The 56,357-nt window shown below is 65.4% G+C and carries 54 protein-coding genes (2 of these 54 cut by a window edge); 36 read left to right on the top strand and 18 right to left on the bottom strand.

The window, feature by feature from the left end; translation table 11 throughout:
* From AC1ROK_RS14190 to AC1ROK_RS14180, 3 genes are all read right to left on the bottom strand, one after another.
* Positions 1-716, bottom strand: the 5' portion of a protein-coding gene (locus AC1ROK_RS14190; protein WP_492847912.1) for a serine hydrolase domain-containing protein. It extends 391 nt beyond the left edge of the window; only the first 716 of its 1,107 coding nucleotides appear in the window; its start codon is at positions 714-716; the stop codon falls past the left edge of the window.
* A gap of 88 nt (positions 717-804) precedes the next feature.
* Positions 805-1,923 (bottom strand): serine hydrolase domain-containing protein, encoded by a 1,119-nt coding sequence (locus AC1ROK_RS14185; RefSeq protein ID WP_492847910.1) that lies wholly within the window; start codon positions 1,921-1,923, stop codon positions 805-807.
* 80 nt (positions 1,924-2,003) lie between these two features.
* Entirely contained in the window at positions 2,004-2,357 is a 354-nt protein-coding gene (locus tag AC1ROK_RS14180; RefSeq protein WP_055880047.1) for a HesB/IscA family protein, read from the bottom strand.
* A 23-nt stretch (positions 2,358-2,380) separates the two neighbouring features.
* Between AC1ROK_RS14180 and AC1ROK_RS14175 the strand changes: the two genes are divergently transcribed.
* From AC1ROK_RS14175 to AC1ROK_RS14120, 12 genes are all read left to right on the top strand, one after another.
* Complete coding sequence (locus AC1ROK_RS14175; protein WP_492847908.1) at positions 2,381-3,634, top strand: deoxyguanosinetriphosphate triphosphohydrolase; 1,254 nt, start codon at positions 2,381-2,383, stop codon at positions 3,632-3,634.
* Positions 3,635-3,792: 158 nt separating this feature from the next.
* Positions 3,793-5,538 carry an arginine--tRNA ligase gene (gene argS / locus AC1ROK_RS14170; RefSeq protein ID WP_492847906.1) on the top strand — a complete coding sequence of 582 codons (1,746 nt, stop codon included), beginning with the start codon at positions 3,793-3,795 and terminating at the stop codon, positions 5,536-5,538.
* 90 nt (positions 5,539-5,628) lie between these two features.
* On the top strand, positions 5,629-8,214 hold the full coding sequence (locus tag AC1ROK_RS14165) for an SPOR domain-containing protein (RefSeq protein ID WP_492847904.1): 2,586 nt from the start codon (positions 5,629-5,631) through the stop codon (positions 8,212-8,214).
* Between the two features lie 173 nt (positions 8,215-8,387).
* On the top strand, positions 8,388-9,200 hold the full coding sequence (locus AC1ROK_RS14160) for a segregation and condensation protein A (RefSeq protein WP_492847902.1): 813 nt from the start codon (positions 8,388-8,390) through the stop codon (positions 9,198-9,200).
* Positions 9,197-9,859, top strand: a complete 663-nt coding sequence (gene scpB, locus AC1ROK_RS14155; protein ID WP_492847900.1) for an SMC-Scp complex subunit ScpB — start codon at positions 9,197-9,199, stop codon at positions 9,857-9,859. The genes AC1ROK_RS14160 and scpB overlap by 4 nt, the downstream gene beginning before the upstream one ends.
* Positions 9,856-10,956 (top strand): ABC transporter ATP-binding protein, encoded by a 1,101-nt coding sequence (locus tag AC1ROK_RS14150; RefSeq protein WP_492847898.1) that lies wholly within the window; start codon positions 9,856-9,858, stop codon positions 10,954-10,956. Before scpB ends, AC1ROK_RS14150 begins: the two co-directional genes overlap by 4 nt.
* Positions 10,957-11,010: 54 nt before the next feature.
* On the top strand, positions 11,011-11,229 hold the full coding sequence (gene tatA, locus AC1ROK_RS14145; RefSeq protein WP_055048811.1) for a twin-arginine translocase TatA/TatE family subunit: 219 nt from the start codon (positions 11,011-11,013) through the stop codon (positions 11,227-11,229).
* 32 nt (positions 11,230-11,261) lie between these two features.
* Complete coding sequence (gene tatB / locus AC1ROK_RS14140; RefSeq protein WP_492847895.1) at positions 11,262-12,059, top strand: Sec-independent protein translocase protein TatB; 798 nt, start codon at positions 11,262-11,264, stop codon at positions 12,057-12,059.
* 2 nt (positions 12,060-12,061) lie between these two features.
* Positions 12,062-12,904 (top strand): twin-arginine translocase subunit TatC, encoded by an 843-nt coding sequence (tatC, locus tag AC1ROK_RS14135; RefSeq protein ID WP_492847893.1) that lies wholly within the window; start codon positions 12,062-12,064, stop codon positions 12,902-12,904.
* 93 nt (positions 12,905-12,997) lie between these two features.
* The gene (serS, locus tag AC1ROK_RS14130; RefSeq protein WP_492847891.1) at positions 12,998-14,323 is read left to right on the top strand and encodes a serine--tRNA ligase; all 1,326 of its coding nucleotides are present in this window, start codon (positions 12,998-13,000) and stop codon (positions 14,321-14,323) included.
* Positions 14,320-15,084, top strand: coding sequence for a 5'/3'-nucleotidase SurE (surE, locus tag AC1ROK_RS14125; RefSeq protein WP_492847889.1), 765 nt, complete (start codon positions 14,320-14,322; stop codon positions 15,082-15,084). Before serS ends, surE begins: the two co-directional genes overlap by 4 nt.
* A 683-nt stretch (positions 15,085-15,767) precedes the next feature.
* Positions 15,768-16,610 (top strand): peptidoglycan DD-metalloendopeptidase family protein, encoded by an 843-nt coding sequence (locus tag AC1ROK_RS14120; protein WP_492847888.1) that lies wholly within the window; start codon positions 15,768-15,770, stop codon positions 16,608-16,610.
* A gap of 105 nt (positions 16,611-16,715) precedes the next feature.
* On the opposite strand, the gene AC1ROK_RS14115 is transcribed toward AC1ROK_RS14120, so the two are convergent.
* The 4 genes from AC1ROK_RS14115 to AC1ROK_RS14100 all read right to left on the bottom strand — a co-directional run bounded on the left by AC1ROK_RS14115 (position 16,716) and on the right by AC1ROK_RS14100 (position 21,152).
* Positions 16,716-17,699 (bottom strand): hypothetical protein, encoded by a 984-nt coding sequence (locus AC1ROK_RS14115; RefSeq protein WP_492847887.1) that lies wholly within the window; start codon positions 17,697-17,699, stop codon positions 16,716-16,718.
* A gap of 90 nt (positions 17,700-17,789) precedes the next feature.
* Entirely contained in the window at positions 17,790-19,472 is a 1,683-nt protein-coding gene (locus tag AC1ROK_RS14110; protein ID WP_492847886.1) for a pilus assembly protein TadG-related protein, read from the bottom strand.
* A complete protein-coding gene (locus AC1ROK_RS14105) occupies positions 19,469-19,930 on the bottom strand; it encodes a TadE/TadG family type IV pilus assembly protein (protein WP_492847885.1) in 462 nt (153 codons plus the stop codon). Before AC1ROK_RS14105 ends, AC1ROK_RS14110 begins: the two co-directional genes overlap by 4 nt.
* Before the next feature lie 343 nt (positions 19,931-20,273).
* Positions 20,274-21,152, bottom strand: coding sequence for an ATP-binding protein (locus AC1ROK_RS14100; protein ID WP_492847883.1), 879 nt, complete (start codon positions 21,150-21,152; stop codon positions 20,274-20,276).
* A gap of 185 nt (positions 21,153-21,337) precedes the next feature.
* Between AC1ROK_RS14100 and yajC the strand changes: the two genes are divergently transcribed.
* The 5 genes from yajC (at position 21,338) to AC1ROK_RS14075 (ending at position 27,449) form a co-directional block, all read left to right on the top strand.
* Positions 21,338-21,688 carry a preprotein translocase subunit YajC gene (yajC, locus tag AC1ROK_RS14095; protein WP_492847882.1) on the top strand — a complete coding sequence of 117 codons (351 nt, stop codon included), beginning with the start codon at positions 21,338-21,340 and terminating at the stop codon, positions 21,686-21,688.
* Positions 21,689-21,824: 136 nt separating this feature from the next.
* Positions 21,825-24,383: a protein translocase subunit SecD gene (gene secD / locus AC1ROK_RS14090; RefSeq protein WP_492847880.1), complete on the top strand. Its 2,559-nt coding sequence runs from the start codon at positions 21,825-21,827 to the stop codon at positions 24,381-24,383.
* 3 nt (positions 24,384-24,386) lie between these two features.
* A complete protein-coding gene (locus AC1ROK_RS14085) occupies positions 24,387-24,776 on the top strand; it encodes an Mth938-like domain-containing protein (RefSeq protein ID WP_492847878.1) in 390 nt (129 codons plus the stop codon).
* A complete protein-coding gene (locus tag AC1ROK_RS14080; protein WP_492847876.1) occupies positions 24,773-25,612 on the top strand; it encodes a phytoene/squalene synthase family protein in 840 nt (279 codons plus the stop codon). Before AC1ROK_RS14085 ends, AC1ROK_RS14080 begins: the two co-directional genes overlap by 4 nt.
* Before the next feature lie 70 nt (positions 25,613-25,682).
* A complete protein-coding gene (locus AC1ROK_RS14075) occupies positions 25,683-27,449 on the top strand; it encodes a DUF4153 domain-containing protein (protein ID WP_492847874.1) in 1,767 nt (588 codons plus the stop codon).
* A 52-nt stretch (positions 27,450-27,501) separates the two neighbouring features.
* Here the strand turns inward: AC1ROK_RS14075 and trmFO are convergent, their stop codons facing one another.
* The gene (trmFO, locus tag AC1ROK_RS14070) at positions 27,502-28,893 is read right to left on the bottom strand and encodes a methylenetetrahydrofolate--tRNA-(uracil(54)-C(5))-methyltransferase (FADH(2)-oxidizing) TrmFO (protein WP_492847872.1); all 1,392 of its coding nucleotides are present in this window, start codon (positions 28,891-28,893) and stop codon (positions 27,502-27,504) included.
* A 239-nt stretch (positions 28,894-29,132) separates the two neighbouring features.
* Between trmFO and AC1ROK_RS14065 the strand changes: the two genes are divergently transcribed.
* The 3 genes from AC1ROK_RS14065 (at position 29,133) to AC1ROK_RS14055 (ending at position 30,918) form a co-directional block, all read left to right on the top strand.
* Complete coding sequence (locus AC1ROK_RS14065; RefSeq protein WP_492847870.1) at positions 29,133-29,624, top strand: ester cyclase; 492 nt, start codon at positions 29,133-29,135, stop codon at positions 29,622-29,624.
* A gap of 123 nt (positions 29,625-29,747) precedes the next feature.
* The gene (locus tag AC1ROK_RS14060; RefSeq protein WP_492847868.1) at positions 29,748-30,395 is read left to right on the top strand and encodes a glutathione S-transferase family protein; all 648 of its coding nucleotides are present in this window, start codon (positions 29,748-29,750) and stop codon (positions 30,393-30,395) included.
* 22 nt (positions 30,396-30,417) lie between these two features.
* On the top strand, positions 30,418-30,918 hold the full coding sequence (locus tag AC1ROK_RS14055; protein WP_492847866.1) for a hypothetical protein: 501 nt from the start codon (positions 30,418-30,420) through the stop codon (positions 30,916-30,918).
* A gap of 69 nt (positions 30,919-30,987) precedes the next feature.
* Here AC1ROK_RS14055 and AC1ROK_RS14050 read toward each other — a convergent pair whose 3' ends face one another.
* The 4 genes from AC1ROK_RS14050 to uvrA all read right to left on the bottom strand — a co-directional run bounded on the left by AC1ROK_RS14050 (position 30,988) and on the right by uvrA (position 35,791).
* Positions 30,988-31,137, bottom strand: a complete 150-nt coding sequence (locus AC1ROK_RS14050) for a DUF1127 domain-containing protein (RefSeq protein ID WP_082434573.1) — start codon at positions 31,135-31,137, stop codon at positions 30,988-30,990.
* 209 nt (positions 31,138-31,346) lie between these two features.
* A complete protein-coding gene (locus AC1ROK_RS14045) occupies positions 31,347-31,493 on the bottom strand; it encodes a hypothetical protein (RefSeq protein WP_492847864.1) in 147 nt (48 codons plus the stop codon).
* Between the two features lie 267 nt (positions 31,494-31,760).
* Positions 31,761-32,816, bottom strand: a complete 1,056-nt coding sequence (locus AC1ROK_RS14040; protein WP_492847862.1) for a dipeptidase — start codon at positions 32,814-32,816, stop codon at positions 31,761-31,763.
* A gap of 86 nt (positions 32,817-32,902) precedes the next feature.
* A complete protein-coding gene (uvrA, locus tag AC1ROK_RS14035) occupies positions 32,903-35,791 on the bottom strand; it encodes an excinuclease ABC subunit UvrA (protein WP_492847860.1) in 2,889 nt (962 codons plus the stop codon).
* Positions 35,792-36,203: 412 nt separating this feature from the next.
* On the opposite strand from uvrA, the gene ssb reads away from it, so the two are divergent.
* On the top strand, positions 36,204-36,710 hold the full coding sequence (ssb, locus tag AC1ROK_RS14030; protein WP_492847858.1) for a single-stranded DNA-binding protein: 507 nt from the start codon (positions 36,204-36,206) through the stop codon (positions 36,708-36,710).
* A 152-nt stretch (positions 36,711-36,862) separates the two neighbouring features.
* Here ssb and AC1ROK_RS14025 read toward each other — a convergent pair whose 3' ends face one another.
* The 4 genes from AC1ROK_RS14025 to AC1ROK_RS14010 form a co-directional block, all read right to left on the bottom strand.
* The gene (locus AC1ROK_RS14025) at positions 36,863-37,639 is read right to left on the bottom strand and encodes a class I SAM-dependent methyltransferase (RefSeq protein WP_492847856.1); all 777 of its coding nucleotides are present in this window, start codon (positions 37,637-37,639) and stop codon (positions 36,863-36,865) included.
* Between the two features lie 58 nt (positions 37,640-37,697).
* On the bottom strand, positions 37,698-39,593 hold the full coding sequence (locus AC1ROK_RS14020; protein ID WP_492847854.1) for a sensor domain-containing diguanylate cyclase: 1,896 nt from the start codon (positions 39,591-39,593) through the stop codon (positions 37,698-37,700).
* 161 nt (positions 39,594-39,754) lie between these two features.
* Positions 39,755-40,288, bottom strand: coding sequence for a hypothetical protein (locus tag AC1ROK_RS14015; RefSeq protein ID WP_492847852.1), 534 nt, complete (start codon positions 40,286-40,288; stop codon positions 39,755-39,757).
* A complete protein-coding gene (locus AC1ROK_RS14010; protein ID WP_492847850.1) occupies positions 40,285-42,582 on the bottom strand; it encodes an efflux RND transporter permease subunit in 2,298 nt (765 codons plus the stop codon). The genes AC1ROK_RS14015 and AC1ROK_RS14010 overlap by 4 nt, the downstream gene beginning before the upstream one ends.
* A 363-nt stretch (positions 42,583-42,945) precedes the next feature.
* On the opposite strand from AC1ROK_RS14010, the gene gyrA reads away from it, so the two are divergent.
* The 6 genes from gyrA to AC1ROK_RS13980 all read left to right on the top strand — a co-directional run bounded on the left by gyrA (position 42,946) and on the right by AC1ROK_RS13980 (position 49,259).
* Positions 42,946-45,633 (top strand): DNA gyrase subunit A, encoded by a 2,688-nt coding sequence (gene gyrA, locus AC1ROK_RS14005; RefSeq protein ID WP_492848373.1) that lies wholly within the window; start codon positions 42,946-42,948, stop codon positions 45,631-45,633.
* Positions 45,617-46,795, top strand: coding sequence for a S41 family peptidase (locus tag AC1ROK_RS14000; RefSeq protein WP_492847848.1), 1,179 nt, complete (start codon positions 45,617-45,619; stop codon positions 46,793-46,795). The genes gyrA and AC1ROK_RS14000 overlap by 17 nt, the downstream gene beginning before the upstream one ends.
* Before the next feature lie 167 nt (positions 46,796-46,962).
* A complete protein-coding gene (locus tag AC1ROK_RS13995; RefSeq protein ID WP_492847846.1) occupies positions 46,963-47,583 on the top strand; it encodes a LysE family translocator in 621 nt (206 codons plus the stop codon).
* A 10-nt stretch (positions 47,584-47,593) separates the two neighbouring features.
* Positions 47,594-48,067 carry a hypothetical protein gene (locus AC1ROK_RS13990; RefSeq protein WP_492847844.1) on the top strand — a complete coding sequence of 158 codons (474 nt, stop codon included), beginning with the start codon at positions 47,594-47,596 and terminating at the stop codon, positions 48,065-48,067.
* Positions 48,068-48,162: 95 nt separating this feature from the next.
* Positions 48,163-48,780 (top strand): LysE family translocator, encoded by a 618-nt coding sequence (locus AC1ROK_RS13985; RefSeq protein ID WP_492847842.1) that lies wholly within the window; start codon positions 48,163-48,165, stop codon positions 48,778-48,780.
* Positions 48,781-48,956: 176 nt separating this feature from the next.
* Positions 48,957-49,259 (top strand): hypothetical protein, encoded by a 303-nt coding sequence (locus AC1ROK_RS13980; protein WP_492847840.1) that lies wholly within the window; start codon positions 48,957-48,959, stop codon positions 49,257-49,259.
* A gap of 13 nt (positions 49,260-49,272) precedes the next feature.
* Here AC1ROK_RS13980 and AC1ROK_RS13975 read toward each other — a convergent pair whose 3' ends face one another.
* Positions 49,273-49,479, bottom strand: a complete 207-nt coding sequence (locus tag AC1ROK_RS13975) for a hypothetical protein (RefSeq protein WP_492847838.1) — start codon at positions 49,477-49,479, stop codon at positions 49,273-49,275.
* Between the two features lie 125 nt (positions 49,480-49,604).
* On the opposite strand from AC1ROK_RS13975, the gene coaD reads away from it, so the two are divergent.
* From coaD to queA, 5 genes are all read left to right on the top strand, one after another.
* Positions 49,605-50,093 carry a pantetheine-phosphate adenylyltransferase gene (coaD, locus tag AC1ROK_RS13970; protein ID WP_326866811.1) on the top strand — a complete coding sequence of 163 codons (489 nt, stop codon included), beginning with the start codon at positions 49,605-49,607 and terminating at the stop codon, positions 50,091-50,093.
* Positions 50,093-50,668 (top strand): peptidylprolyl isomerase, encoded by a 576-nt coding sequence (locus tag AC1ROK_RS13965; RefSeq protein WP_492847835.1) that lies wholly within the window; start codon positions 50,093-50,095, stop codon positions 50,666-50,668. The genes coaD and AC1ROK_RS13965 overlap by 1 nt, the downstream gene beginning before the upstream one ends.
* An 80-nt stretch (positions 50,669-50,748) precedes the next feature.
* Positions 50,749-51,225, top strand: coding sequence for a peptidylprolyl isomerase (locus tag AC1ROK_RS13960; protein WP_492847833.1), 477 nt, complete (start codon positions 50,749-50,751; stop codon positions 51,223-51,225).
* Positions 51,222-51,623, top strand: coding sequence for a hypothetical protein (locus AC1ROK_RS13955; RefSeq protein WP_492847831.1), 402 nt, complete (start codon positions 51,222-51,224; stop codon positions 51,621-51,623). The genes AC1ROK_RS13960 and AC1ROK_RS13955 overlap by 4 nt, the downstream gene beginning before the upstream one ends.
* Positions 51,623-52,678: a tRNA preQ1(34) S-adenosylmethionine ribosyltransferase-isomerase QueA gene (gene queA / locus AC1ROK_RS13950; protein WP_492847829.1), complete on the top strand. Its 1,056-nt coding sequence runs from the start codon at positions 51,623-51,625 to the stop codon at positions 52,676-52,678. The genes AC1ROK_RS13955 and queA overlap by 1 nt, the downstream gene beginning before the upstream one ends.
* A 60-nt stretch (positions 52,679-52,738) precedes the next feature.
* Here the strand turns inward: queA and AC1ROK_RS13945 are convergent, their stop codons facing one another.
* Positions 52,739-53,173 carry a hypothetical protein gene (locus tag AC1ROK_RS13945; RefSeq protein WP_492847827.1) on the bottom strand — a complete coding sequence of 145 codons (435 nt, stop codon included), beginning with the start codon at positions 53,171-53,173 and terminating at the stop codon, positions 52,739-52,741.
* Positions 53,174-53,375: 202 nt separating this feature from the next.
* Between AC1ROK_RS13945 and AC1ROK_RS13940 the strand changes: the two genes are divergently transcribed.
* From AC1ROK_RS13940 to pgi, 4 genes are all read left to right on the top strand, one after another.
* Positions 53,376-53,510: a hypothetical protein gene (locus tag AC1ROK_RS13940; RefSeq protein WP_492847825.1), complete on the top strand. Its 135-nt coding sequence runs from the start codon at positions 53,376-53,378 to the stop codon at positions 53,508-53,510.
* A 92-nt stretch (positions 53,511-53,602) separates the two neighbouring features.
* Positions 53,603-53,893, top strand: coding sequence for a GYD domain-containing protein (locus tag AC1ROK_RS13935; protein ID WP_492847823.1), 291 nt, complete (start codon positions 53,603-53,605; stop codon positions 53,891-53,893).
* 69 nt (positions 53,894-53,962) lie between these two features.
* Positions 53,963-55,090: a tRNA guanosine(34) transglycosylase Tgt gene (gene tgt / locus AC1ROK_RS13930; RefSeq protein WP_492847821.1), complete on the top strand. Its 1,128-nt coding sequence runs from the start codon at positions 53,963-53,965 to the stop codon at positions 55,088-55,090.
* A gap of 78 nt (positions 55,091-55,168) precedes the next feature.
* Positions 55,169-56,357 carry the 5' portion of a glucose-6-phosphate isomerase gene (gene pgi, locus AC1ROK_RS13925; protein ID WP_492847819.1) on the top strand. It continues 446 nt past the right edge of the window, so only the first 1,189 of its 1,635 coding nucleotides appear in the window; it begins with the start codon at positions 55,169-55,171; the stop codon falls past the right edge of the window.

Genomic DNA, 56,357 nt, shown 5'->3' with positions numbered 1-56,357 from the left:
GCGCGGAAGATGCGATCGACCTGCCAGCCGGTGCCCTGCGAGTTTTCCTCGGTGATCCGCGCCGGCGGCGTCACCGGCGCTTCCGGCGGATTGCCATTGGCGTAGTTGGCGGCCACACGGGTGGCATCGGTCGGGGTGAAGCGCCAATCGACCATGTCGAGCGGGCCGGCGGCATACTTGACCACGGCGGCCTCGAGCGTCGAGCCGTTGATGGCGGCGATCACGCCGCCCAGCACGTCGATGCTGGTGCCGTAGCCCCAGGCGGTGCCCGGTGCGAAGGCGAGCGGGGCGCGCGCCAGCCGGCGAAGGTTCTCCTCGAGCGAGATGTAGGGACCGGACATTCCGGGCGCGACATCGGCCGGCGTGGTCTCGTAGGTCAGACCTGAGCTGTGGGCGAACAGCTGCCGCAGCGTGATCGGCCGGACCACGCCGTCGGGGCTCGCCGGGGTGAAATAGGGCAGGTATTTGCTGACCGGATCGTCGAGCTGAAGCAGGCCCGCTTCCATCATCTTGAGCGCCGCGGTGGCGACGATCGGCTTAGTCACCGAGGCGAGGCGGAAGATGGCGTTGCGCTCGAGCTTACGGTTGGCCTCGCGATCGGCCAGCCCGGCGGTGCGGGCGTAAATCTCCTTGCCGCCCTGGTTGACCAGGACGACGCAACCGACAATGCGGCTCACCAGCGCGGCGTCGATTGCCGCGTCAATTTTCGACTGCAAACTCATGAATCCTCCCCAGATTAGGAAGGACGCTAACGGTTTGGCGCGGCAAAATGCAAGCCGCCGAAATGCCTAACCGACCAGTGGATCAGGCGGGAGAGTCACGGTAAACGGCTTGCAGAATGTCGTCCCGGAACCGGCCGTCCGATCCCTCGAGCCCGGTATTGCTCATGGAAACGACGCTGAGGCCTGCGGCGGGATCTATGAACCAGTTGTGCCCATAGATGCCGCCCCACCGCACCATGCCGCGGGGAGCCGGGACGCCGGCGGCCGAGGGATCGTCGAGCCAGGCGCCGAACAGGCAGAATTGCCAGCCGGGTGAGACCGCCTGGGTCAACTGAGGGGTCTGGTTGGAAAGAGCAAGCTTCGCTGTCTCGGGCCGCAGGATCGCCCCGCCAGTGCGCAATGCCTCCAGCAGCCGCATGAAGTCGGGGCCGCTGCCGGCCGCTCCGCCACCGCCCGACTGAAAGGCCGCTGCATCGAAGATCCGATCGGGGTCGTAGCTTGTTGTGCTGCCCCAGGGATTGGGGATGGTGTGCAGCGGGCCCATCAGCTCGGGGCCATCGGCTCCGTCGGCGTAGGGGGCTGCCAGCCGCGATAGGTCGCGCACGGTGAAGCCCGTGTCGATCATGCCCAATGGGCCGGTCACATAGTGCTGGATTGCGTCTTCCAGCCGTCCGCCGACCAGGCGCCCGGCGACGTGGCCGAGAATGTCGATGGATGGCCCGTAAGCCCAGCCGGCGCCAGGGGCAAACAGCAGGGGCAGCGCGCCGATGCGCGCGATGATGGCGTCGTCGCCAAGCCGCCAGCGGTTCACGCCGGCTGCCGCCTCCGCCGGGGTGAGTATCGACGCGGTGGAGAGGCCGGAAGTGTGCGTGAGCAACTGCCGGATGGTGATGGTCGGCTGGGTCCCGTCGGCGAGGCGCGGCCGAAAGTCCGGCAGGTGATCGGTGATCGGCGCGTCGAGATCGAGCTTCCCGTCCTCGATCAGCGCGAGGATGCTCGCCGCCACGACCGGCTTGGTGAGGGACGAGAAACGGAAGATCGTGTCGAGCGTCATCGGACGCTGGCTTTCGCGATCCGCGAGGCCATGCGGGGCCTGGTAGACGAGTTCGCCGTGCCGGCAGACGATGATGACCGAGCCGACGATGCGCCGTGCATCGATCGCACCCATCGCAGCCGCGTCCAGCCGCTCAGACAAGTTCATGGTCTGCCTCCCCAATTCGGGGCGGACGCTAGCGACGCGATGCTAGCGAGGCAAGGCCGGCAACGCCTCCAATGATGGGTTCAGGCGACGGCGAAGCTGGTGCCGCAACCGCAGCCGGCGACAGCGTTGGGGTTCTTGATCTGGAAGCTCTGGCCGATCAGGTCATCGACATAGTCGATCTCGGCCCCGCCCATGAACTCGAGGCTGAGGGAATCGATCAGCACCGTGGCGTTGTCCTTGGTCAGCACCAGGTCGTCGTTGGCCGGGGTTTCCTTGCCCAGCTTGTACTCGTACTGGAAGCCGGAACAGCCGCCTCCCGCCACCACGATGCGCAGCACCGTGCCTTCGCCCTGTTTGGCGAGGATGCGGCCGATCTTCTTGGCGGCGCGGTCTGTCAAAATGACATTGTTCGGTGCTAGAGCAGCTTCAGACATCAGGTACCTTTCGGCCGCCCGGCATGGGGCAGCGCTGGAAAGCAAATCTAATATCGTTAGACGACGATGAAAAGGGTCTTGGCTGCATAATGGGTGAACGCGCCGCCTATGCTTCCGATCCCTCCGAGAGCCGCGGCCGGCTGTTTGCGCCGGGTTCGAGCCCGACGCGCTCGGAGTTCCAGAGGGATCGCGACCGGATCGTGCACTCCGCGGCGTTCCGCCGGCTGCAGCACAAGACCCAGGTATTCCTGCATCACGAAGGCCAGCACTACCGCACCCGGCTGACCCACACGCTGGAAGTCAGCCAGATGGCCCGCTCGATCGCCCGCGCCCTGGCGCTGGATGAGGATCTGGCCGAAGCGGTGGCGCTGGCGCATGACCTCGGCCATACCCCGTTCGGCCATGCCGGCGAGCGGGTGTTGCATGACAAGATGGCCGAGTGGGGCGGGTTCGACCACAACATGCAGGCGATCCGCGTCGTCACGCGGTTGGAGAACCGCTATGCCGAGCATGACGGGCTGAACCTCAGCTGGGAAGCGCTCGAGGGCATACTCAAGCATAATGGTCCGCTGACGGATCGGCAGGGCCGGCCGTTGCGCGCCGACAAGCCGTTGCCGCCGGGGCTCAACGACATCCCCGCCAGTGCCGACCTGATGGCCTGGAGCTATGCCAGCCTCGAGGCGCAGTCGGCCGCCATCGCCGACGACATCGCCTACAACTCGCACGATATCGACGATGCGCTGCGGGCCGGGCTGATCCGGCTGCCGGACCTCACGGATGTGCCGCTGGTCGGCCCGCTGGTGCGCGAGGTGCTGGAGCGCTGGCCAGACATCGAGCGAAGCCGGCAGGCGCATGAGGTGCAGCGCCGGCTGATCACGGTGCAGATCGAGGATGTGATCGCCGAAAGCGGCCGCGCCATCGCCGAGGTTGCCCCGCAATCGGCCGACGACGTCCGCAATGCCGGGCGCACGCTGATCCGCTTCTCGCGACCGGTGCACGACGCCGAGCAGGGGCTGAAGCGCTTCCTGTTCGAACGGGTCTATCGCAGCGAACAGGTGATGGGCCCGGTGCGACATAGCCAGACGGTGGTGGGCATGCTGTTCGACCACTATCTGGTCACCGGCGCCATGCCGGGGCGGTGGGGCGATGCGGTCCGCCATACCGCCGATCGCGCCGCCCGGGCCCGTGTCGTAGCCGACTTCATCGCCGGGATGACCGACCCCTACGCGCTGGAGCAGCATGCCCGGCTGTTTGACGGTGCGGGCCAGTTGCGGTAGGGGCAGCGCAGCCCGCCATATGCACCGGGTCATTCCCGCGAAAGCGGGAACCTCCGTTTCGGATGTTGCCGAGCCACCGCAAACAGAGTTTCCCGCTTTCGCGGGAATGACCTGGGGGGTAAGCCGACCCTGCCAATCATGGCACCCAAGAGACCAATATGAACGTCTTCGCGTTGTTTGCCGCCCGTGTCGCCGACGCCCTTACCGGGCTCTATCCCTCGATCAGCGAGGAAGCTCTGTCGCGCATCGTGGTCGAGCCGCCGCGAGACGCCGCGCATGGGGACCTCTCGACCAACGCCGCCATGGTGGTAGCCAAACCCCTCGGCAAGAACCCGCGCGAGGTGGCGACAGCGCTCGCCGAGCATTTCAAGGCAGACAAGGACGTGACCTCGGTGGAGGTCGCGGGCCCCGGTTTCATCAACTTCCGGCTCGCCACCCCGGTGTGGCACGAGGTGCTGAAGTCGATCGGCACACAGGGTGGCGACTTCGGCAAGTCGAACGTTGGCGGCGGCGAGCGGGTGAATGTCGAGTACGTCTCGGCCAACCCGACCGGGCCGATGCATGTGGGCCATACCCGTGGCGCCGTGTTCGGCGATGCGCTGGCCTCGCTCATGGCCTATTCGGGCTACGAGGTGACGCGCGAGTACTATATCAACGACGCCGGCAGCCAGATCGACACGCTGGCCAAATCCACCATGCTGCGCTACCGCGAGGCGCTGGGCGAGACGATCGAGATCCCGTCCGGCTTCTATCCCGGCGATTACCTGATCCCGGTCGGCGAGGCGCTGAAGGCCGAGTTCGGCGATGGCCTGCTCAAGAAGCCGGAGCCGGAAGCGCTGGCGCTTGTCAAGGATCGGGTGCTGGCGGCGATGATGGACCTGATCCGGGCCGATCTCGCCAAGCTCAACATCCACCACAACGTGTTCTTCTCGGAGCGCCAACTGCACGGGCAGGGCGGCGATATCGACACCACGCTCGACTGGTTGCGCGCGGAAGACATGATCTACCAGGGCCGGCTCGATCCCCCCAAGGGCAAGACGCCCGAGGACTGGGAGGATCGTGAGCAGACGCTGTTCCGTGCCACCAATTATGGCGACGATGTCGATCGGCCGCTGGTCAAGTCGAACGGCGCCTACACCTATTTCGCGGCCGATATCGCCTACCACCGCAACAAGTACCTGCGCGGCTTCAAGCACATGGTCAACGTGCTGGGCGCCGACCACTCGGGCTACGTGTCGCGGCTGAAGGCGGCGGTGAAGGCGGTGTCGCATGGCGCGGCCGATATCGACGTGCGCATCTGCCAGCTGGTGCGGCTGATGAAGAACGGCGAGCCGTTCAAGATGTCGAAGCGCTCGGGCGACCTGGTGCTGCTGTCGGATGTGGTGGAGGAGGTGGGCCCCGATGCCACCCGCTTCATGCTGCTCTACCGGCGGAATGACGCGGCGATGGATTTCGACTTCGCGGTAGTCAAGGAACAGACCCGCGACAACCCGGTGTTCTACGTGCAGTACGCGCACGCCCGGACGTACTCGGTGTTCCGCAAGGTCGCCGAGGAAATGCCTGAGCTCGACATATCGGTCGAAGCGCTGGCCAAGGCAGATATTTCCCTCTTGGCTTCTGAGGCTGATCTCGAACTGATCAAGGCGCTGGCGCAGTGGCCGCGTATCGTTGCTTCGGCCGCAAGTGCCCATGAGCCGCACCGCGTCGCGTTCTACCTCTATGAACTTGCGGCTGCGTTTCATGGCTTCTGGGCGAGGGGTAACCAGGATGTTGCCTTACGCTTTGTTAACGCCGATGATTCAATGCTGACTTCGGCCCGACTCGCCCTTGTCGGTGCCGTGCGTCAGGTGCTCGTTAACGGCTTGACCCTGCTTGGTGTTAGTGCGCCGGAGGAGCTTTCATAATTCCGGCGCATTGGTTGCTAGAGTGGCCGGCTTGCTCGGCGGGGGTCAAGGCGAGCACCGGGACCACGAGTTTAGGGGGCGCTGCTTTCAATGACAGCGAGACCGCAGCAGATGCCTGATGGCCAGGATAAATCCGACGACCTGATCGCCGAACTCGCCAAACTTATGGCGAACAACGCGCAGGGCGCCGAGCCGGAGGCCAAATCTGCGCCCAAGCTCGTCACGCTTGCCGATGCGACCAAGCCCGAAGGGCAGGGGCCCGCAATGGTTCGCATTCCCGGTATGGATGCGCCGGTTGCCGCAACGCCCACGCCGGCGCCGGTCGTCAGCGCACCAGTGCCGCCGCCGGCCGATCGGCCCCCGCCGGTCTCTCCGGGGGTGCTGCGGATTCCCGGCATGGATCAACCCGTCGCCGCCACGCCGGCGCCTGTTGTGACGTCACCGGTACCGTCGGTGGAACCCAAGCCCGCCGCGTCTTTCGATTTTGGCACGCTTCCCGCGGCTTCGACCAGTTTCAAGCCCGAGCCGATGGCCAATTGGCAGGATCGCGAGATTCCGAAGCCCGTGCCGATGCGGCCTGCGCCCACGGTAGCCGCTGCGCCGGTGGCGCCCCCGGTCGTGGATGTGCCGGCTCCGGCACGCTCGCCGGCGTTCGAGCCGACCAGGCCCGCTTCGTCGCAGCCTGATCCGATGGCTGAACTCGAAGCCGATCTGGCGCCCCCCATGAAAGCCGAAACAACGGTCGAATCGGAAGTGAAGGCGCCCGCGCCGCGGGTCGAGCCAAGCTTTGCTGCGCCGCGTCCGTCGGCGTCCGCGCCCGCGGCCACGTCCGTACCTCCGGCGTCGCCGATGGTTGCCGCCGCCAAGGCATCGGCTACCGATGACAGCTTCGATTTCGATTTCGGCTTCGCTTCCGAGCCGCCCGCACCGATTCCGGCTGCCGAGTCGCGCCCACAAGTCCGCGCTGCAGTCCCGTCGCCGGCAGCTGCCGTTCCGGCCCCTGCGGTTGCCGCTCCGGTGGTTCCCGCGGCATCGACCGGCGACCCGATCGCCGACCTGATCGCGGCGGAACTGGATTCCGTCGAGGCCGAAGTCGTCGAGGAGGCTAAGGTCGAGCAGCGGCCCGCGCCGGTGCAGCCGGCCGCCCGCAGTTTCCCGCTGCCGGGCAGCATGCCCGCGCCGCGTCCGCCATCCGGCCCGTCGCAGTTCCGCCCGCAATCGACGCCGCTTTCCGCAGCGCCGGCCACCCCGGCGCCGGTCTCGCGTCCCGAGGACCGCTTCGGAGTTGCTCCGGTGTTCGGGCCGACCAGCAAGGTGCAGGCGCCGCGCCCGCAGCCGCAGCCGGCCGCCGAGCGCGATCCGATGGATGAGATCGAAAGCCTGATCGGCGAAGCCGTTCGGGTGGAGCTCACCAGCGACAAGCCCGCCGCCCCGGCGCCGCAGGCTGCCGTGCCGCAGTCCGCTCCGATCGTGCCGCCGCTGACCACCGGGTTTGCGCCGCGTCGCGCCGCGATCAAGGATACCGAACCGCAGGTGCCGTCGGCCGAGGCCGCCATCCTTGCGGCCGCCGCTGCCAGCGGCGCCGAGGTTGGCCGCATCGACGGCGGCATGGCCGCCGAACAGCGGCAGAGCCCATACAAGCGTCCGAAGGCCAAGCCCGAGCGCCGCTCGGGTGGCATGCGCCAGTATGTCGGCATGGCCGTCGCCGGCACGCTGCTGCTGGCTGCCGGCTTCGGCCTCTATTGGGTGCTCGGCATGGGTCGTGGCACCGATGCCGATGCGCCGGTGCTGCAGGCTGATGCGACCCCGGTGAAGCAGACACCGCCGCCGACCACCAGCACGACCAACCAGCAGGGTTCGGTAGTGTTCAACGAGCTCGACGGCAAATCCGCCGCGGCCGCTGCCAACGAGCAGCTGGTATCACGCGACGATACCGCCGAAACCAGCGTCGCCGATGTGGCGCGCCCGGTGGGCGAGGGCGACGACGCAGCCAGCGAAAGCGAACTCGCCAACCGCAAGGTTCGCACCGTGACGGTTCGGCCTGATGGCACGATCGTTTCGGGCGACGAAGCCGTTGCCGGCAATGAAGAACTGCCGGTCGATCGTCCGGCCGTTCCTGATCTGCCGGGCGCCGACGTGCAACCTTCCGAGCTGCTCGCGGCTGTTCCCGACGCCGCCACGGATTCGATTGCCGCTGCAATCGACACCGGCGCCGATCCGGCCGTCGATCCGACGCAGGTCTCGGCGCTCACGCCGACCGGCCCGGCGCCGACCATCGACCCCAACATCGTGGCGCCGGTCCCGGTGGCCCGCCCGACGGATCGTTCGGTGCTTGGCGGCGGCTCGAACCAGCGGGTTGCCGATACCCAGCCCGCGCAGCCGGTTGACCTGGTTGAGGCCCCCGCAGCCCAGGCGCCACAGGCCAGCGGCAGTGGTCCCTATGTGCAGCTCAGCTCGCAGCCGACCGAAGGCGACGCGGCGTCGTCGTTGCGTTCGACGCAGAACCGGCTCTCTGGTCTGCTGAATGGTCGCAGCCTCGCCGTTCGGCAGGTCAATCTTGGCGCCAAAGGCACGTGGTACCGCGTGGTGCTGCCGGTCGATTCCTTCCAGGAAGCGACCCAGACCTGCGCCAGCCTCAAGGCCAACGGTGTCGATTGCGTACCGATCGGCGGTTGATCGACGCCCGCTGTTCCTTGACCTCGGTCTCGGTTAGGGACCAAGCTCGCGTGAGCTGGAGCTCGTTACCGTTTCGCTGAAACGACGACATGCTCCAGCCTTGATTTGTCGCGCTATCGAACCGGAATAGTCTGCAACTTTTCCTGATGGCGCTCTGGCGGGCAGGCGACGGTATGAGCGACACATCCTCCGATTGGTTCGCGGCGCCGGACGCGCCGCGCGACGACGAAGTGATGTATGTCGACGTCGCCGGTTATGAAGGCCCGCTCGACCTGCTGCTCGACCTGGCGCGCCGACAGAAGGTCGATCTCTCCCGCATCTCGGTCCTGGCGCTCGCCGAGCAGTATCTCGGCTTCATCGAGACGGTGCGTGAGAAGCGCATCGAGATCGCCGCCGATTACTTGGTGATGGCGGCGTGGCTGGCCTATCTCAAGAGCCGGCTGATGGTGCCGCAGGCGCCCAGCGACGACGAGCCCTCCGGCGAGATGATGGCGGCCTTGCTGCAGTTCCGGCTGAAGCGGCTCGAAGCGATGCGGAAGGCAGCGATGCAGCTGATCAACCGCCCGCGGCTCGGCCGGCAGGTGCATGCACGGGGACAGCCCGAGCCGGTGCTGGTGGAGCGGCGGAACCTCTGGGAAGCCTCGCTCTACGATCTGCTCAAGGCCTACGCGACCGGCCGGGAGCGCACCGTGCCGCAGGATTATCACCTGTTCGAGCGCAATGTGTGGTCGCTGCAGGAGGCGCGCGAGATATTGACGCGGCTGATCGGCGAAAACATGGACTGGGTGCCGCTTGACGCCTATCTGGATCAGTATCTGAGCAACCCCGAACAGCGGAAGACCGCGACGGCGTCGAGCTTTGCTTCGAGCCTTGAACTTGCCCGGCAGGGGCAAATAGAACTGCGCCAGACCCTGACCTTCGGCCCGCTGTTCATGCGGCGACGCCAGGATCCCAAGAAGCCCGCCGACGGAAAGAAGGCTGAATGACCGACGACGACCAGTTCGACGAGCATGGCGAGATCGCCGAGCGGAACCTTCGGGTGCTCGAGGCGATCCTGTTTGCGTCGGCAGAGCCGTTGTCGCCGACCGACATCGCCCCCTATCTGGGCGAGGATGCCGATGTGCCGGTGCTGCTCGAACGGCTGGCGCAGCGTTACACCGGCCATGGTGTGCAACTGGTGCGTCGCGGCAACAAATGGGCCTTCCGCACCGCCGACGATCTGTCGTTCCTGCTGCGCCGCGAGGAGACCGAGAGTCGCCAGCTGTCGCGGGCCGCGCTCGAAACCCTTGCCATCATCGCCTACCACCAGCCGGCCACCCGGGCCGAGGTCGAGGAGGTGCGCGGCGTCGCCAGTGGTGGCGGCACCTTCGACGTGCTGATGCAGACAGGCTGGGTGCGCATGCGCGGCCGCCGCCGCACGCCGGGCCGGCCGGTGACGTATGGCACCACCGAAGCCTTCCTCGATCATTTCGGGCTCGAGAGCCTTGCCGACCTGCCGGGGCTGGAAGAGCTGAAGGGCTCGGGGCTGCTGTCGAGCCGGCTGCCGCCGGCGTTCCAGGTGCCGCTGCCTTTCGATGGGCCGCTGCGCGACGACGAGGACCCGCTGGAGCCGGACGACCAGGGCGAGAGCGACCCGATCCAATGACCGATACCGAAGCAGTCGAGGACTGGGGCCCGCGCGGCACCGCCGGCGTTGCCTTTGCCGCGGCCCTGCGGTTCGACGGCGTCGATGTGACGCTGGGTGGGCGCCCGGTGCTGAGGAACTTCACGCTGGCGCTGGTGCCGGGCGAGATCGTGTGCCTGTTGGGCGAGAGCGGCTCGGGTAAATCGACCATCCTCAGGGTGGCGGCCGGCATCCAGCGTATCGATGGCGGCACCGTGAAGATCAACGACCAGATCGTCTCGGGCCCCGGCGTCCACGCCAAGCCGGACCGACGCGGCATCGGGTTGATGTTCCAGGATTTCGCCCTGTTTCCGCACCTGACGCTCTTGCAGAACGTAACCTTCGGGCTACGCAAGCTGGGGCGAACGGCGGCGTTGGCACAGGCGCGGCAGGCGTTGAAGCGCGTGGGCCTGGACGACCGTGAGGCGGATTATCCGCACCAGCTCTCCGGCGGGCAGCAACAGCGACTGGCGCTGGCACGATCGATTGCGCCGCGTCCGGGCATCCTGATGCTGGACGAGCCGTTCTCGAGCCTCGATGCGCGACTCCGCGAGACGGTGCGCAACGAGACGCTGGCGGTGCTGCGGGAAACGCACGCGACGACGATCATCGTGACGCACGATCCCGAGGAGGCGATGCTGCTGGGCGACCGCATTGCGCTGCTCCGCCACGGCAAGCTGGCGCAGATCGATACCGCGTCCGAGATCTACAACCGGCCGGTCGACCTCAACGCCGCCCGCTTCTTTTCGCCGCTGAGCGAGATCGAGGCGCGGGTGCAGGCGGGCAGGGTGGAGACGCCGCTGGGCCCGGTTCCGGCACCTCGGCATGCCGATGGTACGGTCGTGACGGTGGCGATCCGGCCGATCGGCTCGCTCGATGTGGCGACCGAAGGCCCCGGTGTTCCGGGCCGTGTGCTGGCCAAGCGCGATGCCATCGGTATCGACCTTTGTGAGGTCAGTGTCGCCGGGCTCGACCGGCCGATCCAGATCCGTCGCCGCGCCGATCGCAACCTTGTTGTCGGATCGGACGTATTCCTGACCCTTAACCCGGAACACGTCCTTGTGTTCGCCAAGGATTGAACCTATTTCTCTGCGCTAGTGTAAGCGTAGAGCATTCTTTCGGAGACCATCCATATGCACGCGCCAGGGATTTGGGGCATCATCGTCGTCGCCATCGTGGTGATCCTGCTGTTCGGACGCGGCAAGATCGCCGGGCTGATGGGCGAGGTTGCCTCCGGCATCAAGTCCTTCCAGAAGGGCATGCGCGACGAAGAGCAGAAGCCTGCTGCACAGATCGACGCTTCGACCACGGTCGAGCCGGCCCGCGAGACCGAAAAGGCCAAGGACGCCTGATCGTCTGACGGCCGCTCCCAGGAGCCAAAACTATGCTCGGCGTCGGCTGGACCGAAATGCTTGTGATCGGGGTCGTGGCCCTGATCGTCATCGGACCTAAAGAGCTTCCCGCTCTGATGCATCGGGTCGGCAAGTTTGCCGGAACGATCCGTCGCATGGGCTCGGACTTTCAGCGTGAGCTGAACAAGACCACCGGGCTCAACGAGATCGCCAATCTCCGCCAGTCGGTGACGCAGCCGCTGAAGGCGACGGCCGATGCGATCCGCAAGGAATTCAATACGACGACGGCAACCGGCGAGGTGAAGCCCTCCGGGGCGATCAAGCCAACGGATCCCAAGGTCGAAAGCGTGGTCGACGAGATCAAGGCCGCCGCCGGCATTGCCACTCCGGCAGCAGCCGCAGCCCCGGTCATGACGCCGATCGTGCAGCCGGCCGAGGCGCCCAAGGCGCCGGTAAAGGCTGCTCGTCCGGCCAAGATCAAGGCGCCGGCCGAGAGCAAGGTGGCGACTGCCGACATCGCTCCGGTGAAGAAGGCCGCCCCGAAGGCGAAGGAGCCGATCGACTCGCCGGCTCCGGTCGAGGCCATCGCACCGGCCAAGGCCACGCCTGCGAAGCAGGCCAAGGTCGACGCGATTGCGCCGGCGAAGTCTACTCCCGCCAAAAAAGCTACGGTCAAGCCAGCCAAGCCTGTTGCCAAGGCCGAGAGCGTCGGCGCCAAGCCGGCCGCGAAAGCTGCGCCGGCCAAGGCCGTCAAGCCCACCGCCGCTGAACCCGCCGCGGCCAAGAAGCCCGCAGCCAAGAAACCGGCTGCCGCCGCCAAGAAGCCGTGACCATGGCCGAACAGACCAAGCTCGAAGCCCCCAAAGACGCCGCCGCGGTCGAACAGGATGAGCTCGCCGGCAGCGAAGCGCCGCTGCTCGACCATCTGATCGAACTGCGCAAGCGGTTGATCCGCTCGCTGCTGGTGATCTTCGCGCTGCTGATCGTCTGCTTCTTTTTTGCCGGCACCATTTTCGACGTGCTGGTGCAGCCCTATCGCGAGGCGGTCGCCCCGGCTCCGGTGGAACTGATCTACACCGCGCCGCAGGAATTCTTCTTCACCCAGCTCAGCCTCGCCTTCTTCGGCGCGCTGTTCCTGGGCTTCCCCTACCTCGCCACCGAGGTCTACGGCTTCGTGGCGCCGGGGCTCTACAAGAAAGAGCGCCGGGCGTTCATCCCGTACCTGGTGGCGACGCCGGTGTTCTTCGTCCTGGGCGCGGCGATGGTGTACTTTGCGGTGCTGCCGCTTGCCATGCGCTTCTTCCACGCCATGGAGACCACCGAGATCACCATGCTGGTGAAGGTCTCGGAGTATCTGGGCCTGGCGATGACGCTGATCCTCGCCTTCGGCATCTGCTTCCAGTTGCCGGTGGTGCTGACGCTGCTGGCGCAGATCGACCTCGTCTCCTCGGCGACGCTGAAGAAGGGGCGCCGCTACGCCATTGTCGGCATCCTGGTGTTCGCCGCGTTCATCACGCCGCCTGATCCGGTCTCGCAGATCGGCCTCGCGCTGCCGATGTACCTGCTTTACGAGATTTCGATCCTCTCGGTCCGCTGGATCGAGAAGCGCCGGGCCGCGGCGCTGGCTGCTGCCGGAACCGAAGGCGAAGCGACCGAGGTCGAGAAGACCGAGTAGGGTGCTGCCGATCGGGCAGGGCGTCCTGTCAGGGACTTGCGCTCGCACCCCAATCCGGTAAAGCAGAGCCCTTCTCCCGCCGCAGGTCTCTCCATGCTCGATATCAACTGGATCAAAGCCAATCCCGCCGCGTTCGACGCTGCGCTCAGTGAGCGCAAGAATGTGCCGTTCAAAGCCTCCGAGCTGATCGCCATGGACGAGGCCCGCCGCAGCGCGATCGCCGCGGTCGAGGATGCACAGGCCAGGCGCAATGCGCTGTCGAAGCTGATCGGGCAGGCCAAGGCGCAGAAGGATGAGGCCAAGGCCAACGACCTGATGGCCGAAGTCGCGAGTCTGAAGGACGCGATCCAGGCCGGCGAAGCCACCCGCAAGGAAGCAGAGGAGGGGCTGCGCAACGCGCTGCTGGTGATCCCCAACCTGCCGCTCGACGAAGTGCCGCGCGGCGCCGACGAGGCCGACAACAAAGAGTACTTTGGCCTCAACGGCTCGCCGGCTACCGCGGCCAAGGCGCGGCCGGCGAAGCCGAGCTTCAGCTACAAGCCGAAGGAGCACTTCGAAACCGGCGAGGCCATGGGCCAGATGGATTTCGAAGTCGCCGCCAAGATCAGCGGCAGCCGCTTCGTTGTGCTGAAGAGCCACCTGGCGCGTCTCGAACGCTCGATCGGGCAGTTCATGCTCGACCTGCATGTCGACCAGCATGGCTATACCGAGGTGCAGCCGCCGCTGCTGGTGAAGGACGATGCGCTCTACGGCACCAACCAGTTGCCGAAGTTCGCCGACGACCTGTTCTTCACCCCGCATGGCGAGAGCCGGCTGGCGCTGATCCCGACGGCGGAAGTGCCGCTGACCAATTTCGTACGCGAGACGATCCTCGCGGAAGACGAATTGCCGCTGCGGCTGACCGCGCTGACCCCGTGCTTCCGCTCCGAGGCCGGTTCGGCCGGGCGGGACACGCGCGGCATGCTGCGCCAGCATCAGTTCAACAAGGTCGAGATGGTGGCGATCACCACGCCGGAAACCTCGGGCGACGAGCATGAGAAGATGCTGTCGGATGCCGAGGACGTGCTGAAGCAGCTGGGCATCCACTACCGGGTGATGATGCTGTCGACCGGCGACATGGGGTTCGGGGCGCAGAAGACCTACGACCTCGAAGCCTGGCTGCCGGGGCAGGACACCTATCGCGAGATTTCGTCGGTCTCGGTGTGCGGGGATTTCCAGGCGCGCCGCATGGATGCGCGGGTGAAGGGCAAGGACGGAAAAATCCGTCATGTTCACACGCTGAACGGCTCGGGTGTTGCCGTGGGCCGGGCGTTGATCGCGGTGATGGAAAACTACCAGCAGGAGGATGGCTCGATCGCCATCCCCGACGTGCTGCAGCCCTATATGAAGGGCCTTAAGTCGATCGGTGCGCGCTCGTGAGAATTCTCATCACCAACGATGACGGCGTGGACGCTCCCGGCATCGCGGTGATGCGCGAGATTGCGCTGACGCTCAGCGACGACGTGTGGGTGGTGGCGCCCGACGGAAACCAGTCGGGCGCGGCGCACCGCTTCACCTTCGGGCGCGAGCTGGGGGTCGACAAGCGCGAGGACCGGGTATTCTCGATCGTCGGCGGCTCGCCCGCCGACTGCGTAGTCGCCGGGATGACGCATATCTGTAAGGATCTGAGGCCCGATCTGGTGCTCTCGGGCATCAACAACGGCCAGAACCTGGGCGATATCCTCAACTGCTCCGGCACGGTGGCCGGGGCGCGCGAGGGGGCGCTGCACGGGGCGCTCGGCATCGGCATCAGCCAGGGCGTCGACTATGAGCGCGGCACCGAAATCGACTGGACCAACTCGCGCACCTATGCGGCGCGCGTGGTGAGTCAGCTGCTCCGCGAGGTGAAGAGCCGCGGCGAGGTGTATTTCAACGTCAACATCCCGTTCTGCGCACCCGAAGACGTAGCCGGCATCCGGGTGGTGCCGTTCCAGCGCTTTGCCCGTTCGCCGATGGCCTATTATCCGAGCGACAATGCCGGGAAGTTCTTCATCGCCATCCCCGAGACGCCCAAGCCGCTCGACGAAGGGCACGACTTCCGCCTCGCCATGCACGGCAACGCCATCACGGTGACCCCGCTGATGCTGCAGCACACGCATTACGAGATGGCTGGCCAGCTGGATGGGAAGCTGGGGCTGTAGGGCACCGCTCCTCGCTCCGCTCGGATCGCGCAACCTGCGGTTGCGATACCCCTCATCCGCCCTTCGGGCACCTTCTCCCTCAAGGGGAGAAGGCGATCACCTCCACAATCGCAGTCGGGACTCCCTTCTCCCCTTGAGGGAGAAGGTGGCGCGCGCCGGATGAGGGGTATCGCATCGCTGGCGATGCGCGCTTCGAGCGTTAGCGAGGAGCGATGTTGGTGTGGCCGCCCCTTAACCCTACCGACTCCTGAATCCCCCGCCCAATGATTTGAGCAAATTGCTTCGCATTTAAATCACTCTTTACCTTAACGCCCTAATCTCACGTCCATTGAGTACCTGCGTAGAGTGGACTGATGAGTAACCGCGTGACCGGTAAGACGTTTAGAACCGCCGCGATTGTGGGCCTGTTTGCAGGCGCCACTGCGCTCTCGGGGTGTAGCTCGCTGGGCGGCCTCGGCTTCGACAGGACGACGACCGGCTCGGTCAACGCCGCGGCGCCGATGTCTACAGCCCAGGCGATGCCCAAGACGCTCGTTCCTCCAGAAAACATTGGCGGTGGGTCCGGTCCTATGCTGGTCGGCTCCAACAATATGGGCGCTCGGCCCATGGCCAGCCAGCCGCTTGGCTCAGTATCGACCGAAGACTTGCCTGTGCTCACTTCATCAGCCAACGGAAGCAATCAGATGATGCCCGCTGCCCAGCCCCTGAGCCCGGTTCCGGCCACTACCACTCTGGCGTCCGCCCCGGCCTCGAACACCCTCGTCTCCGTCCCCTCCGACGCCTACGTACACGTTATCGAAAGCGGCGAGAGCCTCTACACCGTCGCCCGCCGCTACAACGTCACGGCACAGGCGATCATTCAGGCCAACGGTTTCTCGTCGCCCGACAAGATCTATGTCGGCCAGAAGATCGTCATCCCCGGCAAGGCCTCGACGCTGATGGCGCTGGGCCCCAAGGGCGGCGCCAAGCCGGAAACAACGCTCGGCGCGCCGCCGTCGAACCTTGCCGCGCCGAAGCCCGTTGCCGTGGCATCGATCGAGCCCGAGACCAAGATTCCGGCCGCGACCGTCAAGCCGCTGGCGCCGACCAACGCAGCCCCTGCCGCCGTGGCCGATGCGCAGCCGTTGCAGCAGCCCAAGACCGAACCGGTGCTCTCGGGCGCCGACAAGTTCCGCTGGCCGATCTCGGGCCGCGTGATCACCGACTTCGCCAATTCCAAGGGCACGGGCATCAATATCGAGGCGCCGGAAGGCGCAGCGGTCCGCTCGGCCGAGAATGGCCAGGTGATCTATGCCGGTTCGGGCGTCGAGGGGTACGGCAACCTGATTCTGATCCGCCACCCGAACGGTTATGTCTCGGCCTACGCTCACCTCAAGGACATGAACGTCGCCAAGGGCACCGTGGTGAACCGCGGCGACAATATCGGCACCGCCGGCAAGACTGGCTCGGTATCGAAGTCGCAGCTGCACTTCGAGCTGCGCAAGGGCGCTACCCCGGTCGACCCGCTGCCGCTGCTGGCGAGCTGAGACCAGGCACAGAATTGACCAAGGCCCCGGAGCGATCCGGGGCCTTGTGTTTTTGAGCGACAGCCTGGAGGCCGGCGTGGGGGGCCGCTTGAGCCGGCGCTTCAGTCAGGCCGCAAACGCCCTGATCGAGTGCCGGATCTCCAGCGGCTTGGCTGGGTCGAGATCGACCCAGGTCTTGATGCCGCGCTGGTTGATCGGGTTGGGGCCGGTCGAGACGTCGGTGTGGAGGTCGAAGGCGGAGGCGAGGGGTTCGAGGCCGACGGCGCGGAACTGGCCGTTCCAGGGCTCACCCTTGATGCCGCCATCGGTGTGCCAGATCATCAGCGTGGGCAACAGCTCGCGGTCCCAGTCGAGCTCGAAGCCCATGCCTTCGTCGAGATAGGTGCCGGTGAGGGGGCCGCGGGCGCCGCAGAGCTGCACGTTCTTGTCGGTGCGGGGGGACAGCGGAACGTGAGCCATGTCCACCCTGGCGCCGTTCCTTGGCACCGAGCTCAGGCTCTCAAACTCCTGCGGGTCGCCCTCGGCGGTTTGGCCGGGGTGGGTGAGGCCGAAGTCGAAATCGAGCTTCAGCTCCAGCCGTCCGGGATTTTCCGGCATGCGGAAATTGGGGTGGAGGCCAGCCGAGATCGGTGCCTTGTGGCGAGCGAAGATGCGCATGACGAAATCGAGCGCCGGTGCGTCCTTACGGGCAGTGATGACGCGCTCGACCTTGCGCACGACGGAATCCGGGTCGTAGTCGAGCGACAGCGTGACACTCTCATCGTCGCCGCCGACGATAGTCCACTCGCGATGCGCCACAGGACCGTGGATGGTGCCGGTGGCCGGCTGGCCGAGCAGGCTCCCCCATTCGGGCAGGTTCGGGCCGGCGGTGCGCCCGCCAGTGCCGAAGGGGAGACCGACGAAATCGCCGGCCAGCACGCGCAGGTGCCCTACTATCGCAGGATCGTCGACGGTGCCGAGCCACGGCGCCCGGGCGAACGGTTTGAACGGCTTGCCGTCAACCAGGAAGGTGGCGTCGGCCAGCATGGCAGCCGTACTCAGGATGGTCGCCTCGCCGTGCGACCATCTCAACTTATGCGACAGGCTCATTATTCCCCTCAGTCCTCGTCGTCGAAACGCGGGCGCATTCGTTGCAGCTACGAGGCTGCGCCGCAAGCCGCGGGAACAGGGAAATAGGTATCAGCCGACCAGCACCGGGCGGCTGCAGGTGGCGCTGTAGACCCGTACATCCGCCTCACCGATACCGACGCCGAGGACGTCGAGCACGCCGAAGATGGTGCTGTCGAGCACCGGCGCCAACGGCGCCACCAGGGCGCGCACCGCCGTCTCAATGACGGCGTCGGTGGAGAGGCCGATCCCCAGCACGTCGACATCGATATCGAGCCCGTCGAGCAGCGATTTCGACAGGCTGCCGACGATGGTGTGGTTGGTGGCGGTCTTCAGCGTCCCCTGCTTCACATCCTCGCTGGAGAAATTGAGCAGGATCGGCGAGGTCTCTCCGATGACGACGGCGGCGCGCGCCTTGATCTTCAGCAGCAACGGGACAGAGAGGATGGTGGCCTGCTCGACCACCGGGAAGGCGCTGAAATCGGTGAAGCTGGCGCCCGAGAGGTTGCCGATGGCGAGGCGCGCCGCTCCCGGCAGCACCTCCACCACGGCGGTGCCGGTCGGTTTCCCGAAGGCGGGGCAGGAGACTGAGCGGATCCGCGCTTCGGCATAGGCGACTTCGACATAGATCGGCAGGGTGACGCCGGCGCCGAGCAGCACGGCGCTGCCGAGCAGCTTGACCGTCAGCTTGAGGCGGGTCTGTGCAGTGCGGGCGATGGCGCCTTTTTCTCCGACCCGATACCAGGCGTGCTGCGGCGGCTCGCCGATGGCGACGCTGAGGGCGATGCTGGTGAGGCCGGGCAGGGTGGCGCCGACATTGAGATCGATCTGCTTGCCCTTGCCGGCGATCACCGCGGCAGCGTTGAGCAGTTCGAGCGCCGAGAGGCCGGCGAAGTAACCGGCCTCGCTGCCCACCGGTTGCGTCGACAGTGAACCGATATCAAGCAGCTTGAGCAGTGGGATCGCGCCGGTGTCGGCGATGGTGGTGGAGAGCGTGGTGGCGGCGGTCTTGGCGGTGCCGGTAAGCACCCTCGCCAATGCGCCGGCAATGGCGCCGCGGGAGGCCGAGGCCTTCAGCACGTCGCCATAGGTGACCGCCGAAAGGTTGAGCTGCTGGTTCAGCGCATCGAGGAAATCGAGAAGGTCCACCTTGGCATCGAGCAGGGCGTTGTAGCTCATCACATCGAGTGTGGCGGAGGTGCCGAGCAGACTTTTGAGTAAGGCGTTGGCGACGCCGCCGTTGAGTGAGGCTAGGCGGGAGCCCACCGAGAACGCCGCCTGTGGGTTGGCTGCTGCCAGTGCAGCGACCGAGATTTCGGGCGGCGACTGCCAGGGCCGAGCGAGCAGCAGCGTACCGATCTTGCGATAGGTCACCTGCACGGCGTTGGGCGGCGAGCCGCCGGGCGAAAAGCGCGCCGATACCGACAGCTCCGGCGCTCCCTTGTAGTGCCCGGTGACCACGTGCACCGGTCGCGACGAGCGGATCTGGATCGTGGGGTCGTCGATGCTGAGGGTGCGGCCGATCAGCCCGTTCGCCTGGAAGGTCCTGAAGGCGGTATCGAGTGCCTTGCTGGGGTCGGTTGCCGCGGCGATGGCGGCGAGGTCCGCCACCGATTGCGCCTGCCGCCGTTCGAGGTAGAGCGAGCCTTCGTCCACGGCAAAGGCCCCGGCGAGCATCACGACCGGCAGGAGCAGCGCGAACATCACCGCGATATTGCCACGCTCCTCGCCTCGGAAGCGGCGGAAGGACTTCATATGCCACCGAGCCGGATGGTCGAGGTGTAGCTGATGATCTTGTCCGGCAGCGGCACCGGCAGCGCCCAGATCGGCAGTTGCGAGGCGTCGTAGGTGACGGTGACCTTGTACTGGTTGGGATCGCTGGCATCGTCGCCGATAGTGAAATCCACCTCGTCCGGATCGATGAAGACGTAGCCGCCGGCGTTGTTCTCGATGAATGTCGTAACCAGGGTGTTGCGCTCGGTGGCGCTGAGACCGGCAATCGAGGTGCGGGCGGCGTCGGCGGCGATCTGCTGCACCGAGTTGGCGGCGCCGAAATAGATGCCGTAGGCGAGGACGCCGACGATCATCAGGATGAAGACCGGAGCAATGATCGCAAACTCGACCGCCGAGGCGCCCCGGTGGTCGTCGGCGAAACGCTTGAGGCCACGAAGTGGCGACACGCCATGCAACTGGCCGTCTCGATGCCCTGGCATTCGGGTACCCCACAAATGGCCGCCACCCTCCTGGGTGGGACGCTCGGCCGGTCATCTCAGGCGTTCGAAAACCTGGGCCCGAGGTGACGAAATACGAGATTAGTCAAATAGAGATAAGTATAGGCAAGATAAGTGGAATTCCCGTGAGCAATGCGCAAACGCCGTACTGGCAACATCTGCGCGTGGGGTGGCGCGGAGTCGCTTAGCAAAGTACGCGGTAATGCTTAGGGTGGGCGGCGAGTGGCGAGGAGCGAATAGAAGAGTTGCGAGGGGGACCTGGCTTGGTAACCGGCTACTCGCTACTCGCTACTCGCTACTCGCTACTCGCTTACTCGCTCGGGTTCTAGATCGCCTTACCCTGTTCGCCGGCCAGCGCGCGGACGAACTGGATGGCGACGCGGCCGGAGCGCGCGCCGCGGGTCATCGACCATTCGACGGCGCGGGCGCGCAGCGTTTCGTCGTCGATCACGAGCCCATATTCGTCGCAATAGCCGCGGATCATTGCCAGATAGGTCGGCTGGTCGCAGTTGTGGAAGCCCAGCCAGAGGCCGAAGCGATCCGACAGCGACACTTTTTCATCGACGGCTTCGCCCGGGGTAATGGCGGTGGAGCGCTCGTTTTCCACCATGTCGCGCGGCATCAGGTGACGGCGGTTGGAGGTGGCGTAGAACAGCACGTTTTCGGGCCGGCCCTCGAGGCCGCCATCGAGGATGGTCTTCAGCGACTTATAGCTGGTCTCGTCCTTGTCGAAGCTCAGGTCGTCGCAGAACACGATGAAGCGGGCGCTCTCCTCCTTCGAGATGAGCCGCATCAGCCGGGGCAGGGCCTCGATATCCTCGCGGGCGATCTCGATGAGGATCAGCCGCTTGATGGCGGAGCCGCCAAGCCCGTTGATGTGGGCGTGCACGGCCTTGACCAGCGAGCTTTTGCCCATGCCGCGGGCGCCCCAGAGAAGCGCGTTGTTGGCGGCATAGCCGCGCGCAAACTGCAGGCTGTTCTGCAGCAGGATCTCGCGCACGTCGTCGATGCCCTTGAGCATGGCGAGCGGCACACGCGACACCTTGGGTACCGGGATGAGCGCATCTGCCGTAGCGTCCCAGTGATAGGCGTTGGCGTCGGTGAGGGCGGGGGCCGGAGTGCCGGCGCCGGGCTTCATGGCTTCGAGCGTATCGGCGATGCGGGCGAGGGCCGCCGCGATGTCGGCGGAATAGTCGGTGGTCATATGGGCGAACTCCCGGGTACGCCCCCGTTTTGACGCAGCCCGATTGGCTTTGCAATCCTTGTGCACGGCCTCTATATTCCGGCCGATTTTTGCCGGGTTGGACTGTCCAGCGCCGGAGACCGGCCCTATATGGGTCAACAACGGCCATCCGTCGTGCCGACAGCCACTATGCAAGGAGCTTCTTAATGTTCGTGACCCCCGCCTTCGCGCAAGCCGCAGGCGCTGCCCCCTCGATGGGCGCCGGTGATCTGCTGATCCAGTTCGCCCCGATCCTGCTGCTGGTCGTGATCTTCTGGCTGCTGATCTTCCGTCCGCAGCAGAAGCGCATGAAGGCGCACCAGGCGATGCTGTCGTCGATCAGCCGCGGCGATACCGTGGTCACCTCGGGCGGCCTGGTGGGCAAGGTCACCAAGGCGGTCGATGGCGAAGACCTCGAGGTCGAGATCGCCCAGGGTACCCGCGTCAAGGTCACGCGCGGTGGTATCTCGGACGTCCGCTCCAAGTCGACGCCAGTCAACGACAACAAGGCTTCCTGAGCCGTCTCCATTTCAGCCGGCCCAGCAAGTGGGCCGGCTGACGCATTTCTGACATAGACGCGGAGCCACTGGGCTCCGTTTGCCCTGACGCAGCTTGCTGCTCCCACGGGCACCATACAGGACCCAAGTTCCGACCATGCAGTCATCGCCAATCCGGTCAGCCATCATCGTCATCGTTGCGATACTTGGCATCCTGTTCACCATCCCGAGCTTCCTGCCCAAGGATATCCTCGCCAACTGGCCGGGCTTCCTGCCCAAGCAGACCGTGGTGCTCGGTCTCGACCTGCAGGGCGGCTCGCACCTGTTGCTGCAGGTGAACCGTGAGTCGATCATCACCGAGCGGATCAAGACGCTGCGCCGCGACGTGCGCTCGGCGCTGGCCAATGACAACGGCATCGGCAACCTGATCACCACCGGCCCGGACTCGATCACCATCGAACTGACCGATCCGACGCAGAAAGCCGCCGCGATGACGGCGGTGCAGAAGCTGCAGAACAACGTGTCGAGCAGTTTCGGCGTCGGCGGCGTGCCGGAACTGGCGTTCTCCGAGACGCCGGATGGCAAGATCGTGGTGTCGCTGACACCCGAGGGCGTCAAGGAGCGGATGTCGTCGCTGGTGGCGCAGTCGATGGAAGTGATCCGCAACCGCGTCGACGAAGTGGGCACCACCGAGCCGACGATCCAGCGCCAGGGGCAGGACCGCGTGCTGCTGCAGGTCCCTGGCTTCGAGGACTCCGAGCGGCTGAAGAAGATTGTCCAGCAGACGGCGCGCCTCACCTTCCACCTGGTCCACCCTTCGATGACCGCGGCGCAGGCCGAGGCGCAGGGCATCCCGTCGGGCTATTTCATCCTGCCGAGCGCCGATGGCGGCAGCGAGTTGCTGAACGAGAACATCGAGCTCGGCGGTGAATCGCTGACCAACGCACAGCCCGGTTTCGACCAGCAGACCTCGCGTTCGGTGGTGAGCTTCCAGTTCGACACCCGTGGCGCCATCACCTTCGGCGAAATCACCTCGAAGAACGTCGGCAAGCGCTTCGCCATCGTGCTCGACAACCAGGTGATCACCGCGCCGGTCATCCAGCAGCCGATCACCGGCGGCTCCGGCCAGATCAGCGGCAACTTCACCCCGCAATCGGCCAACGATCTCGCCGTGCTGCTTCGCGCCGGCGCGCTGCCGGCCAGCCTCGACGTGGTCGAGGAGCGCTCGGTCGGCCCCAGCCTCGGCGCGGACTCGATCCGCGCCGGCATCACCGCCGGCGCGGTGGCCTCGGTGCTGGTACTGGCCTTCATGGTCATCGCCTACGGCATGTTCGGCGTGTTCGCCAACGTAGCGCTGATCCTCAACATCTTCCTGATCCTCGGCTCGCTGTCGGCCATCGGCGCCACCCTGACGCTGCCCGGTATCGCCGGTATCGTCCTGACGATCGGCGTCGCGGTCGACGCCAACGTCCTGATCTACGAGCGCATGCGCGAGGAGCAACGGGCCGGCAAATCGATCCTTGCCTCACTGGACGCGGGCTTCCACCGCGCCTGGGGCACCATCATCGACTCCCACCTGACGCAGCTGATTGCGGCGATCGTGTTGTACTTCCTCGGCTCGGGCCCGATCCAGGGCTTCGCCGTGACGCTGGCGCTGGGCATCCTGACCTCGCTGTTCACCGCCTACACGGTGACCCGCTTCTTCATCGGCATCTGGTACCACTGGAAGCGCCCCAAGACGCTGCGTATCCAGCATTTCCGCTTCATCCCCGACGGCACCAAGATCGACTTCATGAAGATGTCGCGCAATGCGATCATCCTCTCGATCGTCCTGACGGTGCTTGCCATCGGCACCGCCTATTTCAAGGGCTTCAACCTGGGCATCGACTTTGTCGGCGGCTCGGCCATCGAAGTGCAGCACACGGCCGAAGGCGACGCTGACCCGGCGCGGGTGCGAGAATTGCTCGATCCGCTGAACCTCGGCGAAGTGCAGGTGCAGAGCTTCGGTACGACGCAGGACCTGCTGGTCCGCATCCAGTTGCAGGAGGGCGGCGACGCTGCCCAGCAGGCGGCGGTGCAGGAAGTCACCAAGACGCTGGCCACCGAAAACTACGAGGTCCGCCGCACCGAAGCGGTGAGCGGCACGGTGTCAGGCGAACTGGCTTTCAACGGCACTATTGCGGTGCTGGTGACGCTGGTGGCGATCCTGATCTACGTGTGGTTCCGGTTCGAGTGGCAGTTCGGCCTCGCGGCGGTGACGACGACGCTGCACGACGTGATCATGACCGTCGGGTTGTTTTCGATAACCGGGTTGGAGTTCAACCTCAGTTCGATTGCGGCGGTGCTGACACTGGTCGGTCTATCACTCAACGAAACGGTGGTGATATCCGACCGCGTTCGAGAGAACTTACGAAAATACAAGAAGATGTCGGTGGCCGAGATCATCAACCTCTCGATCAACCAGACGATCGTCCGCACCTCGCTGACGCAGTTCACCGTGCTTCTGGCGCTGTTCCCGCTGGTGTTTTTCGGCGGCGAGTCGATCCGTGGCTTCACCATCGCCATGACCTTCGGCTCGATCTTCGGCATGTATTCCTCGATCTTCATCGGCGGCCCGATCCTGATCCATTTCGGGCTCAAGCCGCGCAGCGAGATGGAAGAAGAGAAGGAAAAGAAGGCCAAGGCGAACAAGCGCGCCGACGGCGCCGCGGTTTGATCCGTGGTTGAGCGCGGGGAGGGGTTCTATCCCCGGCAAGTCCCCATCGACGCCTATGGCAATGGCGGTTTCCGCTTTGCCGGGCTGTCGCATCGCGGCTCGCTGCTCTGCCTCCCCGGCGGCATGTTCGCCTGGGAGGCGACGCTTCCCACTGAGGTGACGCTCCAGAGCCTTCAGGCCGTGCTGGAGGCCGCCGATCAGCTCGATGTGCTGCTGATTGGGCTCGGCGGCGATATCGCCGGGCTCGACCCCGCGGTGCGTGCCGCGCTGAAGGAGCGCCGGGTGATCGTCGAGGCGATCGCCACCGGGGGAGCAGTCCGCACCTACAACGTGCTGCTGGCCGAAGACCGCGCTGTGGGCGCGGCGCTGCTGGCGGTCGAGAGCGCCCGATGAGCGAAGATGCCGGGTATGTCGCGAGCTTCCTGCGCGACGCCGACCGCGACCGCTACTTCGCGACGCTGCTGCTGAAGGAGCCGGAGCGGACGGCGATCCAGTCGCTCTATGCGTTCAGTGCCGATGTGGCGTCGATCCGTGACCGGGCCCGCGAGCCGACGGCCGGAGAAATCCGACTGCAATGGTGGGCCGATGCGCTGAAGGGGACGGGGCACGGCAATGTACGCCAGAACCCTCTGGCGGCGGCGCTGCTCGACGCGATGTCGCGCTATGGGCTGCCGAGCGGACCGTTGCTCCGGCTGGTGGCGGCACGGCGCTTCGACCTCTACCAGGACCCGATGCCCGATGTGGCGAGTTTCGAAGGCTATGCCGGCGAGACCGTCTCGGTGCTCTACCAGCTCGCGGCGATGGCGCTGAACGGTGGCACCGAAATCGAGACCGGCGATGCGGCCGGGCATCTCGGCGTAGCGCACGCGTTGGCGGGCCACCTGCGTGCCTTCGGCTTCAACGCCTCGCAGGGGCGGATCTTCCTGCCGATGAACATTTTTGCCGCCAATGGCGTGACTGATGGCGAGATCCTTGCCGGCGCGGAGAGCGAGGGGCTGTTCGCGGCGCTGGGGCAGGTGAACGATCTGGCGGCTGAACATCTGGGCAAGGCCGAGGCGGCCATATCGGCGCTGCCGACACACCTGCGGCCGGCTTTCGCGCCCGCGGCGTTGATCGGGCGGGACCTGCGCCAGGCCGCGCGAAACCGCACGCCATTTGCGGCAACAACCGCGATAGCTGACTGGCGCAAGATCCTTGCAATGTGGTGGTGGTCGGCGCGTCGCGCATGACGGCGCTGGTGGCCGGTCCGAGAATCGCCATCATGGCCCGTCAGGCATAGCCTCAGGGGATGAGGGCGCGATGGGTTTCAGGGCGTGGTTGGAGAAGCAGGCTCCGGATTTCCTGCTGACCTGGCAGCGGTTCTGGTTTGCCATCCTCCTGGCGCTCGCCAATACGCTTGTTGTCATCGGGGCGCTCAATCAGGTCGCTTGGCTCCAGCATGAGCAGTGGATGCGCGCCGCAGCCGGGCTGGCGACAGGCGCCGTGCTTGCCGTGGCCGGCGTCTATTTCTCCGAAAGTCGTCCGACGGCGCGGATCGCTGGGCTGCTGCTGAGCTATGCGCTGCCGCTGGCGGCGATCGGTGCGTTCCAGGTAACGGATACGGCCTGGATCGTGCCGTGGGCGCTGCCGGCGATTTCGCTGCTCTGGCTTTCGGTGTCGCCGTTCACGCGGATCGAGCGCGGGGCGCCGCGGGCCGAGCAGCAGGATCGTTTCTGGTGGGTGAACCAGCAAGCCATCGCCACCGCGGTGATCGCAGCGGCTGCGGCGCTGATCATCGGGCTCGGCATCGCGGCGATCGAGCGCTCGCTGTCCATCCTGTTCGGCCTCGAGACCGGGCAGATCTTTTACAACACGGTGCTGCCGTTCGTCGGGCTGTTCCTGGCGCCGGTGTACTGGCTGGCGACGCTGCCCAGGCTGTCGTCCTATCGGGCCGGCGAGCTCGACCGGGTCGACTTCCTGCCGTTGTCGATCGGCTTCATCGGCCAGTTCATCCTGGTGCCGTTGCTGGTGATCTATGCGCTGATCCTCGTCGCTTACGCGGCACAGATCGCCATCACCCAGAAGCTGCCGCAGGGGATGATCGGCTGGATGGTGCTGGGGTTCGTGGTTACCGGGGCTGCGACCTGGCTGATCGTCCATCCGGCCTTCATGCGATCGCGACCGCTGGTGCGATTATTCCGCGCCTGGTGGTTCTGGCTGACGCTGGCCCCGCTGGTGCTGTTCTTCATCGCGGTGTGGGTGCGGGTGGATGCCTATGGGCTCACCGCCGAACGTATCCTGCTGCTGGCCGGCGGCGTCTGGGCCGCATTGCTGGCATTGGTGTTCATCGTCGGGCGGGGCGACATCCGGCTGATCCCGGCGCTGGCCGGAGCGATCCTGCTGCTGCTCTCGGTGGGGCCCTGGAACTACAGCTATCTGGCGCAGAGCACCCAGGCGCTGCGGCTCGAGGCGCTGGTGATGAATGCCGGCGCCGACAAATCCGCCAGCCCGCCGCGCGGCGACTGGAGCGCCGAGGAGATCGCCGAGGCGCGCGGGATCATCGATTACCTTACCGGCTCGCGCGAGGGTCAGCGCGCGGTGCGCGAGGTGATGGGCAAGTATGGCGTGACCTGGGACGCCGCGCAGGATGGCTCGTACGTGGTGCTTGAGGCGCTGGGGATCAGTCAGCCGTCAACGGATGGCGACCCGCGCCTCGCGACCCTATTCCGCGATTTCGACGGTGCGCCGGTGGACGTGACGGCGACTCCGTACCTGATCCGCCCGGTCGGGCTCTACGGCGACACCGCGGTTGCCTTGCCACCGCTGCGCTTCGTCATGTCCGGCGGCGCAGTTCGGGTCGGCCCGGCAGGCAGCACCGACGAGGATCTGCAACCGCTCGACCTTACGGCCTGGCTGGCCCGGCAGAGCAGCGGCTTCCTCGTCACGCCGTGGATCGACTTCACCGTCGCAGGCCGGGGCTACCGGTTGGTGCTGCAGTCGGCAAGCTTCGATCGCGGCGAGAGCGATGCAGGCCCCTACGTGCTGAACGGTCTCGAGGGCCAGTTGTTCTCGGCCGTGGTCCAATAGGATTGGCCCCGGCCCTGCGCCGGGGTGCCCCTGTGGTTGGGGACGAATTCCTTCAGGCCCACGCCATGATGTCGTCGAGCGCCCGGGAGGTGATCGCCTCTTTCTTGGCGATGGTCTTTTCGGTCGATTTCCAGCGACCGACATGGCCTTCGGGCTTGGTGATCGATACCGGCGGGAACAGGCCGAAATTGACGTTCATCGGCTGGAAGCTGCGGGCGCCGGAATAGGCTTCGGCCTCGAGGTGGCCGCCGGTGATGTGGTTGATCAGGGCGCCCATTGCCGTGGTGGCGGGCGGGATCGCCAGGTGCTCGCTGCGAGCGTCGGCGGCGGCCATGCGGCCGGCCATCAGGCCGACGGCGGCGCTCTCGACATAGCCCTCGACGCCGGTGACCTGGCCGGCAAAGCGCAGCCGCGGCATGGCCTTGAGCTTGAGGTCCGGCCCCAGCACCTTGGGCGAGTTGAGGAAGGTGTTGCGGTGCAGCCCGCCGAGCCGGGCGAACTGCGCGTTCTCGAGGCCGGGGATCATGCGGAAGATTTCGGCCTGGATGCCGTAGCGCATCTTGGTCTGGAAGCCGACCATGTTCCAGAGCGTCCCCAGCGCATTGTCCTGGCGGAGCTGCACGATGGCATGGGCCTTCACCGTCGGGTTGCGCGGGTTGGTGAGGCCGACCGGCTTCATCGGGCCCCAGCGCAGGGTGTCGCGGCCGCGTTCCGCCATCACCTCGATGGGCAGGCAGCCATCGAAATACGGCACCTTCTCCCAGTCCTTGAACTCATGCAGCGGGGCGCTGATCAGCGCATCGACGAAGGCATTGTACTGCGCTTCGTCCATCGGGCAGTTGAGGTAATCCTGACCGTTGCCCATCGGCCCGACCTTGTCGTAGCGCGACTGCGCCCAGACGATGTCGTGGTTGATCGACTCGTAGTGGACGATCGGCGCGATGGCGTCGAAGAAGGCGAGAGAGTCCTCGCCGGTGAGCTGCTGGATCGCCTCGGCGAGGGCAGGGGAGGTCAGCGGCCCGGTGGCGACGACGACATTCTGCCATTCCGCAGGCGGCAGCCCGGCGACTTCACCGCGCTCGATCGAGATGTTCGGGTGGTTGTGGATGGCGGCGGTGACCGCATCGGAGAACGCATCGCGATCGACCGCCAGCGCACCGCCGGCCGGCAGCTTGTGCGCATCGGCGGCAAGCATGATCAGCGAGTTACAGCGGCGCATCTCTTCATGCAGCAGGCCGACGGCATTGTGCTGGTGATCATCGGACCGGAAGCTGTTGGAGCAGACCAATTCGGCAAAGCCTTCGGTCTGGTGCGCGTCGGTCTTCTGGGTGGGCCGCATCTCGTGCAGCACCACCTTGGCGCCGGCCTCGGCGGCTTGCCAGGCGGCTTCCGAGCCGGCGAGCCCGCCGCCGATCACATGAATGGGTTCGAGGTGTTTTGACATGGGCGCCAGATAGCAATTGGGGCGGGGCTGCGCAACGTTCGGGGCAGCGCCTTCGCCATCACGCATCGGCGACCATCGGCGCGACGGAGCGACCCGGACGACACGGGGACGTGTGTTACCCGCCACATTCCTCGGTGCTAGAACTTGAAGCGGCCGGGTCGCCCCCCCTCGGCGACGCGTTTTCCCACTCTGTCACGGTCCGGTCCCGGACAGCGTGCACCAGGCTTAGGGAGGCCCACATGAAGAGATTGTTCGTTGGTTTTGTCGCCCTCGGAGCGCTCGCCCTGGCAGTCTGGCCAGCGCTGGCGGATGACGCCGCAAACGAAGCGCTCGCCCGGCGGTTCTACACCGAGTTCAACGCTCGAAACTTCGATGCCTTTCCGGAGTTCATCGCCGCCGACATCGTTGATCACACCGGCGGTCCCGAGATGGCTGCGGGTGTCGAGGCGCTGACCAAGGAGCTTCAGGGGTTCGCTACGGCGTTCTCCGACATGAAGATCGAGAACGAACTGGTGCTGGTGAGCGGCGACTACGTGACCGTGGTTTCCAGCGCCAAGGGCACCAATGACGGGATGATGATGGAGATGGCCGCCACCAACAAGCCGGTGGACTTCAAGGCGATCGATGTCTGGCTGGTCCGCGACGGGAAGCTCGCCGAAGTCTGGCACGTCGAACAACTCCTGCAGATGATGACCCAGATGGGTGCCATGAAGCCCCCGGCGGCCAACTGAGGCTGTACCGCAAGGCCACGGGCCCGCGAATGACGGCTTGCGGGCCCGGTCGGTCTGCCCTTGTTTTGTCATTACGCGCCAGATAGCTAGCGAGCGGGAGCCACGCAACTTTCTGGAGATGCCATGACCATTACGCTTTGGGGACGCTTGAGTTCGGGGAACGTCCAGAAAGTGGTGTGGGCGCTGGAAGAGCTCGAGCTGCCTTACGAGCATGTGCCGCTGGGTGGCGGCTTCAAGGGCAACGACACCCCCGAGTATCTGGCGATGAACCCCAACGGCCTGGTGCCGACGCTGCGCGACCGCGGCCTCACCGTCTGGGAGAGCCACGCCATCGTCCGCTATTTGAGCGCCGAGTACGGCAGCGGGCTGCTGTTTCCGATGGAAGCACGCGATCGCGCGGTAGTGGACCAGTGGACCGACTGGACGGCGACGACGTTCCAGTCGGCCTGGATCGGGCTGTTCTGGCTGAAGGTGCGGACGCCGGTGGCGCAGCAGGATGCGACAGCGATCGACAAGGCGCTCGCGGCTTCGATTAGGTGCTTCCGCATGCTGGACGCGCGACTGGCTGAGGCGCCATATCTGGGCGGCAGCGAGCTGAGCTATGCCGACATCGTCGCGGGCGCGTCGCTGTTCCGTTGGTCGACCATGCCGATCGAGCGGCCTTCGCTGCCGCATGTCGAGGCGTGGCATGCCCGGCTCAACGAGCGCGCGGCGTTCCGCAAGGCGATCAACGTGTCCTATGAGGAACTGGTGGGGCGGCTGGCGTTCTGAGGCCACCGATGGAGCCCGGGAAGTGAAGTACTTGATGTCGAGCGTAGTCGTCGCTGTTCTCTGCCAGCCCGCCTGGGCCGCGGCCAAGAACGAGATGCCTTTTCCTCACTACGACTGGCAGGTGGTGCAGTCCGATCGCGGAAACAGCGGCTGCGACCTCGTCAAGGTGGGCGATCGAGATCGCGCGCTGATCGTGCATGCCGATGCCGACAACCCGTTCGACGTCTCGGTGCTGTTTGGTCGCGACAGATTCGATCTCGGCCAAGCGGTCGATGCCCGCATCACCATCGATGGCTTGCCCGTGACCGGTACGCCGGTCGTACAGGGCCCTCGACAACTGGCGTTTCCTGCTGTGCCCGAGCACGCGCTGGCGTTTCTCGCTGGATTCGCGAGGGGCAAGCTGTTGGTCGTAGAGGTGGGCGAAGAAGTCTATAGCGTCGGGTTGGAAGCGTCGTCCGAGGCACTGGATTCACTATGGCGATGCAGTGAGCATCGACAGGAACGAGCGGCCCAAAAAGGCTGAACGCCCGCTTCTATCAGGAAGCGAGCGTTCTATGATCCCGGCGTCAGGCACGAACCAGAGAGCGAACCGTTAGATGGTGCGCGCATGGTCGCGGGCGATGCGCTGGATGTCGGTGCGAGTGATGCCGAGATCGCTCAGCTGACGGGTGTCGAGAGCGTTGAGCTCACGGACGGTCTGCTGGTAGGCGGCCCACTTCTTCAGCGTAGTGCGAATACCCATTTGGAAGTCTCCTTTCGTTTACGAGGACATAGATAGTCTCGTTCGAGGGGAACGAGCAGATGGAGATGCATCAGAACCGTTATGCGTCTGGTGCATGGCATTAACCGCTCATGTTCATTTGCGATTCAGACTGACGGCGAGGCCCCGGCAAGAAAATGGCCGCCGGGCACACGGCGGCCATTCTCGAATGGTTAGCGACAGATGAAGGGTCAGCGGTCGAACAGCCCGCGGGTCATCTTCTGGAAGTCTGGGCCCACAATCCCCAGAGCATCACGGGTTGTGGGGACGTCCAGTTCCCGCAAGGTCTGCCTGATGTCGACCAGTCGCTTATGGCGCCAGACGGCACGAACAAACATGGCGTTCTCCTTTTGCGGATCACCACACCATCAGCATGAGCCGATTTGCGCCGACGCACATGCAGTGAGTTCTCAGTGCCGACATGCGTCCGGCGCATGGCAATTTCACGCGACTGTCACAGATTGCGCGCAAAGGCGCCGACCGCCCGGCCGGCGCCACGGTTGCCACGATGCGGGCCAAGAGCAGGTCATTCGACCGCGCTTTCGAACCGGAAAAAGCGATCCCCGCCTTCGCGGGGACAGGCTTTTTCCTGAAGGCGGCCTGGTTCAGCCGATGGTGCGTTCGAGCAGCGCCAGCCAGTTGCCGGTGCCCAGACGCTCGAGCAGCGGGCGGTCATAGCCATGGCGCTCGAGTGCTTCGACCAGCACGGGCAGGTCGGCGGCTGAGCCGATGGTCGAGGGGATCATGGCGCCGTCGAAATCCGAGCCGATGCCGACATGGGTGTCGCCGGCGATTTCGATCAGGTGGTCGAGGTGGCGGACCATCAGCTCGATATCGGTCTCGGGGTTCATTTGGCCGTCGGGCCTGAGGAAGCCGGTGGCGAAGTTGAGCCCGACCATGCCGTTGCTGTCGCGGATGGCGCGCAACTGGTCGTCGGTGAGGTTGCGCGGCGTCGGGCACAGGGCGTGGGCGTTGGAATGGGTGGCGACCAGCGGGGCGCTCGACAGTTCCGCCACATCCCAGAAGCCGCGCTCGTTGAGGTGCGACAGGTCGATCAGCACGCCCAGGCGATTGCAGGCCGCGACCAGGCGCTTGCCGGCCTCGGTGAGGCCAGGGCCGATATCGGGCGAGCCGGGGAAGCGGAACGGCACCCCATAGCCGAAGGCATTGTTGCGGCTCCACACCGGGCCGAGCGAACGCAGCCCGGCGGCGTAGAGCACTTCAAGGAAATCGAGCTCGGGATCGATGCACTCGACGCCTTCGATATGGAGGACTGCCGCCATTGCTCCACGGCCCATGGCGCTGCGGATATCGGCTGCGCTGCGGCACACCGCGAACTGGCCGCCGGAGGCGCGCTCGAGCTGGAACAGCAGCGAGATCATCCTGACAGCGCTGGCGCGGGCGGCATCCATGGGGAGCGGCGGCGGCATCGGCACTTCGCCGCCGGCGGCGCGCAGGGCGCCGAAATCGATCTTCTCGGGCGATGGGCAGAACACTGCGAACAGGCCACCGGCGAGGTGGCCGGCGCGGGCCTTGGGCAGGTCGATATGCCCCTCTTCGCCGCCGGCAAGAAAGCCGGCGACCGGGTCGGCAGCGGTGGAATTGAACAGGCGCAGCAGCGCGTCGTTATGGCCGTCGAAAATGGGGAGGGGCTGAGACACGGAATAGTCCTGGTGGGCCGAAGCAATGGCTCAGCAGATCAGGCGGGGCGGAGAGCCGCAAGGCTGCATCCGCCCCATCCTGTGAGCTACTCCGCCGCAGTCCGCTGCGGGCGACGTTCCATGACTTCCTTGAGGAAGCGGCCGGTGTGGGAGCGGGGGTTGGCCGCAATGTCCTCGGGGGTGCCGATGCCGACCACCTCGCCGCCGCCATCGCCGCCTTCGGGGCCCATGTCGATGACCCAGTCGGCGGTCTTGATGACTTCGAGGTTGTGCTCGATCACCACCACGGTGTTGCCGGTGTCGACCAGCTCGTGCAGCACTTCAAGGAGCTTGGCTATGTCGTGGAAATGCAACCCGGTTGTCGGCTCGTCGAGCATGTAGAGCGTGCGCCCGGTGGCGCGGCGGCTGAGTTCCTTGCTGAGCTTGACGCGCTGCGCTTCGCCGCCCGAGAGCGTGGTCGCCGGCTGGCCGACCTTGACGTAGCCGAGGCCGACACGCTGCAGGGTGAGGAATTTCTCGCGGATCGAGGGCACCGCGGCGAAGAACTCCACGGCTTCGTCGATGGTCATGTCGAGCACGTCGGCGATCGACTTGCCCTTGAACTGCACCTCGAGGGTCTCGCGATTGTAGCGGTGGCCCTTGCACACTTCGCAGGTCACATAGACATCGGGCAGGAAGTGCATCTCGATCTTGATGACGCCGTCGCCTTCGCACTTCTCGCAGCGGCCGCCCTTGACGTTGAACGAGAAACGCCCTGGGCCATAGCCGCGCGCCTTGGCTTCCGGCAGGCCGGCGAACCATTCACGCATCGGGCCGAAGGCGCCGGTATAGGTGGCGGGGTTCGAGCGCGGCGTGCGGCCGATCGGCGACTGGTCGATGTCGATCACCTTGTCGAGGTGCTCGAGGCCGGTGAGGTGGTTATGCGGCGCCGGGTTGACGCGCGCGCCGTTCAGCCGGCGGGCGATCGCCTGGTACATCGTGTCGATCATCAGCGTCGACTTGCCACCGCCGGAGACGCCGGTGATGGCGACGAAATTGCCCAGCGGCACGTCGACCGAGACGTTCTTCAGGTTGTTGCCGGTCGCCCCGTCGATGTGGAGCTTCTTGGTCTTCGATTGCTTGCGCCGTTCCACCGGCATCGGGATGCTCAGCGCGCCCGACAGGTACTGGCCGGTGATGCTCTTGGGGTTGCGGATGATGTCCTGCGGCGATCCCTCGGCGACGATGTGGCCGCCATTGACGCCGGCGCCCGGGCCGATGTCGACGACATAGTCGGCGAGCAGGATGGCGTCCTCGTCGTGCTCGACGACGATCACCGTGTTGCCGATGTCGCGCAGCCGCTGCAGGGTTTCGAGCAGGCGGGCATTGTCGCGCTGGTGCAGGCCGATGGAGGGCTCGTCGAGCACGTAGAGGACGCCGGTGAGGCCGGAGCCGATCTGGCTGGCAAGGCGGATGCGCTGGCTTTCGCCGCCTGAGAGCGAGCCGGAATTGCGGGCGAGCGTCAGGTAGTCGAGCCCGACATCGTTGAGGAAGCCGAGGCGCTCGCGGATCTCCTTGAAGATGCGCTCGCCGATCTTGTTCTGCTGCTCGGTCAGCTTGGCCGGCAGGGCAGTGAACCACTCGGCCGCGGCCTTGATCGACTTCTCGCTGACCTGCGCAATGTGCAGGCCATCGATCTTTACCGCCAAAGCTTCGGGCTTCAGGCGGTACCCGTTACAGGCGACGCAGGGCGCCTGCGACATGTACTTCTCGATTTCCTCGCGCATGCCGGCGCTCTCGGTCTCCTTGTAGCGCCGCTCGAGGTTGCCGATCACGCCTTCGAAGGGCTTGGTCGACTTGTAGGTGCGAAGGCCATCGTCATAGACGAAGTTGATCGGCGTCGAGCCGGTGCCGAAGAGGATGGCGTGCTGCACCTCGAAGGAGAGCTCCTCCCAGGCGGTGCCGGTCGATGCGCCATAGTGCTTGGCCACCGCCTGCAGGGTCTGCAGGTAGTAGGGCGCGCTGGTCTTGGACCATGGCAGGATAGCCCCGTCGCGCAGCGAAAGGCTGACATCGGGGACGATCAGGTTCGGATCGATCTTCTGCTCGGTGCCGAGGCCATCGCAGACCGGGCAGGCGCCGAACGGGTTGTTGAACGAGAACAGCCGCGGCTCGATCTCGGGGATGGTGAAGCCGGAAATGGGATCGGCGAACTTCTCGGAAAAGATCAGCCGCTTGGGGGCGCCGTTCTCATCGAGCTCGTCGGCGAACTCGGCGAAGGCGATGCCGTCGGCGAGCTTCAGCGCCGTCTCGAAGCTCTCGGCGAGGCGCGTGGCGATGTCGGGGCCGACGACCAGGCGGTCGACCACCACTTCGACGTCGTGCTTGATCTTCTTGTCGAGGTTGGGCGCGTCCTCGATGTCGTGGAACTCGCCATCGATCTTGACGCGCTGAAAGCCTTTGCGCATCAGGTCGTTGAGCTCGCGCTTGTATTCGCCCTTGCGGCCGCGGGCGATCGGCGCCAGCAGGTAGAGCCGGGTTTCCGGCGGCTGCGACATGACGATGTCGACCATCTGGCTGACAGTCTGGCTCTGGATCGGCAGGCCGGTGACCGGCGAGTAGGGGATGCCGACGCGTGCGAACAGCAGGCGCAGGTAATCGTAGATCTCGGTGACCGTGCCGACGGTCGAGCGCGGGTTGCGCGAGGTGGTCTTCTGCTCGATCGAGATGGCGGGCGAGAGGCCGTCGATCTGCTCGACATCGGGCTTCTGCATCATCTCGAGGAACTGGCGCGCATAGGCGCTCAGCGACTCGACATAGCGACGCTGGCCCTCGGCATAGATGGTGTCGAACGCCAGCGACGACTTGCCCGAGCCACTCAACCCGGTCATCACGATGAGGCTGTCGCGCGGCAACCTCAGATCGATATTCTTGAGGTTGTGTTCCTTGGCGCCCCTGATGACGAGATCGCGGTTCGGGTTCGGTTTGTCGGCCATCAAAGACTTCCACTTGACGAGGGCGCGCGACCATAGTGCCGCTTTGTGCCAAATCGTGTCAGGGTTTCAAAAAAGAGGGGCTCGGCCGCACATCTGGGGATCCGGCGCCCGACTTGCAACCTAACCACGCCGCAACGGCTCCTGTCACCACGGCGGTTCATGGCTCTCTTCAAAACTTCACGGGAACATAAGAGGAACAACTTTGAGTCGGTCAAGGGCTATCATGCACCGGCGCTGTGCAGCCCACGCTTGACAAACCGCGGCGCGAGGAGAACATAAGTGGAACGACGGCGCGCCGACGAAGCTGTGGGCTAAGGCCCTTTGGCGCGCGCGCCGGGCGGACGATAGCGGTAGGGTACGCGCCGGAGTTTCTCCCGGGCGCGTTTCCGGGAACGTTGGAAAGGAAAGTGCCATGGCTGGCAGCGTGAACAAGGTCATCCTGGTGGGCAATCTCGGCAATGACCCCGAGGTGCGGAACCTGCCGAGCGGCGGCAAGGTGGTGAACCTGAGCGTCGCGACCTCCGAACAGTGGCGCGACAAGAATTCCGGCGAGCGCAAGGAACGGACCGAGTGGCACCGCGTGGTGATCTTCTCGGAAGGCCTGGTGCGCGTCGCCGAGCAGTACCTGCGCAAGGGGTCCAAGGTTTACATCGAAGGCCAGTTGCAGACCCGCAAGTGGCAGGATCAGTCCGGCCAGGACAAGTACTCGACCGAAGTCGTGCTGCAGGGGTTCAACTCGAACCTCACCATGCTCGATGGCCGCGGTGATGGTGAAGGCGCCGGCGCCTCGGGCGGCGGTGGCTTCTCGAGCCCGCGCGAATCCAGCGGTTTCGGCGGTCCGCCGGCTCGGCAGGAGCGTCGCCCGAGCTCTGCTCCGGCGTTCGAGTCCGGCTCGATGGACGACGACATCCCGTTCTGAGGGGGCTCTCGCATCGGACAACTGGTTAGACGGGTCGCGCAAGCGGCCCGTTTCGTTTTCTGGGCACCCAAAGCACTCCATTCACCGTGTCACCGGGGTGACACGGTGAATGGAGTGAGCTCGGTGCCCGGTAAGACCCATCAGTCAATGCCTTACCTCGGAACGATGCTGCCCCAAGTCACCAGCGTCCTCACCGTGTAGCTCAACTGGCCCGCTTCAGCATGAGGCGCCAGGAGCTCAGCGAGTTCGGCATCGAACGCGGCGGTGCGACCGCCCAGCTTCGAATAGGCCCAGGTGTCGCGCGAGTGCTGGCACTTGATGAAATCGGCGACGCTCTGGCTGAAGGGGGCGGTGAAGAACTCCCGTCCGGTCACAGCGACGTGGCCGCGGAAAGCGCCGGCAATTGCATCCGGCCGGCGGGGTTCGAACGGCCTGCCGGTGACTTCCATCACCCATTTGGCGAGGAAGCGCTGCCAGTCGGCCTGCCAGGGCGGCTCGAAGGCATCGTCACCGGAGACTGCCGCAAACACGTGGCCGGGCGCCGCGTGCGCCAGCAGGTGCGGGAACAGCCGGTCGTGATCCATCCAGTGGATACTGGCCGCGGCGACGGTAAGGTCGAAGCGCCAGCCGTCGAGCGGCGCTTCCTCGGCGAGGCCGCGCACCCAGTGAAGGTTCGGCGCCCGGCCGTCCGGGAGGCTTTGTCCGAGCGCGATCATGTGCTGCGAGGGATCGACGGCAACCACCTGGGCGAAGCTCTGCGCCAGCGGGCGCGATACTTTGCCGGGACCGCAGCCGATATCCAGCATCGCGTCGTGCCGGGGCGCCACCTGGCGCAGCTTTTGGAAGACCGTTTCGGGGTAGGGCGGGCGGAAGGGATAGAGGTCGACGACCTCGCTTTCCTCAAAGGATGCCCCAGGACGATCGTTCATCGGTTTGGCTCCAGCCGGCCGGTTTCCATAGCAGGAGGTGGTGCCGGTTTGACGACGATCAACCAACCAGCCGCGGGGTGCGGAGCTTGCCGGGGGTGGCGACGCTCTGGTTTCGGCCTTGCGCCTTGGCGTCGTAGAGGGCGAGGTCGGCGGTACTGATCAGCCAGGAGCCGTCATGCACGGCATCCTCGTCACGCGGATCGATCGAGGCGATGCCGATGCTGATGGTCGCGACACGCCAGGGCAGGTTGCGGGCGTGCGGGATGGCAAGGGCCTGCACCTGCCGACACAGATCGGTGGCGATGGCGCGGGCGGCGTCGATGTCGGTATCGGGCAGCAGCAGGGCGAGTTCCTCGCCGCCATAGCGGGCCGCAAGGTCGGTGGGGCGGCGCGCTGCCATGGCCACGACGGCGGCGATCGATTTGAGGCAGGCGTCGCCGGCGAGGTGACCGTGATCGTCGTTGAAGCGCTTGAAGCGGTCGGCGTCGACCATCAGCAGCGACAGCGGAGTGGAGAGGCGGCGGGCGCGGGCGATTTCGCGCGTCAGGGCCTCATCGAAGGCGCGGCGGTTGGCGATACCTGTGAGGCCATCGCGCATGGCGAGGCTCTCGAGCTTGAGTTCGAGGCGCTTGCGCTCGGAAATGTCGCGGGTGACGCCGACGACGGACAGCTGATCGGAACGTTCGGCAGCGATGCGCAACGAGGTTTCGAGCCAGATCTCGCGGCCATCCTTGTGCTGGACGCGGAACGACACCGTCTCCTGCTCGGTGTCTCCCCGGCGCAGCCGCTCGGCAGCTGCCTCGACCGCCGGACGGTCCATCGGGTTCACCACCTCGAAGGCGCTCTTGCCGAGCATCTCCTCGGGCCGGTGGCCGGTCAGGCGCTCGAGGGCAGGGGAGATGTAGGTGCGCATGCCGTCGGTGTCGAAGCGTTCGACGAGGTCGCTGGCGCTTTCGGCCAATAGCCGGAACTCGGCCTCCTTCTGCTCGAGCACCGTTTCGCTGCGGTGCCGGCGGCGAATCTGGTCGACCAACCGCAGGCCGAGCAGCGCCGCGGCGAGCGTCAGCGCCAAGGTGATGGCGCCGCGCTGCAGGGCGCCGCGGCCCCAGCTGGCCAGCGCCTCGGCGTGCGACACAGCGACGACCGAGACGATGGGGTAGCGCGCGCCACGATCATAGCCTCCGATGCGACGATGGCCGTCAACGGCGGAATCGTAGTGGTAGGCGCCCGAGGCCTGGGCGAGGTCCGGCCGGGCGAACAGCTCGCCCTCGCCGAGATCTTCGCTGACGAGGTCGGGGTGATAGGGCTTGCGACTGAGCAGCAGGCCGTTGCTGTCATAAAGGCTGATGGTGCCGAGCGCGCCCACGTCGATGCCGTCATAGACATTGGCGAAGTAGCGGGTATCGATCGCCGCGACCACCACGCCGCCGAAACTGCCATCGGACCGGTCGAAGCGGCGGCTGACTGTGGTCACCATCGCCTCGTCGTCAGCGGCACGAATCGGCGCGCCGAAGGACGGCGCGTCGCTCGGCGAGTTCATATGATCGCGGAAGTAGCTGTAGGCGGCCTGGTTGCCGCCCGGTGGCATGTTGGCGGCGGTGGTGACCATCCAGTTGCCGTCGGCGTCGTAGACATAGATGCCGCGCAGCCGCTGGGCGCTCTCCATGGTGCGCAGCATGAAGGCTTCGGTCTGCTTCAGCGCTTCGGGCTCGATACCGGCGGTCTCGAGCTGGAAACTCACCAGGGAGACGGCCTGATCGGCAATCTCATAGGTGTCCTCGGCGTGCTGGCGCATCGAGCGGGCGAGATTCTGCGTCTCGAGTTCGGCCTTCTGCACGGCAGCGTCATAGGCCACCCATTCCCGCCAGCCTTCCAGCGCCACGATCGCCGCGCAGATGGCGACGACAAACAGCGCCGCGCGCCTGGTCAGCGATTTGGGGGCCGGGCGGGCCATGAGGCAGGGCTTCCGGAACGCATTGTGTCCCGGAGCTTGTCGCATGCTCTCGTTAACATCGGCGAAAGCGGGAACTTAGCATCGTCCCTCATCTGTTCATCAAAACGAAAACGGACGGCCACGGGCCGTCCGTCGAAACGCGTAGAGCGGAGTATTCAGGCTTACTTGCTGAACGGCACCGAGGCCTTCAGCATCTCGCCGGTGGCGTTGAACACCACCTGGAAATCGACGCCGATCGACTTGCCCGAACCCTTGAGGACGATCGCAGCAGTAACCGTGAGGTCGTTGCCTTCCTCGTCCTTGTTCCGCTCCTTGAGGTTGAACACGATGCTGTCGCCCGACTTCTTGCCGACGGCGAGGCCGGAGAAAGTGACGTTCGAGGTCATCGCCGCCTCATAGCGCCGGTTCTGGTCGCTATAGGCGAGCGTGCCGTTGACGGCGAGGCTGGTGCCGGCCAGGGTGCAGCGGCCCGAATAGTTGACCTTGTCGGAGTTGCCTTCGCTGAGCGACAGGCGGCAGACCACCGACTCGCTCTCGGCGCCCACCAGGGTACCGCGGCCCTTCCAGCTGCCGACATAGGACTTCAGCAGCGCCACGTCGGCCGGTGCGGCCATCACGGGCGCAGCGGCCATGGGGGTGACGGCCAGCAGACCAGCGAGCGCGACGATGCGCGGCAGGGGTCCGAAGAGCTTCATTTCTTAACGCCTCCAAGCGGATGAAAGAATCGCCCCCCGGCGACCAGCAGAGCCGGCAGAATGAACACATCGCCGATCAATGCAAAGCCGAGAGTTATCACAAACAGGGTGCCAAACAAGGCAACTTGCGGCAGGGCCGAGAACATGACGATGGCCATGCCGGAGCACAGGATCAGCGTGGCTGCAATAATGGCGCCGCCGATACGCTCCATCGTGTGATGAATAGCATCGAGGTGCGAGCGTCCTTCTTCGCGCCGCGAGTGCAGATAGTGCGACAGGAAGTGGGTTGTGTCGTCGACGGCAATACCGAAGGCGATGGTCAGCGCCAGCACGGTGGTCAGTTGCAGCCCCGAACCACTGAAGTAGAGCCAGGCCTCGGTGCCGAGCACCGGGAAGAGGTTGGGGATGGCCGCCGCGACGGCGACGCGCAGCGAGCGGAAGGCCCAGCCGATCAGGAACAGGTTGACGATCACCGACAGGGTCAGGTCGAGCTGCAGGCCGCGCACGATGTTGTCGGTAGCGTAGGTGGTCATCACCCGGAAGCCGCCGACTTCGGCGCCTTCGATGCCGGCTGCCTTGATGTCGGCCTCGATACCTTCCTTGAGCCGGACCAGCTCTTCGGACGAGATGATCGTCGGCATGAACCCGGTGACGAGGGCGCGAGTGCCGTCGGGTGTGACGAAGCGGGCGCGCAGATCGCCAACGGCGTTGAAGATCTGCTCCCGCGTAAAGCCGGACTCGGCATAGTGCGTGAAAGCGGCAGCCGAAATTACCTTGTTCTGGCCAAGGTGCTTCTCGACGATCTGGTGGACCTTCTTGACCTTCTCGAAGTCCTTGTCGCCGACATCGGCGATGCCTTCGTCGAGCGGCACGTTGACGTAGAGCGGTGCAACGCCGCCGACGCCCTGGTCGATCTGCTCGGCCGCGGTCAGCGCTGTCGAGTTCTTGGCCATGAAGTCCTCGAACGAGAACCGCGGCTGGATCAGTGCATAGGGGATGAGCAGCAGGCCGGTGAGGACGATGGCGATGACTGCCAGTGGCCGGCCGAGCTTCGAAGCAACGAACCAGGCGAGGGGGATCGGCGCGGTAATGGCGTAGCTCGGCTTGGGCGCCTTGAAGCCCAGCCGGACAGCGAGCTTCAGGATCAGCGGCAGGAACGTCATCAGGCAGATGAAGTTGATCAACGAAGCCAGCGTGCCGGCCATCGAGAATTCCTGGATGCCCTGGCCGGCGGTCAGCGACAGCGAGGCGAAGGACACCAGCGTCGTCAGCATGGTGAGCGCACTGGCCGGGCCAACGACGCGTACCGTCTCATCGACGGCCTTGTACGGGTCCATGCCTTCCCGCCAATAGGCGAGCCAATTGAAGATGAAGAACAGGCTCTCCGCGAAGGCGATCACCAAAACGATCGTGGTGACGATGATGGTGAGGAAGGAGAACGAGCCGAACAGCGCGATGATCGACCCCATCACCCAGACCACGGCGATGAACGGCGTGGCGGCGACCAGCACGGCGCCCCAGAAGGAGCGCAGCGAGAACAGGGCGATCAGGGCACCCAGCGCGAAGCCGTAGACCGTGAAGGTGATCTGGTCGTCGACCGCGGCATTGAGCATCTCGCTGGTCCAGATCGGCGGACCGGTGAGTTCGACCTGGACCTGATCCGACTCGTAGTCGGCGACCAGCGAGCGCAGGTCGTCGATCATGGCGCGGGTGCCGCCGCCCTTGGTCATCTCGGGATTGGGGAACACGATGATGACCACGCCGGACAGGTCCGGGTTGATCAGGTTCTTCATCATCGGGTCGTTATTGTAGAGGTCGGTCAGCGCCTTGCTGACTTCCTCGGGGGTCTGCATGCCCTCGGGAACGGCGGGCAGGGTGGTGCCGTCGGGGGCCGGAACGCGCAGCGTGAACGCCGACATGGTGCCGGTGATGTATTCGCTGTTGGAGATATCCAGCGCCATGGCGCGGATCGTCTCGATGGTCTCGGGATTGGTCAGGCTGGGCGAATTGACCAGCAGATAAATGTCGTTTTCGAACGTGCCGAAGGTATTGGCCAGGTGTTCGTAGTTGTCGTACTCCTCGCCGGAGTGCGCGAAGACGCGCAGCATGTCGCCGTCGACGCTGGCGCGCGGCACCTGTACGACGCAGAACACCGTCATAAGCAACACGAACGCGGTGATGATCCGCGGATGCTTCAGCGTGATGTGGCCGAGCGTTTCAAGCCCGAAGCCGATGGAACGATCATGCCCGAAGGCCCAGTTCCACAGCCGGCCAAGCAGAGTATTATTCGACAATAGACTCGTCCCCTAGACGGTGGCGCCCCGCGTCAGGCGCGGATTACTACGGATTCACGGTCGACGCGTCCAGCCGTTTGAGCGGCGCGTCACCTCCCGAATGTGGCGCAGTGCGGCGATTCCGGCCCAAAGTTGCCGCAAACCCACGTCACTATATTCGGACGCGCAGCGCGACGCCTGTTGCCAATACCGTGGACATCCTTGCCGGCAGCCCCGCGCCGGTTGGTCTTCGGAACGGGAATCGCCTAAAGCTTCCCTCAGGTTTCATAGTTCGAAAACGGCCCCGTGGCAGACAAGACCGACGACCCGAACGGCTCAGCGCCGCTCCCCTCCGACATCGCCCCGATTTCGATCAGCGACGAGATGCGCGAGTCCTATCTCAGTTACGCGATGAGCGTGATTGTGAGCCGGGCTCTGCCTGATGTGCGCGACGGGCTGAAGCCGGTGCACCGGCGCATCCTCTATTCCATGCACGAGCAGGGCTATGTGTGGAACCGCCCGCACCGCAAGTCGGCCCGCGTGGTTGGCGACGTGATCGGTAAATACCACCCGCACTCGAACGACGCGGTGTATTTCTCGTTGGTGCGCATGGCGCAGGAGTTCTCGCTCCGCGTGACGCTGATCGACGGGCAGGGCAATTTCGGCTCGGTCGATGGCGATATGCCGGCCGCCATGCGCTACACCGAAGTGCGCATGGAGAAGGTGACCGACAGCCTGCTCGATGACATCGACAAGGACACGGTCGACTTCAAGGACAACTACGACGCGTCCGAGCGCGAGCCGACGGTGCTGCCGGCGCGGTTCCCGAACCTGCTGGTCAATGGCGGCAGCGGTATTGCCGTCGGCATGGCGACCAACATCCCGACCCACAACCTGGGTGAGGTGATCGACGCCGTCCTGATGCTGATGGACAACCCCGGTGCGATTACCGAGGAGCTGATGACGGTGCTGCCGGGACCGGACTTCCCGACCGGCGCCATCATTCTTGGTCGTTCCGGTATCCGCCAGGCCTATGAGACCGGTCGCGGCGCCATCCTCATTCGGGGCAAGGCCCATACCGAGGAGATGCGCAAGGAGCGCGAGGCGATCATCATCACCGAGATTCCGTATCAGGTGAACAAGGCGACGATGATCGAGAAGATGGCCGAGCTGGTGCGCGACAAGCGCATCGAGGGCATCTCCGACATCCGCGACGAATCCGATCGCAACGGCATGCGCGTGGTCATCGAGCTGAAGCGCGATGCGGTGCCCGATGTGGTGCTGAACCAGCTCTATCGCTTCACCCCGCTGCAGGGCTCGTTCGGCTGCAACTTCGTGGCACTGAACGGCGGCAAGCCGGAGCTGATGAGCCTCAAGCAGATGCTTGCGGCCTTCCTCGAGTTCCGCGAGGAAGTGGTCACCCGACGCACCCGGTTCCTGCTCAACAAGGCGCGCGACCGCGCTCATATCCTCGTCGGCCTCGCGGTTGCGGTAGCCAATGTGGACGAGGTCATTGCGCTGATCCGCACCTCGCCGGACCCGGGCACGGCCCGCGAGCGCCTGATGGCGCGGGACTGGCCGGCGCGTGACGTGGCGCCGCTGATTGCGCTGATCGACGACCCGCGCCACCGGATGAACGAGGACGGCACGTTCAAGCTGAGCGACGAGCAGGCGCGCGCCATCCTGGCGCTGACGCTGAGCCGGCTCACGGCGCTGGGCGTCAACGAAATCGGCGACGAACTCAACGGGCTAGGTACCGATATCTCCGAGTACCTGAGCATCCTGCGCTCGCGCGAGCGGGTGATGGAGATCGTCCGCAACGAGCTGACCGAGATCAAGGAGCAGTTCAACACGCCGCGCCTGACCGTCATCGACGAGGCGGCCGGCGACTTCGAGGACGAGGACCTGATCGCCCGCGAGGACATGGTGGTGACCGTGACCCATGGCGGCTACATCAAGCGGGTGCCGCTGACCTCGTATCGAGCACAGCGCCGCGGCGGCAAGGGCCGCTCCGGCATGGCGACGCGCGACGAGGATTTCGTCAGCCGGCTGTTCATCGCCAACACCCATACCCCGGTGCTGTTCTTCTCGTCGGCCGGGCAGGTCTACAAGATGAAGGTGTGGCGCCTGCCGATCGGCGAGCCGCAGGCCCGCGGCAAGGCGCTGATCAACATGCTGCCGCTCGATCCGGGCGAGCGCATCACCTCGATCATGCCGCTGCCTGAGGATGAAAGCAGCTGGCAGCAGCTCGACGTGATGTTCTCGACGATACGCGGCACGGTGCGCCGCAACTCGCTGGCCGACTTCGTCGAGATCAACAAGAACGGCAAGATCGCCATGAAGCTCGATGAAGGCGACGGCATCGTTGATGTCGCCACCTGCACGGCCAATGACGACGTGCTGCTGACCACGGCGCTGGGGCAGGCGATCCGCTTCCAGGTCGATGAGGTCCGCGTGTTCAAGGGCCGCGACTCGACCGGCGTGCGCGGCATCAGTCTCGCCGAGGGCGATCGCATCATCTCGATGGCGATCATCCACCACTTCGACGCCGAGTCTTCGGAGCGCTCCGCGTATCTGAAGATGAGCCGCGCCGTGCGCGGCGAGGGCGAGACCGAGGAGGTTTCCGACGACGCCGAGGATGCGGTGCCGGCGGGCGAGTTGAGCCAGGAGCGCTATGCGGCGATGTCGGCCGCCGAGCAGTTCATCCTGACCATCTCGGAGAACGGCTACGGCAAGCGCACCTCGAGCCACGAGTACCGGATCACCGGGCGCGGCGGCAAAGGCATCGTCGCCATGGCGGTGAACAAGCGCAACGGCCCGCTGGTCGGCTCGTTCCCGGTGGAAGATGGCGACCAGATCATGCTGGTGACCAATGGCGGCCAGGTGATCCGCGTGCCGGTGGACGCCGGCCCGGACAACCGGATCCGTATTGTCGGCCGCTCCTCGCAGGGCGTCACGGTGTTCAACACCGCAGATGGCGAGAAGGTGGTTTCGGTGGAGCGGATCAGCGAGCCGGAAGGCGAGGATGCCGAACCGGAGGCCGATGAGCCCGGCGATGGCACCGCCGCCTGACGGCGACATAGTCTCGATCAAGCAGCGGGCGGCAATTGCCGCCCGTTTGCGTTCAGCCATCGAGCAAAGCTTCGTGCATTGGGAAGCGGTGCCCGATCTAGACTTCGACGCAGCGTTCGACGCCTATCTGGACGAGGCGCTGGCGGCCGAGACGCGGCTGGGCTTCGTCCTGGCCAATCAGCGGCTGATGGCGCAACTGCGCAATGGGCACAGCGGCTTTCACGACGACTGGGTGATGCAGCGGCATGGGCGGTCGTTCGGGCTGATGCTGCGGCCGCTCGACGGGCGGTGGACCGTGACGAGCAGCCGACATGCCAAGCTGCCGGTGGGCAGCGTGGTCGAGACCCTTGATGGCGTGCCGATGGCCGAGCTGTTCGAGCGGGTGCGTCCCTACCTCGCAGCCTCGAGTGACAGGGCGGCGGCCGACAGGCTGTTCTATCGACGGCACCTGTTGCCGGAGGCGATCACGCTAGGGCTTGCGGACGATGGGAGGCTTGCTGTCGCCAAGGCGGATTGGCCGGCGGTCGAGGTGCCTCTGCCGCGGGTGCGGTATGAAGGCGGCGTCGCGGTGCTGCAGATCCTCAGCTTCGACGATCCGCGCTTCGAAGCCGCGGCGGTCGAGGCCGTCCAAGGGCTGGATGGTGACGCGCCGCTGATCATCGATCTGCGCGGCAACGGGGGCGGTAACACGCCGCTTAGCCTGCTCGCGGCGCTAATGGATCGGCCGTATCGGCGCTGGCGGTCCACGGTGCTGAGCACCACGACGTTGCGGCGCGCCCACGGGGAAACACCTGAGCCGGTTACCTACAATGCGCCCCGGCACGAACCCATTGCCGGTGCGCATCGCGGGCCGTTGGCCATCCTCATCGACGGCACAGTCGGATCGGCAGCCGAGGATTTTGCCATGCCGTTCAAGGACAATGGGCGCGGTGTGCTGGTGGGTGAGGCAACCGCGGGGAGCAGCGGGCAGCCGCACTACATCGATCTCGGCGGCGGGTTTCACGCCTGGGTTGGGGCCAAACGCGAAAGCTTCCCGGATGGCGGCGTGTTCGAAGGCGTCGGAATTGCTCCGGACATCGCAATTGTCCAGCAGGCTGCGGATTTCGGCGAACGACGCGACCGTGTTCTCAACGGCTGTTTGATGATAATGGCGCAAAAATAACGGACACTATTGACAGTATGCGTCGGAATTGCGGAAACACATTGACATATCCGGCGTAGGGGCGGAAAGTCCTGCTGCTCGCCGCGGGTTGCTGACCCTGCTTGCGGCGCAGCGATAGTTGTGGCTGGCTCGTTGGAGCGAGCCAGCCTAACGACCCGGAGCCCCCGATGATCGATTCCGCCATCCTTCTTCCGTATGTTCTCGCCTGCCTGTTGTTCGCCATCGTGCCCGGACCATCGGTCACCGTGGTGGTCGCCAATTCGCTGGCGCGCGGCACCAAAGCGGGCCTGCTGACCATCCTCGGCACCGAGATCGCCATGCTCACCATGGTGTTCATCGTTGCGGTCGGGCTCGATGCGGTGATGACACTGGTGTCGGAGGCCTTCACCATCATCAAGTTCGCCGGCGCGGCCTATCTGGTGTGGATCGGCTTCAAGATGTTCACCTCGTCGGGCAAGCTCGAGATGGGCACGCCGGGCGAAAAGCTGCCCCTCGGCCGTTACATCTGGCAGGGGGCGCTGATCAACTGGTCCAACCCCAAGACGCTGCTGTTCCTCGGGGCGTTCCTGCCGCAGTTCATCGACATGAGCCGCCCGGCCTTCGAGCAGATTATGGTGCTGGGGCTGATCGTCATGGCCGTCGCCACCGCTTCTGACTGCGTCTACGCCGTGATCGCCGGCAGCGCCCGGCAGTTATTGACCACGGCGCGGGTGCGGATGATGAACCGGGTGTCGGGCGTGATCCTGATGATCGGCGGCGTCTGGCTGGCGTTCCAGAAGCGCAGCTAGGACACGATGGATGGTGCGGCATGACAAACCCCTCTATCGCCGCGTGAACACTACTGCCCACGGCGTGCATCACGGTCGTGGTGGGGACTACAGCTCGTCACGAGGCAAGGACGATCGCTTCGACCGGGGGGCGATGCGCGGCAAGATGCAGCGCGGGCTCGACTATACCCCGTTGTTCAAATTCCTGCTTTCTCGAATAGGTGACGACTGGGACGAAGTGCACCGGGTCGCCGCGAGCCGCCTCGACCGAGAGGAGCCTATCTACTGGCTGGTAGCTCGATCAATCAGCGACCGCCAGCCGCGGGTGCGGATCGGAGAGAGTTCGTACTACAGCGGTCTCTACGTCGATGAAGACAACCGACTTGCGATTGTCGACCCGTCGTTGCGGGTGGAAGAGATGCAGCCGTCATGCGCCTGTTGCACACACACCTTCAATGGCGTGACGTTCACCAGGAAATACGAGGCCTCCAACATCGGAGCCTGAACCCGGATCGGATCTACGTTGTCGGCAGGCTAGAGAGACCGCCGCCATCGCCGGGACTGTCACCGTTTGCAGGGCGGTGCTAGGTGAGCGCCGCCATGCCTGATCTACCGATCCTCATCTCCTTCGTCATCGCCGCGTTCGTCGTGGTGATCGTTCCCGGCGTCACCGTCTCGGCGCTGGTCAGCACCTCGCTGGCCCGCGGCATGGCGGCCGGATTGTGGATGGAAGCGGGCGTGCAGGTGGGGCGCTTCACCATGGTGCTGGTGGTGGCGCTGGCGCTCGAGGCCGTGACCGGGTTCGTTGGGGCGGCGTTCGATATCATCAAATATGTCGGCGCGGCCTACCTGATCTGGATCGGCTGGGGTTACATCACCAGCCGGCACGGCATCGCCACCGACCGGCCGATTGCGGCGCGCTCGCCATTGCAACAGGCGGCAGCCGGTTTCTTCGTCTTGTGGAGCAACCCCAAGGCGCTGATCTTCTTCGGGGCATTCCTGCCGCAGTTCGTCAACCCGGCTTACCCCGCCTGGCCGCAGGTCATCGCGCTCGGGCTGATCGAGATGGCGGCGGGGCTGATCACCGACGGCGTCTACATCTATCTCGCCGCCCGGGCCCGTGGGGCGCTGGGCGACGACCGGATGTTGCTGGTCAACCGCACCGCCGGGGTGATTCTGATCGGCGCCGCGCTCTGGCTGGCGCTGCAGCATCACTAGAGCGCCTTGAGAAAAGGGCCCGTCCCCGCGAAGGCGGCGATCACGAGCTGTTCCGGTTCGAAAACTCCACAAAGTCAATGACGTACAGATGTGATCGAACAACCCGGTTTCCGGGCTGCCCAACCCGATACATTCCGGTTACGCACGATGCGGAAGGAATGAGGGGACGGATTCGCATGGTCGTTGCAGCGGCCTCCGCCAAGGTGCAATTGGCGTCGGAGGTAGCCTACGCGCGGGCAATGGAGGCGCTGGCCGCCGACCTCGCCATCTATTTTGCTTCAGGCATCCACCTGCCCATCGAGAATGCACGGCAAGCGGTGGTGCGCATGCTGGAGCGGACGCTGGAACTGCCGCTCTCGGACTATATCGACGAGTTCGAGCTCTCGGCGCGCGAGATGGATGAGGCACTGGAGCACGCCCTCGAGTGCATCGGCAACTCCATCGGGCTGATCCGGGCCGCCGCGCTGCCGCAGGCGTGACAAGGGCGCGGTCTCAGCTGTCACTGAGGCGGAACTTCAGGAAGCGCTGGCCGGCGTGGTCCAGTTGGCCGGGTCCCTGGCGCGCCCAAGCGGCGGCGCTCTCCACGTCCCAGTCGTTGCCGGCGAGCGGCATGTGGCGGCGGACCTCGGGATTGGTGAGCAGCGCGAGCAGCTCCGTCGCCGGGATCTCGGACCGCGGATGAAGGGAGAGCGCGGCCATCGTTGTCCCCCGGCGCCAGGATCGACAGTATATCGTGGCCGCGCGGCTGTCTGTCTGCCCGGCTTGCCAGAATTGCCTTGCCGTGACAAAACCCGCCGCAACATCAACGGGGAGGGCGCTCCGCCATGGCCAGACTTGTCGGCTTTTATCCCGGCTCTTTCGATCCCTTGACCAACGGCCATCTCGACGTCATCGAGCGCGCCTGCAAGCTGGTCGATACGCTGGTGATCGCGGTGGGGACCCACCATTCCAAGAAGCCGCTGTTCAGCCATGAGGATCGAGTGGCGCTGTTGCGCGCCGTGCTCGAGCCGATCGGCAAGCGTACCGAGACCGAATTCCAGTTCGTCGACTTCTCCGGCCTGATGGTCAATGCGGCCCGCGCTGCCGGCGCCAAGCTGATCATTCGTGGCCTGCGCGACACCACCGACTACAATTTCGAGATGCAGATGGTGGGCATGAATGCCCAGATGGCGCCGGACCTGCAGACGGTCTTCCTGCCATCCAGCCCGCATGTCCGCCACATCTCGGCCACGCTCGTGCGTCAGATCGCCGAGCTCGGAGGCGACATCAGCGCCTTTGTTCCGCCCATCGTTCTGAAGGCACTGAAGAAATAATGACCGATCCCATCAAGCGCGCCGGCATCATCCTCGGCATTCTCCTCGCCGCGGTCGCCGCCTTCTTCACCGTCTCGATCGCTGCTCCGCAGGCCGCCAAGGCCCAGGAGGGCAAGCCTCACTGGATCCTCGAGCTCAAGGACGGCATCGTCGATATCGAGCTTCGACCCGACCTCGCGCCTGGCCATGTGAAGCGGGTGATCGAGCTCACCGAGAAGGGCTTTTACAACGGCATCGTCTTCCATCGCGTCATCGACGGCTTCATGGCGCAGGGCGGTGACCCGACCGGCACCGGCATGGGCGGCTCGGACCTGCCGGACCTCGCAGCCGAATTCACCACTGCCGAGCATTTTACCCGCGGCGTCGTTGCCGCTGCCCGGTCCAGTGATCCGAACAGCGCCAACTCGCAGTTCTTCATCATGTTCGCCGACGCGCCGCATCTCGATGGCCAGTATACCATCTGGGGCAAGGTCGTTTCGGGCATGGAATTCGTCGACAAGATCAAGAAGGGCGCCGGCGACCAGCCGGTCCAGGACCCCGACAAGATCATCTCCGCCAAGATCGAATACAAGTAAGCAAGGCCCGCGGAGCGTGGGCGGCCGGAGTGATCTTGCAGTCCCGCGGTTCGCGAGCCTGACAACATAAGGAAACTACCATGGCTTATGCCGATCCCGAGAACACCCTCGTCATCGAGACCACCAAGGGCAAGGTGGTTATCGCCATGCGCCCTGACCTGGCCCCGAACCATGTCGCGCACATCAAGAAGCTGGCGCGCGAAGGCTTTTACGACGGCATCGTCTTCCACCGCGTGATCGACGGCTTCATGGCGCAGACGGGCGATCCGACCGGCACCGGCACGGGGTCGTCGAAGTATCCGAACCTGAAGCAGGAGTTCAACGCCGAGCCGCACGTCCGCGGTGTCGCGTCGATGGCCCGCGCCCAGAACCCGGACAGCGCCAACTCGCAGTTCTTCATCGTGTTCAACGATGCGCGCTTCCTCGACCGCCAGTACACGGTGTGGGGCAAGGTGATCGAAGGCATGGAAAACGTCGACCAGATCAAGCGCGGCGAGCCGGTGCGTGATCCGGACTCGATGATCACCGTCAAGGTCGCGGCGGACATCGCCGAATGATCCGGCTGGCCGCAATCGCATCGATCGTGAGCCTTTGCGGCCTTGCCACCCCGTCGCTGGCGACGGAGTGGGTGAACTGCGTCGCGCCGGATGGCGCGGCGACGTTCGACTTCCTCGTCGGCTCCTCCGACTTCCTGTCGATCGCCGGCCTCAATGTCTCGACCGGCGAGAAGGTGTGGGCCAGCAGCGCTGCCTATGGTCCGGGCGATCCGGTTGCGGTGGGGCAGGCCTTCGAGACTGCCGATACCATCCTGATCGACGCGGTCGATGAGAACATGGCCGCCAAGGTCGCCGAGTTGCGCCTGTTCAAGGCGAACGAAGCCGACGCCATGGTCTATGGCGGCACGCTCCGCATTCCGGGCTATGGCGCCTGGGCGGTGAGCTGCACCGGCCCCTGATGCGCGTCGACGACTTCGATTTCGAACTTCCCGGCGAGAGCATCGCGCTCCACCCCGCTGAGCCCAGGGATTCTGCCCGCATGCTCATCGTGCGGCCGGGCGAGCCGCTGGAGGATGGCCGGGTAACCGACCTGTTGCGCCTGCTGCGCGCCGGTGACGTGCTGGTCGTGAATGACACCCGCGTGCTGCCGGCCGAACTCACCGGCACCCGGATCCGCGGCGAGCTCAGCGCCAATGTCAGCTTCAACCTGCATAAGCGGGTGGACGCAAACACCTGGCGGGCGTTTGCCCGGCCGGCGAAGAAACTGCACTTGCTCGACCGGCTGGAGCTGGGCGACAATGGCTCGATTACCGCCACGGTCACCGGCAAGGGGGACACCGGCGAGATCACGCTGGCGTTCGACCTCGGCGGGGCGCAACTCGACGAGGCGATCAAGGCGCACGGCGCGATGCCGCTGCCGCCCTATATCGAGGCCAAGCGCCACACCGAAGAGCGTGACAAGTTGGACTACCAGACGGTCTATGCGGCTCGCGATGGGGCGGTGGCGGCGCCGACCGCTGGGCTGCATTTCACCGAAAGCCTGCTGCAGCAACTGGCGGATCTGGGCGTCAGCGTCGAGCGGGTAACGCTGCATGTGGGGGCAGGGACGTTCCTGCCGGTAAAGGTTGATGACACCGACGACCACGTGATGCACGCCGAGTGGGGCGATATCCCCGCGGCGGTGGTGGAGCGCATCCTCGCCGCCAAGGCGAAGGGCGGGCGAGTGGTTGCGGTGGGGACGACGAGCCTCAGGCTGCTCGAGACCGCAGCGCGGGCGACCGGCACGCTGCAGCCGTTCGTCGGCGACACCGACATCTTCATCACGCCGGGCTATCGCTTCAACGCGGTGGACATGCTGATGACCAACTTCCACCTGCCACGCTCGACGCTGTTCATGCTGGTCAGCGCGTTTGCCGGGCTCGACACGATGCGCGCCGCTTACACGCACGCCATTGCCGACGGTTACCGGTTCTACTCCTACGGCGACGCCAGTCTGCTGTTCCGGGCAGATTGATCTTGTTCCGACGAGCAGGAAGTTGCTCGCGGGGATAGCCCCCCGCGAGCACTGGCGGCGTCAAAGTCCCGCAGCGTCGTGCAGCAAGGTGCCGGTGAAACCGCACGCCGCGCCGTGATAGCCGACGCAGCCGTTGCGTTCCTCGATCTTGAGACCGCCCTGTCCATCGAACTCCAGTCCGATCTCGCAGTAGCGCTCGGCAGCGATTGGCCCGCCTGCTGGATCATAGTACTCGTTCTCGACGAAGAAATTCCCGCCTTGCTGGGAGAGAAGAACCTCGCCCTCGATACCGCCGCCGCAGCCCGGAATGTCGTTCTCCATGGGGGTCACAGTGTTGATCGAGATGGCGTAACGATCATCCTCGATATTTGAGAGATCGACCGTCAGCTCCCCTTCGCCATGACCGGAGTAGTGTCCCTCGATGGGATCCACGTCCTGCGCCAGTGCAGGCACGATCGCGGACAGGGTGAGGGCAACCAGAAAAGCACGCAGCATCAATAACCTCGGAATCAGAAACACCCGAGGGGTGGCGGCTGAGCATGGCGAAAATCGGACAGGGCCTTGTCGGGTAGGGATAGCAGTTGCGGGGGCCGGGCGGTGAGGTCTGCGCCACGCCCGGGTCCAATGCGGCTGCGAGCCGGCATCCGCGAACACCATGCATGGGCTCTGCTGGCACCACCCGCAACTCCGGGACTTGTTGCCAGAGCGGACCGACCCGAAGATCATGGTGCCGGACTGGCCGCAATTCGTGCGCGGCTGTATCCGCTATCGGCAGTCGTTGGACGAGCAGCGCCCCGACGTACCGCGAAGCGGCGAGGCGTTCGGCCAGTAGCCAGAGACATCGTTCGGTTTGCTGCCTGTCGCCGGTAGGGATATTCTGTCGGCGCGAGGGGATGTTCTCCTCGACAACAGGGAGGAGCGAAGATGTCAAAATATATCCTGCTGCTCAACTGGACCGAGCAAGGCGTCAAGACCGTCAAGGAGTCGACCAAGCGTTATGATGCCGCCAAGGAGGCGGCCAAGGCCGTCGGTGGGACTCTCGAAACCATCTACATGACCTTCGGCGCCTATGACCTGGTGGGCATCCTCGATGCACCCAATGACGAGGCTGCCGTCACGTTCGTGCTGCGCACGGGCATGGCCGGCAATATCCGGGCGACGACGCTCAAGGCCTTCCCCGAGGCCGACTATCGCAAGGTCATCGGAGGCATCTGACCGCCGGGCGGACGAGGGCAGCCCTCGCCGCGGGGTGACAGGCGCGCGCCGTCCCGCTAATAGGCGCGCATGACCGACTTCTCCTTCACCCTTCAGGCTACCGACGGCATGGCGCGCCGCGGGCGGATCGACACTTCCCGCGGCGATGTGCAGACTCCGGCTTTCATGCCGGTGGGCACCGTCGGCACGGTCAAGGCGATGTACCCCGAACAGGTGCGCGAAACAGGCGCGGATATCCTGCTCGGCAACACCTATCACCTCATGCTGCGCCCCGGCGCTGAACGCGTCGCCGCGCTCGGCGGGCTGCATGACTTCATGGACTGGCAGCGGCCGATCCTGACCGATAGCGGCGGGTTCCAGGTGATGTCGCTGGCCAAGCTCCGGAAGCTCACCGAGAAGGGCGTGACCTTCCGCTCGCACATTGACGGCACGGCCTATGAGCTGACGCCAGAGCGTTCGATCGAGATCCAGACCCTGCTCGACAGCGACATCATCATGCAGCTCGACGAGTGCATCCCGCTGCCGTCCGAGCACAAGGAAATGCTGCGCGCCATGGAGCTGTCGCTCCGCTGGGCGCAGCGAAGCAAGGACGCCTTCGGGCATCAGCCGCACCGCGCGCTGTTCGGCATCGTGCAGGGCGGCGACGATGCGGAGCTCAGGGCGAAGTCGGCGGCGGGGCTGAAGTCGATCGGCTTCAGCGGCTACTCGATCGGGGGCCTCGCGGTGGGCGAGCCGCAGGAAGTGATGTTCCGGGTGCTGAGCGAGATCACGCCGGAGCTGCCAACCGACAAGCCGCGCTACCTGATGGGCGTGGGCAAGCCCGACGACATCCTCGGCGGCATCGAGCGCGGCGTCGACATGTTCGACTGCGTGCATCCGACCCGCGCCGGACGCCACGGGCACGCCTATACGCGCTTCGGTGTCATCAACCTGAAGAACGCCCGGCATAAGGACGATCCGCGTCCGCTCGACGAAACCTCGCCCAATCCGAACTGCCGCCGCTTCAGCCGCGCCTACCTGCACCACCTGATCCGCACCGAGGAGATGCTCGGGGCGATGATCCTGAGCCAGATCAACCTGAGCTACTACCAGCAGCTCTGCATAGGGGCCCGTGCGGCGATCGAGGCTGGTACGTTCGCCGATTATGCGGCACAAACCCGAGCGACATGGGCGGCGGGCGACATCGCCGCCGTCTGATATGGAGCGTGGTCAGGAAAGGTTGCAGACTTTTCCGGTTCGACCGCGCGACCAACTAAAGAACCGGAGAACAGCGTCATGGCCACCCCCCGCAAGTCCCTCCTCAACCCGCTGATGAAGTCGCGCAAGCGTCTCGACGAGACGACCATGCGCGAACTGTTCGCCGGCGACCCCAACCGCTTCAAGACCTTTTCCGCCAAGGCCGGCGACCTGCTGCTCGATTACTCGAAGAACCGCATCGACGAGAAGGCGATGGCGGCTTTGTTCGAGCTGGCGCGTGCTGCCGGCGTCGAAGAACGGCGGGACGCGATGTGGAAGGGCGAGCACATCAACATCACCGAGGATCGCGCGGTGCAGCACATGGCGCTGCGCTACATGGGCGACAAGAAGGTGATGGTCGACGGCAAGGACGTGATGCCGGACGTGCGTGGCGTCCTCGCAGCGATGAAGGGCTTTTCCGACGCAGTGCGCAATGGTGCGATCAAGGGCTCGAGCGGCGACAGCTTCACCGATGTGGTCAATATCGGCATCGGCGGCTCGGACCTCGGCCCGGCCATGGTCACGCTGGCGCTGGCGCCCTACACCCGGGCCGACCTCAGGGCGCACTATGTGTCGAACGTCGACGGCGCCCATATCCATGACGTGCTCAGGGGGCTCGACCCGAAGCGGGCGATGTTCATCGTCGCCTCGAAGACCTTCACCACCGACGAGACGATGACCAACGCGGCAACCGCCCGCGCCTGGATCGCATCGGCGCTGGGTGAGGCGGCAGTGCCGGATCACTTCGCCGCCCTTTCGACCAACTTAGCGGCCTGCGCCGATTTCGGCATCAAGTCCGACCGCATCTTCGGTTTCTGGGACTGGGTCGGCGGGCGCTATTCGGTGTGGTCGGCGATCGGGCTGCCGGTGGCGATTGCCGTCGGCTACGAGAATTTCGAGGCGTTCCTGCGCGGCGCCTACGAGATGGACCAGCACTTCCTCAAAACCAAGCTGGAAAAGAACCTGCCGGTGATCATGGGCGTGCTCGGCGTCTGGTACCGGAACGCCTGGGGCTTTTCGACCCACGCCGTGCTGCCCTACGATCAGCGGCTCAGCCGCTTCGCCGCCTACCTGCAGCAGCAGGACATGGAATCGAACGGCAAGTCGGTGACGCTCGCCGGAAAGGCCGTGGACTACCCGACCGGACCGATCATCTGGGGCGAACCGGGCACCAACGGTCAGCACGCCTTCTACCAGCTGATCCACCAGGGCACCGACGTGATCCCGG

This window comes from Devosia sp. GW821-FHT12F11 (assembly GCF_058806655.1).
The sequence above is the reverse complement of the archived record's forward strand: the minus strand, read 5'-3'. Positions and strand labels throughout refer to the sequence as shown.

Bases quoted from the DNA above. Each gene is read 5' to 3' on its own strand.
- AC1ROK_RS14075 (WP_492847874.1), top strand. From the start codon at position 25,683: ATGGGTTTCAGGGCGTGGTTGGAGAAGCAGGCTCCGGATTTCCTGCTG.
- AC1ROK_RS14175 (WP_492847908.1), top strand. From the start codon at position 2,381: ATGGGGCAGCGCTGGAAAGCAAATCTAATATCGTTAGACGACGATGAA.
- AC1ROK_RS14065 (WP_492847870.1), top strand. From the start codon at position 29,133: ATGAAGAGATTGTTCGTTGGTTTTGTCGCCCTCGGAGCGCTCGCCCTG.
- AC1ROK_RS14000 (WP_492847848.1), top strand. From the start codon at position 45,617: ATGGCACCGCCGCCTGACGGCGACATAGTCTCGATCAAGCAGCGGGCG.
- serS (WP_492847891.1), top strand. From the start codon at position 12,998: ATGCTCGATATCAACTGGATCAAAGCCAATCCCGCCGCGTTCGACGCT.
- gyrA (WP_492848373.1), top strand. From the start codon at position 42,946: ATGCGCGAGTCCTATCTCAGTTACGCGATGAGCGTGATTGTGAGCCGG.
- AC1ROK_RS13980 (WP_492847840.1), top strand. From the start codon at position 48,957: ATGGTCGTTGCAGCGGCCTCCGCCAAGGTGCAATTGGCGTCGGAGGTA.
- AC1ROK_RS14160 (WP_492847902.1), top strand. From the start codon at position 8,388: ATGAGCGACACATCCTCCGATTGGTTCGCGGCGCCGGACGCGCCGCGC.
- secD (WP_492847880.1), top strand. From the start codon at position 21,825: ATGCAGTCATCGCCAATCCGGTCAGCCATCATCGTCATCGTTGCGATA.
- AC1ROK_RS14060 (WP_492847868.1), top strand. From the start codon at position 29,748: ATGACCATTACGCTTTGGGGACGCTTGAGTTCGGGGAACGTCCAGAAA.
- AC1ROK_RS14015 (WP_492847852.1), bottom strand. From the start codon at position 40,288: ATGAAGCTCTTCGGACCCCTGCCGCGCATCGTCGCGCTCGCTGGTCTG.
- AC1ROK_RS13955 (WP_492847831.1), top strand. From the start codon at position 51,222: ATGATCCGGCTGGCCGCAATCGCATCGATCGTGAGCCTTTGCGGCCTT.
- AC1ROK_RS14105 (WP_492847885.1), bottom strand. From the start codon at position 19,930: ATGCCAGGGCATCGAGACGGCCAGTTGCATGGCGTGTCGCCACTTCGT.
- AC1ROK_RS14180 (WP_055880047.1), bottom strand. From the start codon at position 2,357: ATGTCTGAAGCTGCTCTAGCACCGAACAATGTCATTTTGACAGACCGC.
- queA (WP_492847829.1), top strand. From the start codon at position 51,623: ATGCGCGTCGACGACTTCGATTTCGAACTTCCCGGCGAGAGCATCGCG.
- AC1ROK_RS13975 (WP_492847838.1), bottom strand. From the start codon at position 49,479: ATGGCCGCGCTCTCCCTTCATCCGCGGTCCGAGATCCCGGCGACGGAG.
- AC1ROK_RS14080 (WP_492847876.1), top strand. From the start codon at position 24,773: ATGAGCGAAGATGCCGGGTATGTCGCGAGCTTCCTGCGCGACGCCGAC.
- tgt (WP_492847821.1), top strand. From the start codon at position 53,963: ATGACCGACTTCTCCTTCACCCTTCAGGCTACCGACGGCATGGCGCGC.
- trmFO (WP_492847872.1), bottom strand. From the start codon at position 28,893: ATGTCAAAACACCTCGAACCCATTCATGTGATCGGCGGCGGGCTCGCC.
- AC1ROK_RS14120 (WP_492847888.1), top strand. From the start codon at position 15,768: ATGATGCCCGCTGCCCAGCCCCTGAGCCCGGTTCCGGCCACTACCACT.
- coaD (WP_326866811.1), top strand. From the start codon at position 49,605: ATGGCCAGACTTGTCGGCTTTTATCCCGGCTCTTTCGATCCCTTGACC.
- AC1ROK_RS14165 (WP_492847904.1), top strand. From the start codon at position 5,629: ATGACAGCGAGACCGCAGCAGATGCCTGATGGCCAGGATAAATCCGAC.
- AC1ROK_RS14020 (WP_492847854.1), bottom strand. From the start codon at position 39,593: ATGGCCCGCCCGGCCCCCAAATCGCTGACCAGGCGCGCGGCGCTGTTT.
- AC1ROK_RS14110 (WP_492847886.1), bottom strand. From the start codon at position 19,472: ATGAAGTCCTTCCGCCGCTTCCGAGGCGAGGAGCGTGGCAATATCGCG.
- AC1ROK_RS14025 (WP_492847856.1), bottom strand. From the start codon at position 37,639: ATGAACGATCGTCCTGGGGCATCCTTTGAGGAAAGCGAGGTCGTCGAC.
- AC1ROK_RS13945 (WP_492847827.1), bottom strand. From the start codon at position 53,173: ATGCTGCGTGCTTTTCTGGTTGCCCTCACCCTGTCCGCGATCGTGCCT.
- scpB (WP_492847900.1), top strand. From the start codon at position 9,197: ATGACCGACGACGACCAGTTCGACGAGCATGGCGAGATCGCCGAGCGG.
- AC1ROK_RS14050 (WP_082434573.1), bottom strand. From the start codon at position 31,137: ATGGGTATTCGCACTACGCTGAAGAAGTGGGCCGCCTACCAGCAGACC.
- AC1ROK_RS14100 (WP_492847883.1), bottom strand. From the start codon at position 21,152: ATGACCACCGACTATTCCGCCGACATCGCGGCGGCCCTCGCCCGCATC.
- AC1ROK_RS13965 (WP_492847835.1), top strand. From the start codon at position 50,093: ATGACCGATCCCATCAAGCGCGCCGGCATCATCCTCGGCATTCTCCTC.
- yajC (WP_492847882.1), top strand. From the start codon at position 21,338: ATGTTCGTGACCCCCGCCTTCGCGCAAGCCGCAGGCGCTGCCCCCTCG.
- AC1ROK_RS13960 (WP_492847833.1), top strand. From the start codon at position 50,749: ATGGCTTATGCCGATCCCGAGAACACCCTCGTCATCGAGACCACCAAG.
- AC1ROK_RS13985 (WP_492847842.1), top strand. From the start codon at position 48,163: ATGCCTGATCTACCGATCCTCATCTCCTTCGTCATCGCCGCGTTCGTC.
- argS (WP_492847906.1), top strand. From the start codon at position 3,793: ATGAACGTCTTCGCGTTGTTTGCCGCCCGTGTCGCCGACGCCCTTACC.
- AC1ROK_RS13995 (WP_492847846.1), top strand. From the start codon at position 46,963: ATGATCGATTCCGCCATCCTTCTTCCGTATGTTCTCGCCTGCCTGTTG.
- tatC (WP_492847893.1), top strand. From the start codon at position 12,062: ATGGCCGAACAGACCAAGCTCGAAGCCCCCAAAGACGCCGCCGCGGTC.
- AC1ROK_RS14045 (WP_492847864.1), bottom strand. From the start codon at position 31,493: ATGTTTGTTCGTGCCGTCTGGCGCCATAAGCGACTGGTCGACATCAGG.
- AC1ROK_RS14185 (WP_492847910.1), bottom strand. From the start codon at position 1,923: ATGAACTTGTCTGAGCGGCTGGACGCGGCTGCGATGGGTGCGATCGAT.
- tatA (WP_055048811.1), top strand. From the start codon at position 11,011: ATGCACGCGCCAGGGATTTGGGGCATCATCGTCGTCGCCATCGTGGTG.
- AC1ROK_RS14115 (WP_492847887.1), bottom strand. From the start codon at position 17,699: ATGAGCCTGTCGCATAAGTTGAGATGGTCGCACGGCGAGGCGACCATC.
- AC1ROK_RS13990 (WP_492847844.1), top strand. From the start codon at position 47,594: ATGGTGCGGCATGACAAACCCCTCTATCGCCGCGTGAACACTACTGCC.
- uvrA (WP_492847860.1), bottom strand. From the start codon at position 35,791: ATGGCCGACAAACCGAACCCGAACCGCGATCTCGTCATCAGGGGCGCC.
- AC1ROK_RS13935 (WP_492847823.1), top strand. From the start codon at position 53,603: ATGTCAAAATATATCCTGCTGCTCAACTGGACCGAGCAAGGCGTCAAG.
- AC1ROK_RS14150 (WP_492847898.1), top strand. From the start codon at position 9,856: ATGACCGATACCGAAGCAGTCGAGGACTGGGGCCCGCGCGGCACCGCC.
- tatB (WP_492847895.1), top strand. From the start codon at position 11,262: ATGCTCGGCGTCGGCTGGACCGAAATGCTTGTGATCGGGGTCGTGGCC.
- ssb (WP_492847858.1), top strand. From the start codon at position 36,204: ATGGCTGGCAGCGTGAACAAGGTCATCCTGGTGGGCAATCTCGGCAAT.